At 63.1% G+C, this 46333-nt stretch carries 40 protein-coding genes (1 of these 40 running past the window's edge); 14 read left to right on the plus strand and 26 right to left on the minus strand.

Going from position 1 to position 46333, the window contains the following annotated elements:
- On the plus strand, nucleotides 1-97 hold the 3' end of the coding sequence (gene dctA, locus GGU46_RS14310; RefSeq protein ID WP_183404215.1) for a C4-dicarboxylate transporter DctA. Its footprint begins 1211 nt before the window's first position; the window shows 97 of its 1308 coding nt (coding positions 1212-1308); its start codon lies off the left edge, out of view; its stop codon occupies nucleotides 95-97.
- A gap of 178 nt (nucleotides 98-275) precedes the next feature.
- On the opposite strand, the gene GGU46_RS14315 is transcribed toward dctA, so the two are convergent.
- From GGU46_RS14315 to GGU46_RS14330, 4 genes are all read right to left on the minus strand, one after another.
- Nucleotides 276-749 (minus strand): transposase, encoded by a 474-nt coding sequence (locus GGU46_RS14315; RefSeq protein WP_183404216.1) that lies wholly within the window; start codon nucleotides 747-749, stop codon nucleotides 276-278.
- A 212-nt stretch (nucleotides 750-961) separates the two neighbouring features.
- Nucleotides 962-2491 carry a sigma 54-interacting transcriptional regulator gene (locus GGU46_RS14320; RefSeq protein WP_183404217.1) on the minus strand — a complete coding sequence of 510 codons (1530 nt, stop codon included), beginning with the start codon at nucleotides 2489-2491 and terminating at the stop codon, nucleotides 962-964.
- Nucleotides 2492-2625: 134 nt separating this feature from the next.
- Nucleotides 2626-4113 carry a TlpA family protein disulfide reductase gene (locus GGU46_RS14325; protein WP_183404218.1) on the minus strand — a complete coding sequence of 496 codons (1488 nt, stop codon included), beginning with the start codon at nucleotides 4111-4113 and terminating at the stop codon, nucleotides 2626-2628.
- A 91-nt stretch (nucleotides 4114-4204) separates the two neighbouring features.
- Nucleotides 4205-5311 carry a vWA domain-containing protein gene (locus tag GGU46_RS14330; protein ID WP_183404219.1) on the minus strand — a complete coding sequence of 369 codons (1107 nt, stop codon included), beginning with the start codon at nucleotides 5309-5311 and terminating at the stop codon, nucleotides 4205-4207.
- 157 nt (nucleotides 5312-5468) lie between these two features.
- Here GGU46_RS14330 and GGU46_RS14335 point away from each other — a divergent pair, with 157 nt between their 5' ends.
- Nucleotides 5469-5750, plus strand: coding sequence for a DUF427 domain-containing protein (locus tag GGU46_RS14335; RefSeq protein ID WP_183404220.1), 282 nt, complete (start codon nucleotides 5469-5471; stop codon nucleotides 5748-5750).
- A gap of 226 nt (nucleotides 5751-5976) precedes the next feature.
- A complete protein-coding gene (locus GGU46_RS14340) occupies nucleotides 5977-6645 on the plus strand; it encodes a hypothetical protein (RefSeq protein WP_183404221.1) in 669 nt (222 codons plus the stop codon).
- 75 nt (nucleotides 6646-6720) lie between these two features.
- Here GGU46_RS14340 and GGU46_RS14345 read toward each other — a convergent pair whose 3' ends face one another.
- The gene (locus tag GGU46_RS14345; protein WP_183404222.1) at nucleotides 6721-7701 is read right to left on the minus strand and encodes an acyl-ACP desaturase; all 981 of its coding nucleotides are present in this window, start codon (nucleotides 7699-7701) and stop codon (nucleotides 6721-6723) included.
- Nucleotides 7702-7810: 109 nt separating this feature from the next.
- Complete coding sequence (locus GGU46_RS14350; protein ID WP_183404223.1) at nucleotides 7811-9457, minus strand: hypothetical protein; 1647 nt, start codon at nucleotides 9455-9457, stop codon at nucleotides 7811-7813.
- A 306-nt stretch (nucleotides 9458-9763) separates the two neighbouring features.
- Here GGU46_RS14350 and GGU46_RS14355 point away from each other — a divergent pair, with 306 nt between their 5' ends.
- Nucleotides 9764-11428, plus strand: a complete 1665-nt coding sequence (locus GGU46_RS14355) for an ArnT family glycosyltransferase (protein ID WP_183404224.1) — start codon at nucleotides 9764-9766, stop codon at nucleotides 11426-11428.
- On the opposite strand, the gene GGU46_RS14360 is transcribed toward GGU46_RS14355, so the two are convergent.
- The 3 genes from GGU46_RS14360 to GGU46_RS14370 form a co-directional block, all read right to left on the minus strand.
- Nucleotides 11425-12339, minus strand: a complete 915-nt coding sequence (locus GGU46_RS14360) for a glycosyltransferase (protein WP_183404225.1) — start codon at nucleotides 12337-12339, stop codon at nucleotides 11425-11427. The genes GGU46_RS14355 and GGU46_RS14360 overlap by 4 nt on opposite strands.
- 80 nt (nucleotides 12340-12419) lie before the next feature.
- Nucleotides 12420-13721: an MATE family efflux transporter gene (locus GGU46_RS14365; protein ID WP_183404226.1), complete on the minus strand. Its 1302-nt coding sequence runs from the start codon at nucleotides 13719-13721 to the stop codon at nucleotides 12420-12422.
- 69 nt (nucleotides 13722-13790) lie between these two features.
- Nucleotides 13791-14801 carry a hypothetical protein gene (locus tag GGU46_RS14370; RefSeq protein ID WP_184093998.1) on the minus strand — a complete coding sequence of 337 codons (1011 nt, stop codon included), beginning with the start codon at nucleotides 14799-14801 and terminating at the stop codon, nucleotides 13791-13793.
- Between the two features lie 190 nt (nucleotides 14802-14991).
- Between GGU46_RS14370 and corA the strand changes: the two genes are divergently transcribed.
- The gene (gene corA, locus GGU46_RS14375) at nucleotides 14992-16200 is read left to right on the plus strand and encodes a magnesium/cobalt transporter CorA (RefSeq protein ID WP_183404228.1); all 1209 of its coding nucleotides are present in this window, start codon (nucleotides 14992-14994) and stop codon (nucleotides 16198-16200) included.
- A 176-nt stretch (nucleotides 16201-16376) separates the two neighbouring features.
- On the opposite strand, the gene GGU46_RS14380 is transcribed toward corA, so the two are convergent.
- On the minus strand, nucleotides 16377-19118 hold the full coding sequence (locus GGU46_RS14380) for a hypothetical protein (protein WP_183404229.1): 2742 nt from the start codon (nucleotides 19116-19118) through the stop codon (nucleotides 16377-16379).
- Between the two features lie 139 nt (nucleotides 19119-19257).
- On the opposite strand from GGU46_RS14380, the gene GGU46_RS14385 reads away from it, so the two are divergent.
- Nucleotides 19258-20724 carry an APC family permease gene (locus GGU46_RS14385; RefSeq protein WP_183404230.1) on the plus strand — a complete coding sequence of 489 codons (1467 nt, stop codon included), beginning with the start codon at nucleotides 19258-19260 and terminating at the stop codon, nucleotides 20722-20724.
- Nucleotides 20725-20839: 115 nt separating this feature from the next.
- Here GGU46_RS14385 and GGU46_RS14390 read toward each other — a convergent pair whose 3' ends face one another.
- Together GGU46_RS14390 and GGU46_RS14395 are read right to left on the minus strand one after the other, a co-directional pair.
- Nucleotides 20840-21529 (minus strand): carboxypeptidase-like regulatory domain-containing protein, encoded by a 690-nt coding sequence (locus tag GGU46_RS14390; RefSeq protein WP_183404231.1) that lies wholly within the window; start codon nucleotides 21527-21529, stop codon nucleotides 20840-20842.
- 279 nt (nucleotides 21530-21808) lie between these two features.
- Complete coding sequence (locus GGU46_RS14395) at nucleotides 21809-22213, minus strand: hypothetical protein (RefSeq protein WP_183404232.1); 405 nt, start codon at nucleotides 22211-22213, stop codon at nucleotides 21809-21811.
- A 287-nt stretch (nucleotides 22214-22500) separates the two neighbouring features.
- On the opposite strand from GGU46_RS14395, the gene GGU46_RS14400 reads away from it, so the two are divergent.
- On the plus strand, nucleotides 22501-22731 hold the full coding sequence (locus GGU46_RS14400; RefSeq protein WP_183404233.1) for a hypothetical protein: 231 nt from the start codon (nucleotides 22501-22503) through the stop codon (nucleotides 22729-22731).
- 48 nt (nucleotides 22732-22779) lie between these two features.
- Here GGU46_RS14400 and GGU46_RS14405 read toward each other — a convergent pair whose 3' ends face one another.
- The 9 genes from GGU46_RS14405 to GGU46_RS14445 all read right to left on the minus strand — a co-directional run bounded on the left by GGU46_RS14405 (nucleotide 22780) and on the right by GGU46_RS14445 (nucleotide 30255).
- Nucleotides 22780-23784, minus strand: a complete 1005-nt coding sequence (locus GGU46_RS14405; protein WP_183404234.1) for an alpha/beta fold hydrolase — start codon at nucleotides 23782-23784, stop codon at nucleotides 22780-22782.
- 175 nt (nucleotides 23785-23959) lie between these two features.
- Nucleotides 23960-24466 (minus strand): hypothetical protein, encoded by a 507-nt coding sequence (locus GGU46_RS14410; RefSeq protein WP_183404235.1) that lies wholly within the window; start codon nucleotides 24464-24466, stop codon nucleotides 23960-23962.
- 361 nt (nucleotides 24467-24827) lie between these two features.
- Complete coding sequence (locus GGU46_RS14415; protein WP_183404236.1) at nucleotides 24828-25769, minus strand: hypothetical protein; 942 nt, start codon at nucleotides 25767-25769, stop codon at nucleotides 24828-24830.
- Nucleotides 25770-25827: 58 nt separating this feature from the next.
- Nucleotides 25828-26457, minus strand: a complete 630-nt coding sequence (locus GGU46_RS14420; RefSeq protein ID WP_183404237.1) for a TIGR04282 family arsenosugar biosynthesis glycosyltransferase — start codon at nucleotides 26455-26457, stop codon at nucleotides 25828-25830.
- Between the two features lie 112 nt (nucleotides 26458-26569).
- Nucleotides 26570-27619, minus strand: coding sequence for an arsenosugar biosynthesis radical SAM (seleno)protein ArsS (gene arsS, locus GGU46_RS14425; protein WP_183404238.1), 1050 nt, complete (start codon nucleotides 27617-27619; stop codon nucleotides 26570-26572).
- 71 nt (nucleotides 27620-27690) lie between these two features.
- Nucleotides 27691-28023 carry an arsenosugar biosynthesis-associated peroxidase-like protein gene (locus tag GGU46_RS14430; protein WP_183404239.1) on the minus strand — a complete coding sequence of 111 codons (333 nt, stop codon included), beginning with the start codon at nucleotides 28021-28023 and terminating at the stop codon, nucleotides 27691-27693.
- Between the two features lie 105 nt (nucleotides 28024-28128).
- The gene (locus GGU46_RS14435; protein WP_183404240.1) at nucleotides 28129-28671 is read right to left on the minus strand and encodes a heme NO-binding domain-containing protein; all 543 of its coding nucleotides are present in this window, start codon (nucleotides 28669-28671) and stop codon (nucleotides 28129-28131) included.
- A gap of 127 nt (nucleotides 28672-28798) precedes the next feature.
- Nucleotides 28799-29695 carry an anti-sigma factor gene (locus GGU46_RS14440; protein WP_183404241.1) on the minus strand — a complete coding sequence of 299 codons (897 nt, stop codon included), beginning with the start codon at nucleotides 29693-29695 and terminating at the stop codon, nucleotides 28799-28801.
- Between the two features lie 2 nt (nucleotides 29696-29697).
- The gene (locus tag GGU46_RS14445) at nucleotides 29698-30255 is read right to left on the minus strand and encodes a sigma-70 family RNA polymerase sigma factor (protein WP_317171918.1); all 558 of its coding nucleotides are present in this window, start codon (nucleotides 30253-30255) and stop codon (nucleotides 29698-29700) included.
- A 247-nt stretch (nucleotides 30256-30502) separates the two neighbouring features.
- On the opposite strand from GGU46_RS14445, the gene GGU46_RS14450 reads away from it, so the two are divergent.
- Nucleotides 30503-31903, plus strand: coding sequence for an NAD-dependent succinate-semialdehyde dehydrogenase (locus GGU46_RS14450; protein WP_183404243.1), 1401 nt, complete (start codon nucleotides 30503-30505; stop codon nucleotides 31901-31903).
- A 232-nt stretch (nucleotides 31904-32135) separates the two neighbouring features.
- Here the strand turns inward: GGU46_RS14450 and GGU46_RS14455 are convergent, their stop codons facing one another.
- Nucleotides 32136-32531, minus strand: a complete 396-nt coding sequence (locus GGU46_RS14455; protein WP_183404244.1) for a ribosomal maturation YjgA family protein — start codon at nucleotides 32529-32531, stop codon at nucleotides 32136-32138.
- A gap of 142 nt (nucleotides 32532-32673) precedes the next feature.
- Here GGU46_RS14455 and GGU46_RS14460 point away from each other — a divergent pair, with 142 nt between their 5' ends.
- Nucleotides 32674-33459, plus strand: a complete 786-nt coding sequence (locus GGU46_RS14460) for an oxygenase MpaB family protein (protein ID WP_183404245.1) — start codon at nucleotides 32674-32676, stop codon at nucleotides 33457-33459.
- 443 nt (nucleotides 33460-33902) lie between these two features.
- Nucleotides 33903-38429, plus strand: coding sequence for an Ig-like domain-containing protein (locus tag GGU46_RS14465; RefSeq protein ID WP_183404246.1), 4527 nt, complete (start codon nucleotides 33903-33905; stop codon nucleotides 38427-38429).
- 194 nt (nucleotides 38430-38623) lie between these two features.
- Here the strand turns inward: GGU46_RS14465 and GGU46_RS14470 are convergent, their stop codons facing one another.
- The gene (locus GGU46_RS14470) at nucleotides 38624-39673 is read right to left on the minus strand and encodes an LLM class flavin-dependent oxidoreductase (protein ID WP_183404247.1); all 1050 of its coding nucleotides are present in this window, start codon (nucleotides 39671-39673) and stop codon (nucleotides 38624-38626) included.
- Nucleotides 39674-39888: 215 nt separating this feature from the next.
- Here GGU46_RS14470 and GGU46_RS14475 point away from each other — a divergent pair, with 215 nt between their 5' ends.
- Nucleotides 39889-40527, plus strand: coding sequence for a sulfite oxidase-like oxidoreductase (locus GGU46_RS14475; protein WP_183404248.1), 639 nt, complete (start codon nucleotides 39889-39891; stop codon nucleotides 40525-40527).
- The gene (locus GGU46_RS14480) at nucleotides 40524-41261 is read left to right on the plus strand and encodes a ferredoxin reductase (RefSeq protein WP_183404249.1); all 738 of its coding nucleotides are present in this window, start codon (nucleotides 40524-40526) and stop codon (nucleotides 41259-41261) included. The genes GGU46_RS14475 and GGU46_RS14480 overlap by 4 nt, the downstream gene beginning before the upstream one ends.
- Nucleotides 41262-41347: 86 nt before the next feature.
- Here GGU46_RS14480 and GGU46_RS14485 read toward each other — a convergent pair whose 3' ends face one another.
- The 3 genes from GGU46_RS14485 to GGU46_RS14495 form a co-directional block, all read right to left on the minus strand.
- Nucleotides 41348-42115, minus strand: coding sequence for a YdcF family protein (locus GGU46_RS14485; RefSeq protein ID WP_183404250.1), 768 nt, complete (start codon nucleotides 42113-42115; stop codon nucleotides 41348-41350).
- Nucleotides 42116-42313: 198 nt separating this feature from the next.
- A complete protein-coding gene (locus tag GGU46_RS14490; protein WP_183404251.1) occupies nucleotides 42314-42661 on the minus strand; it encodes a thioredoxin family protein in 348 nt (115 codons plus the stop codon).
- A gap of 138 nt (nucleotides 42662-42799) precedes the next feature.
- Nucleotides 42800-44581, minus strand: coding sequence for a DUF885 domain-containing protein (locus GGU46_RS14495; RefSeq protein WP_183404252.1), 1782 nt, complete (start codon nucleotides 44579-44581; stop codon nucleotides 42800-42802).
- Nucleotides 44582-44736: 155 nt separating this feature from the next.
- Between GGU46_RS14495 and GGU46_RS14500 the strand changes: the two genes are divergently transcribed.
- Both GGU46_RS14500 and GGU46_RS14505 read left to right on the plus strand, forming a co-directional pair.
- Nucleotides 44737-45699: a hypothetical protein gene (locus GGU46_RS14500; protein ID WP_183404253.1), complete on the plus strand. Its 963-nt coding sequence runs from the start codon at nucleotides 44737-44739 to the stop codon at nucleotides 45697-45699.
- A complete protein-coding gene (locus tag GGU46_RS14505; protein WP_183404254.1) occupies nucleotides 45689-46060 on the plus strand; it encodes a hypothetical protein in 372 nt (123 codons plus the stop codon). Before GGU46_RS14500 ends, GGU46_RS14505 begins: the two co-directional genes overlap by 11 nt.
- Nucleotides 46061-46333: the final 273 nt, after the last annotated feature.

The raw sequence follows: 46333 nt of genomic DNA on the forward strand, positions 1-46333 counted from the left end.
GGTCATCGCCAAGAGTGAAAACGAGTTCGACGAAGCCCGGCACTTGCTGGCTCTGCAGGGGGTAGGCGAACTGCCAGGACCACCCGAAAAAGCGTAAAAATTCGCCAGTAGGGAGCGGGGCTTGCCCCCGCCCGTCGGTGCACGAAACTGGGCTAGTTACCAGTAGGGAGCGGGGCTTGTCCCCGCCCGTCGGTGCACGAAATTGAATAGTTCACAGAATGGGGGCAACTCCTTTCGTTCAACGGCGGGCGGGGGCAAGCCCCGCTCCCTACGGCTCATAGCGTATTCCAGCGGCTAGGATTTTCGAGAATATAGCGGCGTTGGGCTTCTAGCTCTGTGGAGTTGCGAATAATTCGCTCGTAGTAGTTACGCTGCCAGCACGACGGAGGCGCTGGCTGACCGCCTGCAAGCAGGGTGGCGCGCCATTGCCCGTAGCACCGCGACTTGAAACTGCCAACAATCTGGCTTACTGCCACTGCACCATTTCGGGTGAGTACTAAAATAAAGTGCAGATGGTTCGGCATCAGCATCCAGGTGTCGAGCCGTACGGTGGGGTAATAGTGCGGTAGATCTTCTAGCTGGGCCACAACCACCTGGCCTAGCCTAGATAACCGTAGCCGCTCATCGGGAAATAAGCTGCCAAACAGATGTTCCTTGTTTCGGGTGCAGATAGTCAGGGCATAATAGCCCGCCCTGCTGTAATCATAGCCCGCGTAACGAATACTGCGGCGTTCAGGAAGCGGCTCCATATCAACGTCCAATATAGTAATATCACCACAGTAGGGAGCGGGGCTTGCCCCCGCCCGCCGTTGAACGTAAGGAGTTGCCCCCATTCTGTGAACTATTCAATTTCGTGCACCGACGGGCGGGGGCAAGCCCTGCTCCCTACCCCCCCTACCAACCACAAACGCCCCGTGCACCAACTGGTACACGGGGCGTTTGCTTGCGCTAAAGATAAAACCTACCGACGCTTGCGCTTCTTCGACGACAGGTATTCCTCATCATCGTCGTCATCGTCGCCGAAGTTAGGCATGGTAAACATGCTGCTGAGCAAGTCCTTGAACTGCGCACCAGCCGTGAGGCGGTTGCGCGAAATCAGGCTGTGCTCGGCCATGCCGTGCAGGGCGAATTCCATCCAGAAGTGCAGGTTTTCCTTGCTCAGCTCGCTGGGCACACTCTGCTGCACCAGGTCCTTGAGGCCGGGCACTACATCCAGCACCTTGCGGTAATCCTCGTCGGAGGCGTCGTGCAGCAAATCAATGGTGCGGGAGCCAAACCAGTCCTGCACCGGCTTATACGGGTTGGGCTTGTCTTTTTGCTTCTTGGTTTTCTCGGGGTCGGGGAAGTATTGCAGGAATTGGGTTCGGATGGCTTTGCCCATGAGCTTTTCGGCCACGATGCCCGCGCCCTCCTGCTCGCCTTCGTACACCAGCTCTACCTTGCCCGTTACGGCTGGCACAGCCCCCAGGAAATCAGCAATACGCACGTAGGTGTTGGTTTCGCCGTTGAGCAGAGCCCGACGCTCAGCGGCGGCAATAACCTGCTCGTAAGCCGAAATAGTAAGGCGAGCCGACACACCTGACTTGGCATCCACGAACTCGGAGCCGCGGGCCTCAATGGCTACCTGCTCTACCAGGTCGTGCACGATTTCGTTGGTGGTCACCAAGCCGCGCTGCTCCTCCCGGATGCGGGCTTCCTGCTTGGTGATGCGCTTGCCGATTTCGATGCTCTTGGGGTAGTGCGTGATAATCTGCGCGTCGATGCGGTCCTTGAGCGGCGTTACAATAGAGCCGCGGTTGGTGTAGTCCTCGGGGTTAGCCGTGAAGACAAACTGAATATCGAGGGGTAGGCGCACCTTGAAGCCCCGAATCTGGATGTCGCCCTCCTGCAGGATGTTGAACAAGGACACCTGAATGCGGGCCTGCAAGTCGGGCAGCTCGTTGATAACGAAAATGCCGCGGTGGGCGCGCGGAATCAGGCCGAAGTGAATTACCCGCTCGTCGCTGTAGGGCAGCTTGAGGGTAGCGGCCTTGATGGGGTCGGCATCACCAATAAGGTCAGCCACCGATACGTCGGGGGTGGCCAGCTTCTCGGTGTACCGGTCGTCGCGGTGCAGCCAGGTAATGGGGGTATCGTCGCCCTTTTCAGCAATCAGGTTGCGGGCAAACACCGACAAGGGCTGCAGGGGGTCATCGTTCAGCTCCGAGCCTTCCACTACGGGCACGTACTCATCGAGCAGGCTTACCAAGAGGCGGGCAATGCGGGTTTTGGCCTGCCCGCGCAAGCCTAGCAAGTTGATGTGGTGGCCGGCCAGAATAGCGCGCTGCAGCTCCGGAATAACCGTTTCCTCGTAGCCATAAATGCCGGGAAATACGTCCTGCTTGCTTTGTAGCTTCTTAATCAGATTGTCGCGTAGCTCCTGCTTCACGGAGCGGGGCTGGTAGCCAGACTGCTTCAGGGCACCGAGGGTGCGGATATCAGGTTGAGTCATACGGGGGAGTGAGTTACCGGCTGCCTACACGCCCAGACCAGGGTCAGTCTGGTTCAGGCAGCCGGAATAATAGTATAACTAGCAAGCCGGGCGGTTGGTTCGGGAGAAGTGTTTCCGAAATCAATGAATTTCCTTCACCGGCCGCTATGGGTAGCCGTCAGGGCTTGTTCCAACAGCGTTACCGTTTCGGCACCCGCCGAGGGGCGCGGAGCGGCACTCCGGTAGATACGCCCGTCGCGCCCGATAACCCAGTAGTTGGGGTAGCCGCCCACGCCGTAGGCCGCCGCGGCTTGGGTGGCGCCCGGGTCCAGCAGGTGCACGCTGGTAGGGCCGGTGAGCGGGTACTTGGCCAGGGCGCGGTGCCAGTCCTCGGCTTTGCGGTCCACGGATACATATAAAAACACTACGTCGCGGCCCTGGAACTGCTTTTTCAGCCGGGCGGCCGCCGGGGCCTCGGCCAGGCACGGGGCGCAGCTGCTATACCAGAAATCCAGGTACACTACTTTGCCCCGAAAGCTGTGCAGGGCTACGTTTTTCCCGCTGGCATCGCGCAGGGTGAAGTCCGGGGCCAGGCTACCGGCCTGCAAACCCGCCGTGCTGCGCCAGGCCGCGCGCAGGTTCCGGGCGATGGTAGAGTCGCGGTTGTGGCGGCGAAACGCGGGTAGGGCCGCTTGTACTGCCACTCGGCCCTCATCCGGGAAGTCGTACAGCTGGTTGATGAGCAGGTCGCCTACCAGTTGGTCGCGCAGGGTAGTTTCGCCGAAATCAGCCGTGGTGCGGGCATAAAGCTGTTCGCCGGTGCCAGGGGTAGCCGCCAGGCGCCCCGAGGGGGCCACCAAAAAGGCGTAGCGGTAGGCCCCCAGCATGCAGGCTACCGTTTGCATCTCGGCGGGCCGGCACGCAAATACCCCTTCCGCAGGCCAGTGCAACTCGCGCACAGACCCAAAGTAAGTGGCAGGCAATACCGGTTCCTGCTTGGTAGTTCCCTTTACGTTGCCAGCGTAGCGCAGCAGCGAAAGAACCCGCTGCTGGGCCAGTACCCGGCGCCGCAGCCGCAGCAACGGCGTCGGCAGCGGGGCGCGGGCCTGCCAGGCGGCCAGGGTATCGAGCTGGCGCTGCTGGTAGGCATCTACCCGCTGCGCAAACTCGGCGGGGCCGGCCGGGCCAGCCTGGCTTTCGGGCAAGCTGTCAAAATCAAAGTCGAAATGCTGCTGGACGCGGGCCAGGTAATTATTGACGTGAGCGCCGCGGCCCCTGAAACGGAGCGTTTCGTAAAAGTTTTTGCGGTCCACCGTCACGTCCAGCGAGTCGCCGGCCCGCAGGTAGAGCGTCAGGGCGTTGCCTACCACAAACTGCACGTCCAGGGAATCCGACACCTTCTCCGCCCGCAGCCGGAACGTACCATCCGGAGCAATGGCAACCGCCTGCGCGGTGCGCTGCAGTTGCCCGGGCTGCTGGCGCCACAGCCGCACACTGTCGCCGGGCTGGGCGTTCAGCACGGTGCCGCGCAGCACGGCAGTGGTAGCCGGTTTGGGGGCGGCGGCAGGGGTAGGCGGCGGGGTACTCCGGACGGCAGCGCAGCCGCTGAGTAGAAATACGCTCACTAACAATTTGTAGTTCATATGGACAGGATACAAAAAAAGCCGCTGAGGTAACGCTACCCCAGCGGCTTTCTTGTAAACCATTTGTCGCCAGCTTATAAGCTTAGTGTTATTACACCGACTTGCGGCGGTTGCGCTTGTAGTCCTCGAAAATCAGGTGGCCCAGGCCTTTCAGGGAGCTGTAGTAGGCTTTGCCCTGATTCACCTCCGTAAACTCCTGCACGAACTGCTGCAGGTAGGGGTCAGAGGCAATCATGAAGGTAGTGATGGGCACCTTGAGGCGACGGGCGGCGGCGGCCAGATTCAGGGTTTTGTTCACCACTTTCCGATCCAGCCCGAAGGAGTTCTTGTAGTACCCGTTCCCTTCCTTCAGGCAGGTCGGCTTGCCGTCGGTAATCATGAAAATCTGCTTGTTGGGCGTCTTGCGCTTGCGCAGCAGGTCCAGGGCCAGCTCCAGGCCGGCTACGGTGTTGGTGTGGTAGGGCCCCACCTGCAGATAGGGCAGTTCCTTCACCTCAATCTGCCAGGCATCGTTGCCGAACACAATCACGTCGAGAAAGTCTTTGGGGTACTTCTGCTTTACGAGCTCCGAGAGGGCCATGGCGACCTTCTTGGCGGGCGTGATGCGGTCCTCCCCGTACAGGATCATGGAGTGCGAAATGTCAATCATGAGCACGGTGCTGGTTTGGCTCTTGTGCTCATTCTCGCGCACTTCCAGGTCACCTTCCGTCAGCATGAAGCCGCCGTCGCCGAGGCCGTGGTTGAGCTGGGCGTTGCGGATGGACTCGGTCATCTGAATCTGCTCCAGGGAGTCGCCGAAGCGAAACTCGCGCATATCGGTGCTCAGCTCGTCGCCCTGGCCGGTGTGCGGGGTGCGGTGGTTGCCCTGGCCCGACTTTTTGAGCTTGCCGAAGATTTCCTCCAGGGCCGAGCGCCGGATGTTCTGCTCGCTTTTGGCCGTGATGTTGAACGCGCCCGGCTGCTGGGGGTCCTCATCAATGAAGCCTTTTTTCTTGAGGTCCTCAATGAAGTCGCCCATGCCGTACTCGTTATCGGTCAGGCCGTACTGCTTATCCAGCTCGTTGAGCCACTGCAGGGCCTCGCTCACGTCGCCGGAGGTGACGGTCACGAGCTGCATGAATATCTTGAAGAGGGAGTCGAAGCCTTTCTCACTTGACTCCTCGGGAACAAAGTCCCGGAAACGAAAGCCTGCTGACATATCTGGGGGAGTGAGCCTTTAGAACAACGGCCGGGGTAGCAATGTTCATCCGAAGCAGTTTGCTTCTACGCCGCACCGTACGCGTGGCCGCAGCGCCAAGCCAGGTTTTATTTCCATTACCCGCGAGCCGAAGGCTCCACCCTACCCCTCTCCTCTTATGAAAGCCATCTGGAACAATACGGTTGTGGCAGAAAGCGCCGACACCGTTGTCGTAGAAAACAACCATTACTTCCCCGCCGACTCCGTTAAGCGGGAGTATTTTGAGGACAGCATTGCGGGCACCACCTGCCCTTGGAAAGGCCGGGCCAGCTACTACTCACTGCGAGTAAACGGCGAGCTGAACAAGGATGCGGCCTGGTTTTACCCCGAGCCGAAAGAAGCCGCGCAGCAGATAAAAGGCCGGGTAGCCTTCTGGAAAGGGGTGCAGGTAGTGCCCTAGTCCGGAGGAGGGCTGGTCAGGGCTCCGAGAATAATCCAGCCGCTGTTCTCTGAAAACTATTTACTATACATATATTTAGGTAGTAACATGTTAATCACTATATAATAGAAAAAATACAACTCATTCTTGCTAACTTGCGTTTACAAACGCTGAATTCTGCCGGGCTACCCTGGCGTGCGGTGAGTTCCGCGCTTTCCTCAGAATGCTCCCTAATTCCTTCTCCATTATGTTTACTTCTTCCTTTTCTCGTTTGCTGTTGGTAACTGGCGTTGCGGCCGCCGCCCTGACGGCCTGCGACTCGACGCGCCCCGTAGCCAGCGAATCCTCCGCTGAATCTGTTCCGGTTTCTCCCACCGTTGATGAAACGGACGTAAGCTTCAACCGGGAGGTAACCCAGGGCGACTACCGCTTCGCCGTGAAAACCTACGGCTCGCAGGAGCCGCGCGTCATCAGCATCCGCTCCTACCGCGGTACGGCTCAGACCATTGACCCGCTGCGCCTGGAAGTGAACGGCGCCGTTACCAACATCGCCTCCGGCGACCTGAACGGCAACGGCAAGCCCGAGCTGTACGTGATGACCGACAACAAGCGCGCCAACGGCGGCCTCTATGCCTTTGAGTTCGGGGAGCGGGGCTACACCCCCATTACGGCTCCCGGCACCCCAGGCGGCACTGCCGGCAGTGGTTACTCCGGCCAGGACTCCTACCAGATCAGTGGTAACAAACTGGTACGCACGTTCCCGGTAACCAGCAGCACGGCTACGGCCAGCGCCACTACCAGTGGTACTACCACCGCCGGTAGCACTACCTCCGCGGCCAGCACCCGCACCGTAGAATACACCCTCGATAGCTCAGGTAAGCTGGTGATGGGCCAGTCGATGGACGCGCGCCCCTAGCTCGTAGCTTTCCTGTAACGTAAAAAAAGCCTCCGCAACTTGGTTGCGGAGGCTTTTTTATAAGCGAATGGCTTGTTACTCAATCCATTTGAACTTGTATTCCAGCTTCGGTACGGGCATGCGGTCGGCTACGCGGCGCAGGCGGTTGGGCAGGGCCATGATATACTCACGGGCTTTTTCCGCGGAGCCGTTGAGGCCGGTAATCTGATCGATTTTCCAGTCTTTGATCAGGGTTTCCAGGATATCGGTGTAATCCTGGCTGGTGTACACGCCCAGGCGCTGAGCGGCATCGGTGAAGTGGCCGAAGGTTTTGCCCATCTCTACCCCCATCTCGCGCATGTAGTGGGCGGGCATCACAATCTTCTTGCGCATCATGTCCTCGAAGGCCAGCATCATTTCCGAAGGATCAACCTCGAAAATCTTCTCTACGAAGGTTTTATAGACGCGGGCGTGGCGGGTTTCGTCACCGGCAATCATGCCGCAGAGCTTGGAAAGCTGGTCGTCGCCGGCTTTGCGGGCCAGCTGCCCCACGCGGCGGTGCGAGATATTGGTGGCCGTTTCCTGGTAGCTGGTGTACACGAAAGCCCGGTAGGGGTCGTGGGCGGTGCCCAGGTCGAAGCCATCGGCAATGAGGTACTGGGTGCTGACCTCAAACTCGCGCATGTTCACGCGGCCGCAGAGGTAGAGGTAGCGGTTGAGCAGGTCGCCGTGGCGGTTTTCCTCGGCCGTCCAGCCCCGAATCCACTGGGCCCAGCCGTTGTTGGGGTCGCGGTTCAGGTCGTCGAGCTCATGAAACCAGGCCTCGTAGTTGGGCAGGGCTTCCTCGGTGATGGTGTCGCCGATGAGTACAGCCAGCAGATCGTAGCTGAGTTCCTTGGCCCGCTCGCGCAGCAGCTTTACTTCATCAAAGAAATTATCGAGGCGGGAATCGGGCAGGAAATCGGAAGGCTGCCAGCTGCTTTCCACGCTTTTCAAGAACGAACCCATGTTCTCTTTCACGAAGGATTCAAGGTGCTGGAGCACTTCCGAGCGGGAAGTAACGGAGGCAGTAATCATGGCAATGGGTGGCAAAGGGAGAAGTATTCGAAACCAAAGGTATATTCTTCCTACCCCGTCGCTAACCGAATAAGTCCATGCGGGACTACAAAATTTTGGCTTCCGGCCCCTATTGCGGGAATTTTACACGCATCCGGTAAAGCTGAGCCGTTTCAGGTTGGACTGGACCAGGGTGCACTGGCTCCAGCAGAGAAGCGGCAGGCGTGGCGCTTTGCGCCAGGCGCAGCTGCTGATTGAGGATGGCGGCACCTTCCGGTGTCAGGACCCAGGCCACGTTGGGCCGCGCGCCCAGGCGCCGCAGGGCTTCCGGGAAGTAGCGGGTGCCCGTGAGCTGCTGCCGGAGCCTTGCCTGGGAAGGGTGCAGGGTTTGCCAGCCGGCCACGTCAACCTGCCCAGCCGGCTGGTTACGCCCCGGCAGGTTGCCTTCCGCAAAAGGTGCCCCCGACTTGTAGGTACTCCCGAGGGCATCGGCGACTATGATGCGGGCCGGGTGAGCCAGGCGCAGCTGTCGGCGGCGCTCCGCCTGGTTTTGCTGCCGCTCCCGGGCCAGCACCTGGCTGCGGTGATACACTTTGTAGCCATAGGGCAGGGCTGCTCCAAGCAGAACGAGCAGTAGCATACGCCCGGCGCGACGGTCAGCCGCCGCCTGGCCTGGGCGCTGAACAAGAAACACCCAGTTGCTCAGCACCCAGAAGTCGAGCAGCGGGAGGGCCAGCCGGGGCGGCAGCTTCAGCAGGGTGCCCAAGCCCAGCATGAGGCCCGCGTAAGCCAGCTGCACCAGCCAGAAGCTCCGGCGCGGGCCGGGCCGCCTGACCACCAGCAGCCAGGTGCCCCCTACCAGCAGCCACAGCGGAAAATAGTCGCGGGCTAGCTGGGCCGGGAGGGCGGCCAGCTTGGCGGGGGCGGTGTGCAGTAGAAAGTACGCGGGACCTACAGGGGCGGCCCGCCGGAAAAACGCCTCGTTTACCAGCGTAGAGTCGGAAAACATCCAGCGGCGGGCGGCGGCCAGGCCCAGATTATCGCGCGCGGTTAGCGGCTGCAAGGGCGGGGCCGTGAGCTGGAAGTCGTTGAGGTTGGACTTGAGCACATCGAGGCGGCGGAACGTGGCCGCTTCCGGGCTCCAGGTCAGGTTGAGGCAGAGGGCGCCCACCACCGCCCAGGCCCCTACCCCCGCCAGCAGCGGCAGCCCTCTTCTCCCGGCCAGCCACCACACGCCGGGGGCGGCAGCCAGGGCGCCCAGCAGGGCCACGCTCGGCCGAATCAGCCAGGCCAACCCGAAAAGCCCGACCCCTACCAGCAGGGCCCAGCGGGCCGAAGTGCGCTGAGCGCCAAACAACAGCCCGGCTCCGGCCAGCAGCACTGGCACCCGGGCGTAGTTAAACCAGAAGCCGTGCTCCAGCCACGCTACCCCCCAAAACAGACCCAGAAGCAGCACCAGCACCCCTACCCCCAGCTTCGGGCGCAATAGCCGCCACAGCACCGCAAACACCAGTACCGTAGCCACATACAGCAGGCCGTATAGCGTGAGGGCATACCACGGAACCAGCGGATACGCTGTGTACAGCTGGCTCCACAGGGCAGCGTAGCCGTGGAAATACAGGTGCAGATCCGTTACGGGGGCGGCGGCCGTGGTGCCGCGCAGCAGCTCAATAATTGTCAGGTCGTCGTTGGTTTCGAAATAGCAGCCCAGCCCTACCCCGCTCAGGAGCAGCAACAGCAGGGGTAACGCCACCAAACCAAACCGACGAAGTATCATAGCCCGCAAGGTAAGCGGTGAGATGGTGAACTGGTGAAACGGTGGGTTGGCCGTCCTGCCGGCGCGAGCTGCCCGGTAGCCTCGGAGAAGCGACAGGGCGGTAGTATTCCCTACCGCTCTACATTTCTCAAAGCCAGCGGAACGATACCTCATTGTTCAACAATTTGTGTCGCCCCGCTGGGCTTTGGTTCTTTCTGTAGCCGCCGGATTCTACCGGCCTGCCGGGCAATTCAGACCGCTCGCGCCGGCAGAACGTCAAATTCACTACTTCACCATCTCACCGCTTACCTTGCCGGGGTGAACCGTGTGACCTCCCGTTTGCCCGACTGGACGCTGCTGCTGGTAGTAGCCCTGACCGTGGCGTATTTTCTGCTAACCCACGAGGGGCTGTACGCCCTCGATGATTATTTCTACTCCCGCTACGCCCACCAGCTGCTCAGCGGCACGTTTCGGGTGGAGCCTGACCCGCTGGGCCTGCTCCACGACCCCTTGAAAGAGCGTCCCCTGATTTTTGGGCCGGTGGCGGTCTGCTACGCCCTGTTTGGCATCAACATCATCAGCACCACCCTGTGGCCCCTGCTGGCTACGCTGGGCTGCGCCGGGCTGATTTGGTGGTTGTACCGGCGGCGCGAGCCGGTGGTGGCCGCTGGGGCCATGCTGCTGCTGGGTCTGCACTACTTTACCCTTAACCTCACCAACTACCTCTACCCCGATAACATCCTGATGTTCTGGTGCCTGGCCGGGGCGGCTACCCTGCTGCGGGGCCGGGAGCCGAACCGCCGGGCCGGTTGGTGGGGAGTGGCCTTCGCCGGACTGTCCTTTGCGGCCCTGCTCAGCAAGGAAACCATCGTGTACTACCTGCCTTTTTACCTAGGCGTGCTGGCAGTTGATGGCTGGCAGAGGCGGCACGGGCGCTTTTGGGGCGCGGCGCTGGCTACCGGCGCGGGGCTGCTGGCGGCGTATCTGGCCTTCTACCACCACTACACGCACGATGCGTTTTACCGCATTCATCTGATCGAAAACACCAATCGGTTTCTGCAGGAAGGCAACTACCTGGCAGGCAACCGGAGCGCCCTACTGGACCGCATAACCTGGCAGCCGCTAACCTTTTTTGTGCGTACGGGGCTGGGGCTGATGCTGGTGCTGGCGGCCGTGGCCTTCACCCGCTCTTTCGGGCCCGTTACAACCGCTGCACCCCGTGGCGCCACCGCCGACCAGCCGTTCTGGCTGGGGCTGGCGCTGGTTACGCTGATGCTGTACTGGGTGGGCAGCACTTCTCTGAGCCACTACAACCCCATTACCCTGCTGCCCCGCATGACTACCCCCCTGCTCCCCCCACTGGCGCTGGCGGCGGGTTTCGGGTTGCGCCAGATGGTGCGGCAAGCCGGCGGGCGGGCACTGGCGGTGGGCCTGGTTTTGCTGCTGATGGCCGCCTGGCTCCGCAGCGCCGTGGCCGTGGTGTATGCGCTGCCCGGGCTCTACTTCGTAATCATGGGGCTGCTGGCGGCCCGCCCGGTGTGGCCGGCTGCTTTCCGGCCCGCTACCCCCGGCCTGGCGGCGGCTACCGTGCTGGTGCTGGCCGGGGCGCTGGCCATCCGGCCGCTTTATTTTATGCGCAAACCATCGGTTTCCGGGCACTTTGCCCAGGACCGCCTAATCCGCCGCTACCTGCAGCGGCCGGCGCAGGGCGTCGTTTTCGTGGATGATTACTTGATTGGCAACTACGATTTTTACTACGGCTTCCGGCTGCCCCAGGGGCTGCAATACCGCCGCTACTGGGCCCGCGACTCGGTGCAGCTGCGCCCCGGCCAGCGCGGGTGGCTGCTGCTCAACCGCGCTACCCTCTCCAACGACGAGCTCACCCGTAAGCTGATTCGCTATTCCCCTGACTCGGTGCTGAGCTGGTATCCGCGGCGGCGCCTGGTGGCTCAGGATGGGCCCGTGTCGTTATTTGAAATAGGAAGCCGCTAGCAGGCCAGGCCGAGAAGCCAGTCGAGGGGGCCCACGGCGCGCAGCTCGCGCAGCAGCCGGTATAGCTCGCGGGCTTCGGGCCGGTTGCGGTGGCGCACGGCCTGGCGCAGCTCCCAGCGCACCCGCCGGGCCAGGGCGGCGCGCTCGGCCCCGGTGCGGCACAAAGCCAGGGCCTTGCGGCACACCCGGATGGTAGAAGCCAAGTAGGGGTCATTCGGGCGGTAGCCCTTGCGCGACATAGACTGCGGGTGCAGGCGCTTCTGGGTGGTAACCTCCGGCAGCAAGTGAAATTCCCAGTTACGGCTGGCCCGCACCCAGAAATCAAAGTCCTCGTAGGCCAGGGTTTCGTCGTAGCCCCCCAGCTCCTCCAGGGTAGCCCGGCGCATGGTCATGGTGGGGGTGCTGATGAAATAGCGGGCCAGTACCTCGGCGAAAACCAGCCCGGAGGCCGGCCGGGGCTGCAGCTGCCCCCGCGCATCGGGGCGGAAGTGGTTGCGCACGTGGCGGCCGGCTTCGTCAATCAGTTCCGCATCAGAATACACCATCCCGCAGCGCGGCCCTACCTGCTCAAACTGCCTGACCTGCCGGCTGAGGCGCGCGGGCAGCAGCACGTCGTCGGTGGCAAAATCCACGATAAACTCCCCCTTCGACTGGCGGAAGCCCAGGTTGAACGCCCGGCAGTTGCCCACGTTTTCGGGCAGCAGCAGCAGCTGCCAGTGCGGGTGGGCCGTGGCGTAGCGCCGCAGAATAGCCTGGCTGCCGTCCGTACTGGCGTCGTCCACCAGAATCACCTCCAGGTTGGGGTAGGTTTGAGCCAGAATGGAATCGAGGGCCGTTTCCAGGAAACGGGCGTGGTTGTGGCACAGCGCCACAATGGACACGAGAGGCAAATGGGCGGCAGCAGCAGACATAGGCCCGGCAAGTTACGGCAGTTTCAGAGGCTACCATCAGGCCCGGTCCGCAAGCCGGAAACCGATTCGGCAGTCAGCCCTCACGCCCAGCCCACCTGTCGCCGGAAATACCACAGGCACCACCCCAGCAGCAGACCGTAGCGAACCGCCTGCGCCAGCGGGGCGCCCAGCAGCCCGTAGCGCGGCAGCAGCAGGGCCAGCAGCAGGGCCAGCAGCAGGGCCGAGGCCGCCTGCACGGCCACGTAGCGCCCTACCCGGGCCTGGGCCGTCAGCAGAAACAGCAGCACCCAGGTCAGAAACTTCAGCCAGTCGGCCGCCAGCTGGGGGGCCAGCAGAAACGTAGCCTGCGCGAAGCGGGCCTCAAAAAGCAAGGAGAGCAACCCTTCACGCAGCAGCCACAGCCCTCCCAACCCTACCGCCAGGCCGGGAGCCAGCAGGGCCAGCACCGCGCGCACCAGTTGCGCCCGCTCGGCCGGGCGGCTGCTCAGGGCAGCCAGCCGGGGGTAGTACACGCTACTCATCAGGGCCGAAAATACCATGGTATAGTTATCTGAAAGCTTGGCAACGGCCTGCCACAAATCAGTAGGCCCCAGGCCAAAGCGCCAGATCAGCACTTCCCGCAAACTGAAATCCACGGCTTTGCTGAAGAGCAGCACACTCAGGGCCATCAGCAGAAAGCGCCCCAGCGCCCGTAGGCCGGGTTGGCTTGCCCGCCCCCGCAGCCCCGGCAGCAGGCCGGCGCGGCGGGCCACCACTAGGGCCGGGCCCAGCGTAGCGCCCTGAGCCAGCAGATAGGCCAGTAGCGCCGTGCTTACGGTGCCACCCGCCCGCAGCGTGAGCCCCACGGCTACCGGCCCCAGCAAACTCAGCAGCACCGTCAGGCCCACGTAGGCCCGGAGCCGCCCCGCTGCCAGCAGCACCGATACCACCAGGGCGTGCCCCGTCAGTAGCCCTAGCCCCAGCAGAAGGGCCGCCACCCACCCGGCACCCCGGCCGAACACGCCCACCAACGGGCCCGGCACCAGTAGCAATGCCAGCGCCGCAACGCCCAGCGCCGCCAGGTTCAGCAGAACGCCGGCCCCCAGCCAGGCCCGGTAGCGGCCCGAACCAGGCTGCAGGGGAGCCAGGTATTTCACCAGCCCCACGTGCACGCCGTCGTTGGGCAGGGTAGTAAACAAGGCCATCAGGTTCTGGAAGTGGGCCAGCATCGTAAGCCCACCGGGGCCGCCGTACACGGCCAGCAGCTTGCCCAGCACCAGCGCCCCGGCCGTGCGCGCCCCCACCGCCACGCCCGAGCCGAGCGAGCCGCGCAAAAAGCGGCCCAGCACGGCCGCACGGGGCTCAGGGTGGGAGTTGGGAACAGAATCGGGGGTAGGCAGCATAGCCCGTCAGGGTAAAAGACAAGACCGGCCGCCAAACCAGCGTACCGGGCCGCCAGGCGTCTACTGGTTTTAAAAGGTTTTCGTGAAGGTGAGCTTCAGACTGGGTATTCCGCCCAGATGGCGCTTAAACTGCAGCAAGGAGTAGTTGAGGCCGGTAGGCAAGGTAGAGGTGCCCAGGTCCAGCAGGCGCATGCCGCTGGCCTGCCCGAAGGCGTGCAGGCCGGCATTGAGCAGTACCATGGGGCTCAGAAAATTATACGCCAGAGGACTGGCCGGATAAAAGTTATACAGCACGTCGTCGCTGACCTGGACAACCACCGTCAGGGCGGCCCACTGGCCCTGGGCATCCCGCACCGAGTACAGGAAATGCTGCCGCGGAAACAACTGAAACAGCTCCTGCAGGCGCTCCAGCGGCATGGAGAGCGTCTGGCCCTTCTCCTCGCGGCAACGGCGCAGAAAATCATAGGCCAGGGGCAGCAGCAGCGGCGGCTCCTGCTCGAAGCGCAGCCCGTGCCGCTCGCACTTTTTCAGCCGGCGCCGCTCCGAGGGGTGCAGGCGGGCCACGTAGCTTTGCGCCAGGGGCAGATGCATATTCAGCTCGGCCAGTTCCACTTCGTACCCCAGCTGGGTCAGCACCTGGGTTAGGCGGGCACTGAAGCGGGGCTGGTAGGCAAAGGCGTGGGGGCGCAGCGTCAGGTGCCGGATGCCCCGCTGGGCCAGCTGCTGGTGCGCTACCTCCAGAAAGGCCTGCAAGGCGGCCGTGGGCAGCTCTTCCGCAGCCTGCACCGCGCCAAACGGCGCCTGCCAGGGGCTGCGGGCCGCCTGCCAGTCCTCGGTTTCACACACCGAGAGCTGCGCGAGGGTCTGGCCGGCGGCCTCATCTTCCAGGAAAAAATGCAGGGGTGCGTGGGGACTCTGCTGCAAGGCCAGGTGAGGCGGCGTCAGGTAAAGCCAGGGCTGATAAGCCGTTGGCCAGGCCGGGGCAGCCACTCCGCCCGGCTGCAGCCGCACTACCAGGCGCCGGCCGGAAAGCGGTAGGGGCCCCAAAACAACGGAAACGGCGGCAGCAGACAACGACAACGGGGTACGGATAAGGACAAAACAGCGGGCGAAAGTACAAGGATTTTGCCCGGAATCTGCCCGCACCCGCTGGCTGGGGCAGCCGGGCGGCGGGAGCCTCGCCCCTACCCGGCCCGGGTAGGCAAAGGCAGACGTTTTTCGCGCGAATCCCGTAAACTGCCCCAGTTATTGGCTTCTGCTTTCTGTACTGATGTCTGCCCCCGACCCTACTCCCCTCCCCGTAACGCCCCCCGACGCTCCTGCCCCGGCCCCGGACGATGACGACCATCTGCCTACCCACGGGGTAGCCGACCACTCTGCCACCCGGCAGGCGCGGGAGCAGCAGGTAGGCCAGCGCCCGGGCACGCTCATTGTCCGGGAAGGAGCACTTACTCCCCGCCTGTTCCTGATTTCTTACAGCACCGACCACGTGGTGGAGCAGGAGTACCCGCACTACGACCAGCTGTTGGCTTACTTCCGGGCTCACCCCGAGCTGCGCCACTGGATTGACGTGCGCGGCTACAACGACCTGGCCCTGATGCAGCGCCTGCAGGACGACTTCCGGATTCACCCCCTGCAGATGGAAGACGTGCTGGGCGACTACCAGCGGGCCAAGGTGGAGGAAAGCGAGGATGGGCTGTTTATGGTGTCGCGCATGACGGAGTTTACCCGCCTGCTGGATATCAACGACGACCAGCTCTCTATTTTCACGGGCCCGAACTACGTGCTCACGTTTCAGGACGATTACGAGGACTGCCTGGATGCCGTGCGCCAGCGCCTGCGTTCCTCCCGCAGCTCCATCCGCCGCCGCTCCTCCCTATACCTGGCTTACGCCCTCACCGACGTGGTGCTGGACCACTACTACCCCACTATGGCCGCCATCGGCGACTACCTGGAGGTGCTGGAGGAGCGCATTTTTCAGGGCCGCTCCGATAGGCGCGTGCTCAACCGGATTCTGCACATCAAGAAGGACATTGTGCGGTTCCGGCGCCTGGTGTATCCGGAGCGCGACAAAATTGCGGAAATCCTGCGCCTGCCCGACGAGGAAATTCCCGAAGAAATCAAGGTCTTCTTCCGCGACTGTTACGACCACGCCATCCAGGCCCTGGACCTAGCTGAAAGCTACCGCGAAACCGTCAGCAGCCTGATTGATCTGTACATGTCGGACCAGAGCAACCGGGCCAACGAGGTAATGAAAGTGCTGACCATCATCAGCAGCATCTTTATCCCGCTGAGCTTCGTGGTGGGGCTCTACGGCATGAACTTTCAGCGCGAAGGCCCCGACGGCCGCATCAACCACCTCAACATGCCGGAGCTGTACAGCCCGTGGGGCTACGTGGGTGTGCTGAGCTTTATGCTGGTAGTGGTAATCGGTCAGCTCACCTTCTTCTACCGCAAAGGCTGGCTCTCAAGGCGGTGAAGAGGTAATGAGGTAATGAGGTGAGAAGGTGAGGAGGTGAAGAGGTGAAGAGGTGAAAGGATAAATGGACTGGCGACAGACTTCTGGCCTCCGGTTCACCTCCTTCTCCTTCTCTCCGCTTACCTGTCACCATTTACCTCCTCACCTCTTCACCTCTTCACCTCTTCACCTCCTCCTTACTGCGCCAGTCGGACGTCGGTGCGGCGAAGCTCCTTGCCTACCACCCGATAGAGGTAGTATAACCCGGTGGAAGCATCGTGGGCCAGGGCAATCTGGGGGGTGCTGCTGTCAAAGGGCTGGCCACCAACAAGACGGGCGCGGGCGTCGTAGAGGTACGTTTTGCCGGGGCCGGTTTCGGTGAGGGCGTACACCTGCCGGCCCGGCCCGAAATTGAAATACTGCACCGAGCGCGGCGCCGACGTAACAAAGCGCTGGCTCAGGACCTGCTGGCCGCCAAGCGTAAACAGCACAAGCTGGCCCCCATCTTCGCGCACGATTACGCCGGTACGCTGCTGCTGATCGGGGATGAGCCGGAACTGGGAGGTGCGGCTCCAGGTAGCCACCCGGCTGCGGCTTACTACCTCCCCGCTCAGGTTGAAGCTTACCCGCTCGCCCCGCTGGCTGACCACCGTCAGGCGGGTGCGGCGCAGGGTAGTACCCGCCTCCACGAGCACGCCGCTGCCTAGCCGCGCCCCGATGCTGATGGGAAAGCCGGGGTAGGTACCGCCGGCCTGGTCGAAGGCATACACGTAGCCGTTTTCCAGCAGCACCACCACCACGTCGCGGCCATTTACTACCAGGTACTGGGGGGGGCCTGCCAGCCGGAACTCCAGCTGCTTGGGCTGCCAGCCCGGAAAGGTCTGGCCCTGGGTATCATAGAGAAACAGGTTGCCGCTGGCCCCGGCTACCAGCAGGCGCGCCGCCGCTCCACCTCCGGGCGGCGACACCGTAAGGGAGGTGGCCCGCACGGTATCGGGGAGGTTAAGCGGGAAGTTGGGCTGAAGCTGCCCCTGCGTGTTGTACTGAAACAGCTGGCCCGGAGTAGCCAGCAGCAGCCCCGTGCCTCCCGGCAGCCGGTACGGCGGCCCCACCACCGGCCCCGACAAAGAATCGGACCAGGCCACCACGTTATCGGGCGTGATGTAGTGCAGCAGCCGGGCCGTGTCCTGCACCAGCACGCCGGGCAGGCGGGCACCAGCCACGGCAACCAGCTCGGGGGAGCTGCTGAGCGGTAGCTTAAAATCGAGGACGCTGCCAGTGCCATCGGGGTGTTGCGGGCGGGCCGTGGCGGGCCCCGCTACCGGGTGGCGCAGCACAAACTGGGTGAAATACTGCGCCCCGGCCTCCTGCTCGTTGGCAGCGGGCACCCACTGCAGGGCAATCTGGGGGAAGCGCTTAAACAAGGTTTCATTACGCAGCAGGCCGGCCCGCCGCTCTTCCTGCAGCCCGCGCAGCAGCAGGTTCCAGCAGTTGCGGGTATCGAGCAGCACGCTCAGGCGGGCCAGGGGCTGGGTTTCCTGCAGAAAAGCTACCTGCGTGGGTGAGCGGCTCCAGACCTCCCCGGCGGCCACGTCCGTCAGCCACTGGCGCAGGGCCGGCTCGGTGTCGCCGAAGGCTAGGTAGTTGCCGACCTGCGCTACCACCGGCTGCTCGAAGCCCTGAAACAACGAGCCCAGCAGCCGCTGCGGCAGGTGCGGTACGCCCGTCTGGTGCAGCTGATACGGCCCTACCCTCCCGAAAGCCGGCGAAGCGCCCACGGCGCGCCGCAGCTGCCCCAGCAGGTTGGCTACTTTAGCGGGGTTGGCCGTGTAGGCCAGGGCCAGCTTGCCCGGCCGGGCCCGCGCCGAGGGGGTAGCCAGGTAACACAGGGCCACCTCCTGGCTTAGCTCGGCGGTAAGGCTGTCGAGCAGGGGCTGCACGGCGGTGGCTACCGAATCGGGGGGTAGGGCCCGCAACGGGCGCGGGCCGCGCAGGGCCGCCGCGGGCCCTAGCCCGAGGTGCACCACCAAGGCCGCGCGCAGGGGTAGCACTTCGGCCATGCGCAGGCGCTGGGCCGGCTGCCCCACCAGGCGCTGGTGCAGGGCGTCGCGGGCGGTTTCGGGGTTCGCAAAGCCATTGAAAACAATCTTATTGCCGGCCAGCTTCATCTGCGTCATCTCGTTGCGGGCCAGGCTGGCAACGGCGGCTATTTCGGGCCCCAGCTCCTGCCGGAAAAACACGCTCAGCAGCTGGGGCAGCCGCCGCTGGTTTAGCAGCAGCGTGGCATCTACCCCGCGCAGCCGGAAGTAGTCGGTGCTCTGAAACTCAGCGGCTACGGTGGGGGCGTCCAGGTTTTCGAGACGCCGGGCCACGGCCTCCACCAGCGCCGGGCTGGCGCTGAGCAGCAGGTGGTTGCGGTAGTTGAGCAGGGTCACGCCCTCGTCGCGGCCGTGGGGCCGGATTTCGGTTAGCTGCTGGTCCTGGTACTCGCGGGTGGTTACCTGAAAGCGGGCGTCGCGGCTGAGGCCTTCCACCAGGCTGCGCACCTGCCGGTACTCGCGCACACTGCTGATGGGCACCTGAAACAGCACATCGAAGCGGCCCGGGCCGGTTACGTGCAGGGACGTGAGCACGCGCTTGCGCCCCAGGAACCGCAGCACCACCTGCCGCCCCCCGGTCAGGCTGTCGGCCAGGGCCAGGTTTTCCTCCATCTGCTGGAAGTAGCGCACGGCCATCAGGTTGTCCCAGAGTTGGGTTTCCTTGAGGTGGCGCACCAGCGTAGCGTGGTCCCGCGTGACGGTTACCAGCACGGCATCGTCGGGCACCAGGGCCCAGGGGTCCACGGGCACGCGCGCCACGGTGCGGCGGTAGTACACGTAGGAGCCCAGCGCCGAGAGCAGCAGCAGACCCGTTAAAAAGACCAGTACTCGTTGCGACATGCAGGAAACCCAGGTGGCAGGTAGGCCGGCAAAAATAGGAATTAGGACGGCAGCACCGGCCCTACCCTTTACGGGAGAAGGCCGGGTTTGGAAGCCAGTTTTCTATCTTCCGGCCTGAAACATTCTCTACCCTCGCTTTATGTCTGAAAAACAAGGCCACTTTCAGCGGGCCATTACGCTGTTCGACGCCGTCATGATTGTGACCGGCAGCATGATTGGCTCCGGCATCTTCATTGTATCCACGGACATTGCCCGGAAAGTCGGCTCCACGGGCTGGCTGCTGGTGGTGTGGCTGGTAACGGGCGTTATCACGCTGGCCGGAGCCGTAAGCTACGGCGAGCTGTCGTCGATGTTCCCGAAGGTAGGCGGCCAGTACGTGTACCTGCGCGAGGCCTACAACAAGCTGGTGGCTTTCCTGTATGGCTGGACGCTGTTTCTGGTGATTCAGACCGGGGTTATTGCCGCCGTGGCCGTGGCCTTCGCCCGCTTTACCGGAGTGCTCATTCCCTGGTTTTCGGAAAGCAACGTGCTGGTGGAAGCCGGCAGCTTTACGTTTACCACGGTGCAGCTGCTGGCCATTGGCCTGCTGGTATTTCTTACGTATATCAACTCCCGTGGGGTGCGCTCAGGCAAGCTCATTGCCAACGTGTTCGGGAGCACCAAGCTGGTGGCCCTGGCCCTGCTGATTCTGTGCGGCATCTTCTTCGGCATCAACGAGGAGGCCATGAGCCAGAACTTCCAGAACATGTGGCAAGGCATGAGCTTCAATGACCTGGGCCAGGGCACGCCCCTGACCACCGGGGCCCTGGTAACGGCCATCGGCCTGGCCATGACGGGCTCCTTGTTCAGCTCCGACTCCTGGAACAACATCGGCTTCTCGGGCGACGAAATTGTGCGGCCCGAGCGCACCATTGTGCTGAGCATGGCCCTGGGTACGGCCATTGTGACGGCCCTCTACCTTCTGATTAACGTGGTGTACCTGCTGGTGCTACCCCTGCAGGGCGACCCAAACGCCACTGACGTGCTGGGCCGCGGCATTATGTACGCCACCAACGAGCGGGTAGGCACGGCCGCCGCCGAGAGCATTCTGGGCGCGCCCGGAGCCTACGTAATGGCCGTGCTCATCATGATCAGCACCTTCAGCGCCGATAACAGCATTCTGATGTCGGGGGCGCGGGCCTACTACGCCATGGCCCGCGACGGAGTATTTTTCCCGGGCATGGGCCGCCTCAACAAGGCCGGCGTGCCCAGCGTGGCCCTGTGGGCGCAGTGCGCCTGGGCCTGTGGGCTGTGTTTGTCGGGCTCTTACAATGAGTTGCTTCTGTACGTTATGTTCTCCGTGATTCTGTTCTACATTATCACCATTATTGGTATCTTCATTCTGCGCCGTACCCGGCCCGAGGCGCCCCGCCCCTACCGGGCCTTCGGCTACCCGGTGGTGCCGCTGCTGTACGTGGTGCTGGCCTCGGCCTTCTGCTTTATCCTGCTCACCGACCCCGAGAACTCCAAGTTCGCCCAGCGTGGCCTGCTGTTGGTGGCCCTGGGCATACCGGTGTACTTCCTGTTCGGCAAGCGTTTCGCGGGTAGCCCCGAGGAGCCGCAGTAACCTGGCTTCTTACCCCTTCCCAGGGGTGCCTAAAAAAAAAGCCCCGCCGGCTGTCCGGCGGGGCTTTTTCGTTGCCCGTCCTGAAACCGCACCAAGCTGGCTGGCCCGGAAAAGATTAGCGCCGACGGCGGCGCGGGGCGTTTTCGCGGGGCACCAGGGTTACGTTCTGGGCCTGGCTGTTGCGGGTATGTACCTCCTGGTCCTCGTAGCCGCCGTAGCCGTACACGAGCGTGTTGTCGCCGGCGGGTACTTCCAGGGTGTAGTTACCGTTAGCATCGGTGCCGGTGGCTTTGCGCGAGCCTTTGAGCATAACCGTGGCGCCTGCCAGGGGGTAGCCATCTTCATCCAGGATGCGGCCCGAAATGGCTACCGTCGCGGGAGCGGCCTCCGCGGCCGGCGCGGCCGCGGGCACGGGCTCAATGGCCACGGGCTCGGGCGCCGGGGCGGCCACGACGGCGGCGGGTTTGCCCACCGAGGCTGCGGCCACAGTGGCGGCGCGGCTGGTTTCCTGGTTGGCTACGGCCGGAGCGGTGGCGGCTTCCTCGGCCGGGGCCTCCGCTTTGGCGGGCTCAGCAATCCGGTGGCCGGTTACGCTGGCCTCGCCCAGCTCCATAATGGGCATGGCATTGGCAATGCGGCGCGTGGTTTGGGCGGGCAGCAGCGCGTAGCCCAGCACCACTACTCCCACCAGCAGAGCCACTATAATAGCCAGCCGGCCATTGCCGGAAGACAGCTCTTCTTCCTCCGGGGGCAGCGCACTGGTCAGTTCTTCGTCTTCTAAAGGGGTAGTTGTTTTGGCATTCATAAATAAATTGATGTGAAAAAGGTGTGGGAACGGTAGGGAGCAGCAACAACAAAAGACAAACTACCCCGCTGCGGGGCAGCAGGCCGGTTTTGCTCGAACCCTAAAGGTAGCAGCAAAGCAGGCAGGGAACCTAATTTTTGCATTTATACCATTTCCAGCCCTTCTTCGGCATCATTTTCAGCTATTGCCCGCCACGGCTGAAAATTTGCTAATAAAAAGACCGACCTGCCTCCGGAACGGAAACAGGTCGGGCGGGCGGCGGCTAACGGGGTAGCGCGCTTATTCTTCTACTGGTTTGGCGGGGCCGCTGGTTCCTTTTTCGCCCAGCTTCTGGTCCTTGGTGCGCAATTGGTGGTCCAGCTCATAGCTCCCCTCCGACTCGAAGCCGGGGCCGCTGGCGTGCTCACCGGCGTCGTGGTGCTCATTGCCGCCCTGAGGTACGCCCTCCGCCCCGCCGATGTGCAGGTTTTCGAGCTGGTCCTTCTGGTCGGAGCGCTGAGTGTAGCCGCCGGCGCCCTGGTTGCGGTAGGCGGTAGGGTCGTTGCCTTCCTTACCGTTGCTCATCATTTTCTTCCACTCCTTCTCTTTTTCCTGCTGCTCGCTGTAGGGGGCGGCGTGCTCGGTGTTTTCGGAGAGGTTCTGGTTTTCGTTATCGTTGTTTACCTCGTTCTGGGGCGTTATCATTGGTAGGGTAGCTTAGGTGGAAAATGGTTTAGTAGGCTGTACGGATGGCACCGGCCCGGGTTAGGCCAGGTGGCCTGCCCCGGGCGCGACTTTTGGCCGCAGAGCGTAGCTTTGCCCAAGTACGTGCCCGGCCAGCGGCCGGGGCAGTGCCGACCCGCATGGGGCAAGGCAGCCGCCCGGCGCTCGTAATCGTAGAATACCCGGGGCGTGTTGCCTTGCTGCTCCCGAATGAACGGCGGCTTTCCGGGCTGGCGTATCGTAGGGACGTTTCGTTTTTTCTTTTTTCTATGGATTTCTCCAAACTATACCGGCCCAGTGCCCTCAACAGCTTCCAGTACATTGCCGTGGTAGGCGCCATAATGAGCGGCGCGGCCCAGCTCATTATCCGGGCGCTGGGCCAGGCCCAGCCGGAGGGCTATAACTGGCTGTATCTGTGCTGGCTGGGGCTGTATATCTTCGGCTCCGTGCTGAATCTTTTCGGCAAGCCCCACGACCCGCACCATCATCATCATCACTAGGCCCGCGTGGCCTGGCAGCTCCCCCAGGCCAGCCGCCCTACCCCGCTGCTAGCGCACAAACCCCAGCAGGGCGGCCAGAAACTGCGGGGTGGCTTCCAGGTGCGGAATGTGGCCTACCCCCTGCAGCGGCACCAGCCGGGCTCCTTTGATCTGGGCGGCGGTGCGCTGCCCGAGCGCCGGATACTGCCCCATGGCTGCCAGCACGGCCGGATCCTTGATCAGGCCTTTGCCTACCACCGTCCGGTCGTCCTGCCCGATAATGAGCAGCGTAGGTACCCGCACCCGGCTGAACTCGTAGCTCACGGGCTGCTGGTAAATCATGTCGAAGGTGAGGGCGTTGGCGCGGGCTACCTTCGGGAAATCGGGGTGGCGGGTTTGGGCCGCCAGGGGCCGCAGCCACTCGTCGTGGGCTGGGGGGTAGCCGGGGGGGTAGTAGGTAGCGTGGTACCTGCGGATGCTTTCCTCGGTGCTTTTGCGCTCCGTGGCTTCGGCCTGGGCAATGGATTGATAAGGCACGGCCAAGCGGTAGTCTTCCAGCCCAATGGGGTTTTCCAGCACCAGCTGCTCCGTGAACTGCGGGTACATCAGAGCGAAGCGGGTAGCCAACATGCCCCCCATACTGTGGCCTACCACGGTTACTTGCGCTACCCTCAGCGTATCGAGCAGGCGGCGCGTGTTCTGGGCCAGCTGGTGAAAGGAGTAGTGAATAGCCGGCTTGTCTGACTTGCCGAAGCCGACCTGATCGGGCACTACCACCCGAAAACCTGCCCCGCTCAAGGCCCGGATGGTTTCGCGCCAGTAAGCCCCGAAAAAGTTTTTGCCGTGCAGCAACACCACCGTACGCCCCTTGGCGGGGCCAGCGGGGGCTACATCCATGTAGGCCATGCGCACGCGCTGGCCCTCCAGGAGTAAAGTCAGGTAGCGCACCGGAAACGGGTACTCGTAGCCATCGAGGGTGGCGTTGAGGGCGGTGGGAGATGCCGGCTGGGCCAGAACAGGCGCGGCCAGGGCCGGCAGTAACACCAGCAGAAACCAGGAAAGAAGGCGGCGCATAAAGCAGTGGTGCAGATGAGAAATACCCGGCAGCCCGGCGGCACTTTCCGCACCGCATCTGCTGCCGGCCTATTGCCAACCCGTTTGCCGGCCGGCTGGTTGCGCCTCCACCACGTTAATTCTGCTGGCCCGGGCTTTGCCTACCCCCCGGGACAAGGCAAAACCTATGGGCCAACTAGTTTTTTCCCTCGGGCTTCTGTTGGCGCAGCAGGAGTTCGATGGTGCGGGTATCCTCGTCGCTCCAGATAACGCTGCGGATGCTGTCCACCTCCAGCACGGTGTGGCCGTCGGGCTCCCCGTATTGGGTGTACACTTCCAGCATCAGCTCGTCTTCGGTCAGGCGCGATACAAAGCCGTAGAGGTCGTGGTCGGAGTGGGTTTCCAGTTGAATCAGCTGGCGCACTTCCTGGGCCCGCTGCAGCAGGGCTGGCACCGTCAGGTACTGCTGCTCCAGGCCTTCGGGGGCGGCGGGCAGGGCGTACACCACCTCCGGGTTGTGCTCCTTGAACTCAATCAGGCGCATATACCGGTCATCGAAATGAGCCTGCAGAACCGTGCTCAGCTCAAGGGTGCGTACGCCCGTCAGCAGCCCCTGCCGGGTAACGGTGCGCAGCAGCAGCAGCTCGGGGTTCTGGCTGAGCACGTAGCCCAGGTACGTGCCCCCACCAGTTTGCAGTGACACGACCCGGCGGCTGCGCTGGGCCCGTTGTAACAAATCAAGCAATAAAGCTCCCATAGCATGGTATATAACCGGCGCCCCACCCGGGCACCGGCCGACAAATATACTCGTCGGTAGCGGGGGCGAACAGCGGGCAGGCGCCCGGCCCGCTACTTTTGGCAGGGTTACGGGTTGGTCGTCAGCCCGTGGTGCTGCGCAGGTACTGCGTCTGGCTCACCCGGGTCAGCAGAAGCCTGAGCCGGCCAAGCTGCCCACCCGACGTTGAGCCCGGCCAGCCCCCAGTTCCCCGTGGCAGGTAGCAGCGGGAGCGGCAGGCTGCGCCTATAGCATCAGTTTTTTTGCACATAATCATCTGACCAACAACCTATTCGCCCGCGGCGCCCGAAGCTACCCTACCCGTGCTACTGCCGGGCAGATGCGTGATGCGCTGCACCTGCTTGAGGCGAAGCGTACGACCGTCCCAGGTGGTTTGGCGCAGCAGCACATGGGGGTATTTTTTGCTGAACCAGTACACGTTCTGCTTTTGGTTGGTAAGGGCTACGCGCACGCGCCAGGCGGGCTCCGGCGTATCGGCCGTGAGGGCGTCTTCGGTGCGGACCTGGGCGTGGTAAAGCACCGGCGGGGTAGCCTGGTTGGTTTGCTGCAGCTCATACATATCGGTCTGAAAGTGGGGCAGCTGCTCAAAGCGCAGGCTGCGCAGGGTGTAAGGCAGGGCATCTTCGAACAGCACGGTGCGCCGCAGCTGCCGCTCACCCGCGCCCTGCCCGTCCTGGTACGAGTTGTAGGCCTGCACGTACTGCATGCCGTCGTCGGTGATGACCTTGAAGGTGGTTCCGCCCCACTCCTGGGCCGAAGTCGTGAGCTTGTGCAGCTGCACGGGCTGGTCGCGCCGGAAAAACAGGCAGGTCTGGAGGTGGTAGGGGTACGTATCGGTGGGAATGCTACAGAGCTGCCCGAAGCGCATCACCGGAAAGATGTCTTTGCGCTGGAGGCTGTCGGTCCGGACGTTGTACTGCTGATTGAATTCTTCTTTCGCCGTGATGAATACGTGCTCAAACCGGCGGCTTTCGCCCTGCACCATGCGCTCTGCCTCGTACGTGGCCACCTCGGCCTTGCCATCCTCCCAGAGGCGGTCCATGGCCCACTGCTGCCGCAGGGGGCCGCCCCGCCGGGTCAGGGGGTTTTCAATGGCCGATGCTACGGCGGGCGCGCCCGGGGTGGCGGATTTCGTGCCGGAATCGGAGGAGCAGGCAAGCCCGCCCGCGCTCAACACGGCTCCGCTCACAACTAAAACAAGGATACGCATGCAGGTAAACATAAACTCAAGGGTGCGCTAGAGTACGCGCAAACCCGCTGCAAATGTTTTACCTGGCCGCGGCTTCCCAGGCACGCAGGTCGGCGGCGGTGTCCACGTCGCGTAGTTCGGGCAGCAGGCACAGGCTTAGTTTCAGGCGCTGCACATCGGCTTCAGTGGCGGCCCGCACGGTTTCAGTGCTCCAGGCTTTATTCTGAAATAAGTCGGGCCAGAGCTGCTTCATTCCTAACAGGTAGTAGCCCCCATCGGTGGCGGGACCCAGCACTACATCGTGGGTTTCCAGCGCCCGGAAGGCAGCCGTGAGGTGGGCCGTCGTCAGGCCCGGACAATCCGTCCCGATAATTACCACGGCCGCAGCCCCGCGGGCAAAGCTTTGCGCAAAGGCGGCCTGCATTTTCTGGCCCAGGTCGCCGGGGGGCTGGGGTTGCTGCTCGTAGCCGCCCCACTCGTCGGAGAGGTCGGCGGCGGGGCCAGCCTCGGCCAGCCACACGGTGCGGTGCGCGGCTACCGGGGCAGCAACAGCTTGGGTGTGCGCCAAGAGCCGGCGGTAAACGGCCAGGGCGGCCTCGTCGCCAAGGTCGGCGGCCAACCGGGTCTTTACGCGCCCTAGCTCTGGCCGCCGGGCGAACAGGAGCAGGTGCCGATCCGATGCCGGGGCGGCGTGCGGTGGATTTGTCATGGAATGGGCGTGAGGTTGAACAACGCCGGCGCGGGCACCCGCAGCGGCGGCCCGGCGGGCTACCGCTGCGGGTGCCTTCCGGTAGGTTGCCGGCAGTCGTTCCGGGCAGGGGCTAGGTTGTGGTTCCGCCGCAGCTGGAGCCCGCGCCGGCCGTGCAGCCGTAGCAGTGCTGGTTGATAACGATGGCGCGCCCGGCCAGGGTGGTCTCGTGGAAGTCGCGGATGTGCCGCACGGGGCTGGCTACCGGCAACTCCAGCATCTGGTTGAAGTCGCAGTCGTAGAGCTGACCGTCCCACCCAATGCTGAGGGTAGAGCGGCACATCACGTTGGCCGCCGCTACAGGGTTATAGGCCGCCACCAGCTTCTGCATGTAGCTTTCGTAGTTGCCGCTTTCCAGCAGATACTCCAGGAAGCGGCTGACCGGCAGATTAGTGATGGTGAGCAGGTTGTTGAACACAACGCCGTGCTCCCGCCCCAGCCGCTGCTTAAATTCGCGCTCCAGCCCTACCTGGCTACCCGGCATAAAGGCTCCGGCGGGGTTATACACCAAATCCAGGGTCAGGCCCGAGCCCTCTACCCCATAGCCGACCTCATTGAGCATCTTCAGGGCCCGGATGGAGCGCCCGAAAACCCCGTCGCCACGCTGGGCATCGGTGCGCCCCGCCGCAAAGTGCGGCAACGACGATACCACCCGCACCCGGTGCCGGGCGAAGAATGCGGGTAGATCGTGGTATTTGGGGTTAGCCACAATAATGGTGAGGTTGCAGCGCACGATAATCTGGCGGCCCAGGGCCGAAATCTGCTCTACCAGCCACCGGAAGTCCGGATTCATTTCCGGGGCCCCGCCCGTGAGGTCCACCACCGGAATAGCGGTCTGGGCCAGCGCATCCAGGCAGAGCTGCATGGTTTCCCGGGTCATGATTTCGGTGCGGTCGGGGCCGGCATCTACGTGGCAGTGCTTGCAGACCTGGTTGCACATCTTGCCCACATTTATCTGCATCACACCCAGCTTGGTGGGCTGCAGAGGCAGCAAGCCGCTTTCCCGCAGGCGGTGCGCAAACGCGGGCAGCTGCGCCCCTGCGGCCTCCGCCTGGGTCAGGACGGTAAGCTGGTAAGCGGTATCGGCCAGTGGGGCCTGCCGGGCCAGAAGAGACTTCGTCATGTATTACTAACTACCATGCCGATGGAGTGGTTCGAGGCCCTGGCCACCGAAGCAACTCCACCGGCGTTTGGTTACATACTGAGCTCCTTGGCTTTGTTCATCATCTGCACGCCGTGCACCAGGGCGGCGCCTCCCTTAATGGCGGCGGCCACGTGCACGGCTTCCATCATCTGGGCTTCGTCGGCGCCCTTCTGAAGCGAGTCGGTGGTGTAGGCATCAATGCAGTAGGGGCACTGTACGGCGTGGGCCACGGCCAGGGCAATGAGGGCCTTTTCCCGCTCCGTGAGGGCGCCCTCCTTGAATACCTCGGCGTAGTAAGCAAAAAACTTGTTACCCATTTCGGGTTGCCACTCGGTGATGTTGCCAAATTTGGCCAGGTCGGCGGGGTTGTAGTACGTGCTCATGGTTAAGAAAACGTTGGAGGGTAGAAAAAGCAATGGAGCATTCCGGCGCAAGCCAGTCCGCTGGTTTGGTTTCGGTGTACGCGGCCCGGACAGCGGCGGGTCAGCTCAGCGCAGCCGGCGCACCCGAATCCGGACTTCCTCGCCGTTTTCGCTGGTAGTGGGTTCTATCTTTATCACATCAGCCTCGTCGTAGTAGGCGGCTACCCCGCGCACGATGCCCACCGCCAGGGCGCCCATGCGCCGCTTCGACACGTAGTCGATGAACAGCTCATCGGGGCCAATGCGGGTCACGTTCAGGACCGGGGGCGCGTTTTCGGTGTGCTCACTGCGCACCTGCCGGTGCATGGTGTACTCCGTGTGCTCCAGCATATCCAGGGTCGTCCACTCGGGCTGCAGCAGCTTCTGGTACATATACATCAGGTCGGGCACCAGGTATTCGCCCAGCTTCTCCTGCAGCTCGTGGGCCGGAATACCGGTCATCGCCGACGCCTGGCCCACTAGTCGGTACATGTGCTCGTCGGGGTACACATGCTTGTGGTCGAAATCGGTGGCCGTCAGCCCGGAGTTTTCCAGCAGCTGAATCCAAGTGCTATGGTCGTACTGGGTCTGGACGTAGCGCTTGAGAAGGGTAAAGATGGTTCCGTGCACGGGAGGAGGGCTTGGTGGGAAATCGGAAGATAGCCGAAATGCCTTTACGTAAATCTTGCCCTATACGATAAAGAGCAGGCCGCTGGCGCGACCTGCTCTTTGCTTAATCACCTGCTCGTCTCAAGAATTACAGGTTACCGATTACCGTCATGGTGCTTAGCGTGGGCGAGGCTACCCCGCCTTCGTCCTCCACCGTCATGGCAAAGGCCTGGGCGCTGGCAATGTCCTTCATCTGCTGGATGCTGTCGCCGGCGGTGGTGGCCGCGGCCAGTACCCCGGCGTCCACGGGCTTGCCATTGTCGAGGGCCCAGAGCTGGTACTGCTTGCCGGCCGGCGGCGCGGGCAGGTTCCGGACATCCACGTACACGGCCTTGGTTTGCGGGTTGTAGTACACGCGGGCCAAGGCCTGGGGGGCTTTGGGCGTGCCTTTCAGCTCCACCGCCCGGAAGGCCTCGTTGCGCAGTACCCGCAGCTGCTGGTCCCGCTCGTTGAGGGCGGCCTTCTGGGTAGCCGCGTAGCGCGACTGTTCGGTCTGGGCTACTTCCAGGTTGGCTTCCGTTTCCTTTAGCCGGTTATAGAGCATGAAGTTGCCCAGGGCACTGAGCATCAGCAGGGCCACGGAAGCGGCAATCAGCCACCGGGTGCGGCCGCCGTTGCTTTCCTGCGCGGGCAACTGCCGCACCACGGCACCGTCGGGGGTAGCCCCGGCGGCCGGAGCCGCGGCGGAAGCCATCATCGGGGGTGGGGTTGTGCTGGTGCCGTTGGCGGGCGGCGTAGCGGCCGGGGTGGTTTCCCGAATGGCCTGCTGCCAGCCCTGCAGTACCCGCTCGCGCAGGTCGGCGGGCGGCGTAACGGCGTGGGCTTCGGCGTAGGCATCCAGGGCCCGTACTACGTTCTGTAACTCCCGGTCAACTTCCGGGTGCTGCCGTGCGATGCGCTCTACTTCAGCGCGCTCGACCTCGGAGAGCACGCCTAGCGCATACTCCTCAAGGATACCTGATTCGATATACTCCTGGATATTCACGATTACCGAATCAATTTGGAAAGTACTTTGATAGCCGCCCGGGCGCGGGTTTTCACCGTGCCGAGCGGAAGGCTGAGTTCTTCTGCCACTTCGCTTTGCGTAAATCCGCCGAAATAAAGCAGGTCCACGATTTGCCGCTGCTCCGGATTCAGCTGGCGCGTCATTTCCTGCAGGCCAATGTGCTCAGGCCGGAACGCGGGTTCGGCGGCCTGGCGCAGCGCTGCACTTTCTTCGATGGGCTGCGTACGACTACCTACGCGGTACTGTCGGGACCGGATTTTGTCAATGGCCAAATTTCGGCACACATTCATCACCCACGTAAATAAGCGGCCCTTATCGGCATCGTAGGAGGGAAACGAGTGCCAGATCTTGACCATGGCCTCCTGCAGCACGTCCTCGGCAATTTCTTCCTTCTTGACGATGCGCAGAATTACCCCATACAGCGCCGCGGAGTACTTGTCATAGAAGATGGTCATGGCCCCTTCGTCCCGGTCGCGCAGGCGTTGCACGAGCAGAACTTCAGTTTCGAGGGCGGCTGACTCTGGAGTGGGAACAGACACGGGCAGCAACTAAAGGAAACGGGACGGCGTAGCACCACAGGTCCCGCAGATGAAACGAAAGTACTGGATAAAGCTAAACTTCGGCGTGCAGGCACCCCAAAAGTGCAACTTACCCCCGGGGCCGTAGTGCTACGGTAGCCCAACGGCAGAAGTTACCAACGTCGAGCTTAACCCGAAAGCTCATGGGCTTGTTTTGCTTTTCCTCGCCCCGGCGGCGGCTTTCGCCCTGCCCCTACCTTACTTGCCAATGGCTATTGAATCCTTTAACCCCTACACCGGCCGGGTTGAGCGCCGCTTCCGGGCCTTCAGCTGGGCCAAGACCGAGCGTATTCTGGCCCAGGCCCACCGGGCTTTCGGGGAGTGGCGTGCTACCCCCTTTGCGCTGCGCAGCCGCCTGATGCACCGCGCCGCCGACCTGCTGCGCGAACGGCAGGATGAGCTGGCCCGCCTCATGGCCCTGGAAATGGGCAAGCCCGTGGTGGATGGCCGCGCCGAAGTGCAAAAGTGCGCCCTCACCTGCGACTACTACGCCGAGCACGCCGAGCAATTCCTGGCCGACGAGGAAATCCAGACGGAAGCCCGGCGCAGCTTTATCTCGCACGAGCCCCTGGGGGTAGTGCTGGCCGTCATGCCCTGGAACTTTCCGTTCTGGCAGGTGGTGCGCTTTGCCGCCCCGGCCCTGATGGCGGGCAACGTGGGTCTGCTCAAGCACGCCTCCAACGTGCCCCAGTGCGCCCTGGCCCTGGAGCAGATTTTCCACGACGCCGGCTTTCCGCCCGCCACCTTCCGCACCCTGCTCATCGGCTCCGATTTGGTGGGCAAGCTCATTGAGGACGACCGGGTGCAGGCCGTAACGCTCACCGGCTCGGAGCCGGCCGGGGCCCAGGTGGCCGCCACGGCGGGGCGCCAAATCAAGAAAACCGTGCTGGAGCTGGGCGGCTCCGACGCCTTTATTGTGCTGGCCGACGCCGACTTGGCGCTGGCCGCCAAAACCGCCGCCCAGGCCCGCATGATCAACGCCGGCCAGAGCTGCATTGCCGCCAAGCGCTTTATTGTAGAAAAGCCCGTGCTCCGAGAATTCGTGGCGAAGATGAAAGCCCACCTGCTGGCCTTCCAAACCGGCGACCCGCTCGACGAGGCCACCCAGTACGGCCCCCTGGCCCGCCCCGACCTGGCCGACGAGCTGACCCAGCAGGTAGCGGATTCCGTGAAGCAGGGTGCCAAAGTGGAGCTGCACGGCGGCCAGAGCAAGGCGGGCACCGCCCTGTTTCGGCCTACCATCCTCACGCGCGTGAAGCCCGGCCAGCGGGCCTACGCCGAGGAGTTCTTCGGGCCCGTAGCCATTATTCTGGAAGCCAAGGACGCCGACGACGCCATTCGCCTCGCCAACGACTCGCGCTTCGGGCTGGGCGGCTCCATCTGGACGCGGGACGTGCGGCGCGGCGAGCAGCTGGCGCGGCGCGTGGAAGCCGGAGCCGTGTTCGTGAACAGCATGGTGAAGTCGGCGCCGGAAATGCCGTTCGGGGGCGTGAAGAAATCAGGCTACGGCCGGGAGCTTTCCCACCTGGGCATCCGGGAGTTCGTCAACCAGAAGTCCATTTGGGTGGCCCAGGAAACCAAGCCAGAGGCGCAGAAGAAGGTAGAGTAGCGTGGGCTTCCGTCGGGGGCGCTACGTGACTACCGTGATAATGCCCCCTGCTTATCCTTCCGGGCGGAGCGAGGAAGCTGGGTTCTGGGAAAGAGGCTAACCCAGCTTACTTGCTCCGCATGCAAGGACAGCTTCGCAGCTGTTCAGGCAGTAGCTCAGGCCCTTTGTGCTGCTTCAGCAGCTGTGCAGTACACGCCCGCCGTACGCTACGGCGGGCGTTTAACTGAAACACTCAGGAAGTCAGGGCTTGTTTGCGCGGCCACATCTGCTCCAGCCCTACCCCTGCCAACACGCCCACCGTGTAGCACAGCAGGTCGCTCCACAGAAAGCCCTGCCCCAGCACCAAGTGGCCGAGCGTGGTGGCGCGCAGGGCGTTCAGCCAGGGTGCCTGACAGAGCTGGCTTGCCTCTATGACAAATGCAAAACCCAATGCTACCCCTGCTACCCGGCGCCTACCCCAGCGCGGCCGGCCTAGCCCCACCAGCCAGAACACGAGCAGCGCCCAGAGCGCGTCGCCGGCGTAAGCGGCTACCCAGGCGGGTAAGGCCGCTGCATACCGGCGCGAGGCCAATCCCAATCCGATGGTCAACAGGCTGAACAACGCCTGGGCGGGGCGGCTTCTTTTCATTGGTCAAATTGCTCTGGTAGGTGAGGAAAAACCAAATTTAGCATTTACTTTGTACTTCAAAGTAATTTGCATCTTAAGAAACCAGAACCCGGGGCACTTGCCCTGAAATTGAGGCGTTCATTCCCACCTGACCGCGTAGTATATGGAGTATTTTGTAAGGAAAGAATCGGTGGTGCGCACCATCTGGGGCAAGGCCGATACGGTGTTGTTCATCTTTGCCGGTGCGGCCGCCGAGTTTGCCGTCAACAAGGCCGTGGACTGGCTCTACTTCACCGGCCGCCTGCCCGCCGATCCGCTGGGGCGGCTGTTCTCGACGGTGGAATACGCCCGCCAGATTGTGTTTGCCGAGCGCCACGGCGCCGAGCGGGCCATTGACACCATTGCGGCCATTCACGCCGCCGTGGAAGCCAAGCGCGGGCAGCGGATTCCGGCCGGGGCCTACCGCGACGTGCTCTACATGCTCATCGACTACTCCATCCGGGCCTTCGAGCTGCTGGAGCGCCGGCTGTCCGAGGCGGAAAAGGCCGAGGTGTTCGGCGTGTTTTGCCGGGTAGGCCAGCGCATGGGCATCCCGGACTTGCCGGCTACCTACGCGGCCTGGCTCCCGGACCGGGAGCAGCACCTGGCCGAAAATCTGGCACATAGCCCCTTCACCACCAACCTGTACCAGCAGTACCGCAAGCACCTGGGGCCGCTGCGCTACCAGCTACTGCTGCAGGGCCAGCGCCTGGTAGTGCCCGAGCCCGTGCGGGCTTTGCTGCGCCTGGGGCGCCGTTCCTGGCTGCAGCCGGTGGTGCCGGTGTACCGGCACACGCAACATCTGGCGTTCAGCAAATGGGTGAAAACGAGCTTATTGCCGCCTACCTACCGGGCGCAGATTAACGCGCTGGACGTGGCGCCGGAACTGGTCAGGCCGCAGGCAGCCTAAGCTTTCGGTGGGCCGCCGCCCCAAGCCGCGACTCAACTAACCACGGTAAAAAATCTTCGGGAAACCATTTGTTTTTTAAGCGTTGGCTCCGGCCCGCTACTACCCGCCATTCGGCCCGCACCGGCCCGGATGGCGGGTAGTTTCGTTTGTGCGCTAAGTGTATGGAGTTCTGACTACGCCCGCTACCCCCCGGAAGGAGGCTGCTTATCAGGCTTGCAATTGCCCTGAAAAGGGAAATACATTAGCATTATTCGCGGCTGATATTGAATTATTCCCCAGGGCATGTATCACGCTGCAGGATACTTCTGCTCCCGAAAATGGGGCCCCGGGGAGGCTACTTCCCGCAACCAGCGGGCCGCCGCTTCTCTCCTGGATTACCGCTGCTTCTTTGCGGCGCCCGCGCTTTCTGGCCTACCCTTTTTTGTTCTCCAAACCCCACCCGTATGAAACGAACGCTCTACCGGTACGCCCACCGGGTCCGGACCCAAGGCCTGGCTTTGCTCGGCGGACTTTTCTTTCTGAGCCAGGCGCCGGCCCAGGCCCAGCAGCAGCTCGTCTGGGAGGAAAACTTCAACGCCGCCACCATCAACCCCAACACCTGGACCTATGACCAGGGCGACGGGTGCGCCCAGGGCGTGTGCGGCTGGGGCAACAGCGAGCTGGAAACCTACACCAACCGCCCCGAAAACGCCCGCATCGAAAACGGCAACCTCGTGATTGAGGCCCGGCGCGAAAACTACCAGGGCAAGGCTTTCACCTCGGCCCGCCTGAAAACCCTGGGCCGGGTGCAGTTCAAGTACGGCACCCTGGAGGCCCGCATCAAAGTGCCCAACCTGCAAAACGGACTCTGGCCGGCCTTCTGGATGCTGGGCGCCAGCGGCGTGTGGCCCGCCAGCGGCGAAATCGACATTATGGAAATGGGCTCGGCGGCGGCCATTCAGGCCGGGCTCACCAACCGCCGCCTGGGCGGGGCTACCCACTGGGAAAACAACAACTCCCACGCCGCCTACGACACCCACTACGACAGCCCCACTGACCTCACGGCTGACTACCACGTGTACCGCATGAGCTGGGACAGCCAGTTTATCCGGATGTTCATTGATGGGCACGAGTACTACGCCATTGATATTTCCAAGGCCGCGGCGGCCGATCTGGAGGAGTTTCACCAGGCCCATTTCATTCTGCTGAACCTGGCCGTGGGCGGGCAGTACACCGGCCTCTACGACCCGAACGCCATTTCGGCGCCCCTGCCCGGCCGGATGCTGGTGGACTACGTGCGCCTCTACCAAAGCCCCGGCGACGAGCTGTACCTGGGCTCCAACAACAGCATTGCCGGCGACTTCGGCATCTACACCGAAAACCCGGCCATCACCAGCAAGCTGGTGTACGGGCAGGATGCCAACCTTTATATCTGGAACAACCTCAGCAACCTGCCCTCGCCTACCCCCTTCGAAGGGCAGGAAGTGCTGGCCCTGCACGCCAACGCGGGCAGCTGGTTTGGTTTCGGGGTGGATAACCAGGTGAAAAACCTGGCCGCCTTCGATAAAGGCGCCCTGAAGTTCCAGTTCAAAACCACCTACGCCGGGCAGTTTAAGTTCGGCATCAAGTCGGGGGCCGGGGAGAGCTGGGTTGATTTCCCGGCCGGCGTAACCAAGCACGGCCTCCAGCGCGACGGGCAGTGGCACGAGGTGGTTATTCCGCTGTCGGCCTTCGGCAACGGCGACCTGGGCTCCGTGACGCAGACCTTCATGTTTGCCGGCGACGCGGCCGGGCCGCAGGCCGATTTTTACTTCGATAATATGTACTACAGCGGCGGCGTGGCGGCTAACCCCGCTCCTACCGTCAGCCTGACCGCGCCCACCAACGAGGCCCTGCTACCCACGCCCGCCACCCTGACCCTCACGGCCACCGCCGCCGACGCCAACGGCTCCGTTACCAAAGTAGATTTCTACAGCGGCGCTACCCTGCTTGGCACGGCCACCGCGGCCCCGTACCAGGCCACCTGGAGCAACGTGGCGCCGGGCGTGTACACCCTCACGGCCCGGGCCACCGACAACGAAGGGGTAGTCACGACCTCGGCCCCGGTGACGGTGTTTGTGGCCGCGCCCAACAACGCCGCCCCGGCCGTCAGCCTGACTTCGCCCGCGGCGGGAAGCAGCTTTACCACGCCCGCTACCATCACCCTGGAGGCCAATGCCACGGACACCGATGGCAGCGTGTACAAGGTGGAGTTCTACCACGGCACCACTTTGCTGGGCACGGATTTCAGCAGCCCCTACACCTACACCTGGAGCGGGGTAGCGGCCGGCACCTACTCGCTCACAGCCAAAGTGACGGACAACGGCAAGCTCACGACGACTTCGGCGGCGGTGAGCATTACGGTAAAAAGCAACGTAATGGCCGGGCCCAACTTTGGGGTGTACACCGATAACGCCCAGCTAACGGACAAGCTCACGCTGGGCCAGGACGCGAACCTCTACATCTGGAACAACCTCAGCAACATCGCCTCCCCTACCCCCTTCGAGGGCCCGAACGTGCTGGCCCTGCGCGCGGCGGCGGGCAACTGGTTTGGCTTTGGCATTGCCAACGACCTCAAGAACCTGGCGGCCTTCAAGGATGGCTCCCTGAAATTTCAGTTTAAAACCTCCTACGCCGGTCAGCTCAAGTTCGGGGTGAAAACCGGCGGGGCCGAGGGCTGGGTGGATTTCCCGGCCGGCGCCACCCAGTACGGCCTTCAGCGCGACGGGCAGTGGCACGAAGTGGTTATTCCGCTCAAGGCCTTCGGCCCGCTGGATTGGTCGTCGCTGGAGCAGGCGTTCATGTTTGCCGGCGACGCCCCCGCCGCTCAGGCCGACTTCTTTTTCGACCACGTGTACTACAACACCCAGCCCGTGGTGGTAGCGCCGGTAACCTACTGCGGCACCGCCACTAGCGGCGACTACAGCTACGCCGTGACCACCACCGGCACCAGCGTTAATTTCACGTTTCACCCGCTGGGCAGCACAGCCGGTGGCAACCTGGCTATTCTCTACGTGAACGGCCCCGGCTACTCGATGACCCGGAACGCCACCGGCGACTTCACCTACACCCTGCCCAACCAAACCGCCGGGCAGGCCCTGAGCTTCTACTTTACCTACCAGGTAGGAGCCGGCGGACCGGAGCGCAACTCTGCGGCCGCGCCCCACAGCTACACCGTGGGCACCGCCTGCGGCAGCACGCCCGCGCCCGCCGCGCCCACCGTCAGCCTGACGGCTCCCACCGCCTCGGCTACCTTCACGGCTCCGGCTGCTATTACCCTCACGGCCAATGCGGCTGATACCGACGGGACTATCACGAAAGTAGAGTTCTACCAAGGTACTACCCTGCTGGGCACCAGCACCGCCAGCCCCTACTCGTTTACCTGGGCGAGCGCCACGGCGGGCAGCTACTCGCTCACGGCCAAAGCCTTCGATAACGCCGGTCTTTCCGCTACCTCAGCGCCGGTAGCCATAACCGTTACGGGCGGCACTACCCCCGGCGGCGACGCGGCCGGCTACTGCGGCACGGCAACTAACGGTGACTACAGCTGGAAAGCTGTTACGGCTGGCTCTAACGTCACCTTTACTTTCCACCCGCTCGGGAGCACGGCGGGCGGCAACCTGGCCATTGTGTACGTGAACGGCCCCGGCTACGGCATGACGAAAAACGCGGCCGGCAACTTCACCTATACCGTCGCCAACCAAACCAGCGGCGCTGCCCTGAGCGTGTACTTTACCTACCAGGTAGGCCCCGGCGGCCTGGAGCGCAACTCCGCCGCTACCCCCCACAGCTATACCGTAGGCAGCAGCTGCGCCGCCGCGCCGGCCAACGCCGCCCCCACCGTGGCCCTGACCGCCCCGACTGCCACCACGCTCCCGGCCCCGGCTACCCTTATCCTCACCGCCACGGCGGCGGATACCGACGGCAGCGTGAGCCGAGTGGATTTCTACCAGGGCACCACCCTGCTGGGCTCCGATGCTACGGCCCCCTACAGCTTCAGCTGGAGCAACGTGGCGGCAGGCACCTACTCGCTCACGGCCAAGGCTACCGACGACAAGGGCCTGACGACTACCTCCGCCGCCGTAGCCATTACGGTGCTGGTGCCCGACGCCGACGGCGACGGTTACCCCGCCGACCAGGACTGCAACGACCAGGACGCTACCATTAACCCTGGCGCGAAGGATGCGTGCGGCCTCGACCGCAACTGCGACGGTAAGCTGGATTTGCCGGCTCCGGCAGCGCCGACTATTGCGGTGCAGCTGTCCTCCACGGTGTACACCGGCGGCGACGGCAAGACGATTTACCTGGGCTACGGTCCGCAGGGAGCCGTGCTTACGGCAGCGGCTCCGGGCGCTGCTACCTACCGCTGGAGCTGGAACTCGGCGCTGGGCGTGGGCAGCAGCACGGGTGCCAGCATCCGGATTTCGCCCACCAAGCCCGGCAGCTACCCGTTTACGGTGGTGGCGACCAACGCCGCCGGCTGCACGGCCGAAGCCACCGTAACCATTACCGTACTCAATGCCCGCGGCACGAAACAGGCCGATAAGGTACTGGTGTGCCACCAGGGCGAAACGCTGGAAATCAGCACCAACGCCGTGGCCGCCCACCTCAACCACGGCGACCGGCTCGGCAGCTGCGCCGCCCCGGCCGCCCGCCCCGCTGCTTCGGCGGCCGCCCCGGCTACCGTGGCGGCCACTGATGTCAGCTTCTACCCCAACCCCGGCCAAGGCCGTATCAACCTGGAAGTTGCCCTGGCTCAGGCTACGCGCTACACCCTCAGCGTGTATGATCTGAAAGGCACGCTGGTAAAAACCATCCGCAGCGGGCAGGCCGGGGCCGCAGAGCGGCTGGCGCTGGAGTGGGATGCCCAGGAGGCAGCCAATGGCCTTTACCTGGTACGCCTTGTCACGGAGCAGACAGTCATCAACAAACGCCTGGAAATCCGCCACTAACCGAAAACAAACCTGGCTATCATCAAAAAGCCCCAACCAGCTGGTTGGGGCTTTTTGATTTGGAGGGCGTGGCAGGCGGCGTGGATACCGGCAGAGGTGGTGTTATTACGACTGGAGCAGGGAATCCGGGCTTGTCATTCAATTAGATAACGCGGATTCCCTTTTCTGGCCGGAATGACGTGAAGCGCGAATCATTACACGTGGTTGGGCACCACTTCTACCTTCACGGCCTGCTGAGCGGTGCCGGCCAGCTCGGCCAGAATTTCGTAGGAGCGCAGGCGGGCGGCGGGGTCGTAGATGTGCGACACCACCATCAGCTCCTGCACCTGGGTTTGCGCCCGGAAGGCTTCCAGCTTGCGGGCAATGGTTTCGGGGCCGCCGATGAAGACGTAGGTCATCATCTGGCGCACGGCGGCTTCTTCGTAGTCGGTCCAGTAGCCGTCCATGCTATCCAGCGGGGGCTGCAACGGGAGCGTGGTACCCCGGATGATGCCCAGGGCAAACACGTAGAACGAGGTAGCCAGCCGCTCGGCCTCCTCATCGGTATCGGCGGCAATAACATTGACGCAGGCCATGGCATAGGCCTCCTGGAGCTGGGCCGAAGGCCGGAAGTTGTGGCGGTACAGGCGCAGGGCCTCGTGCAGGTACGTGGGGGCGAAGTGACTGGCGAAGGCGAACGGCAGACCCAGCATAGCCGCCAGCTGGGCGCTGTAAGTGCTGGAGCCCAGCAGCCAGATGGGAATATCCAGCCCTTCGCCGGGCACGGCCCGCACCCGGCTACCCCGGTTTTCGGCCGAAAGGTAGGTTTGCAGCTCCTGCACGTTCTGGGGAAAGTCGTTGGCGGCCGTGTGCTGGTCGCGGCGCAGGGCCAGGGCCGTCAGCTGGTCGGTGCCGGGGGCGCGGCCCAGGCCCAGGTCGATGCGGCCGGGGTAGAGCGAAGCCAGCGTGCCGAACTGCTCGGCAATAACCAGCGGGGCGTGGTTGGGCAGCATAATCCCCCCCGACCCCACCCGGATACTGGTGGTGTTACCTGCTACGTGCCCAATCAGGATGGACGTGGCCGAGGACGCAATGCTGGCCATGTTGTGGTGCTCGGCCAGCCAGTAGCGCCGGTAGCCCCACTGCTCGGCGTGGCGGGCCAGGTCCACGGTGTTGCGGAAGGTATCGGCGGCGGTGTGCCCGGCCAGAATGGCGGCCAGGTCCAGCACCGAGAGGGTGAGGTTGGCAAGCGGCGTTATAGTCATAGCAAAACGAAAGAAAAAGCGTTGGGTAGCGGCCCCGCCCCGTACGAGCGGTTTTTGGGCGCGGTGGGCCTTCTGCGCTGCCGGCTGGTTTGCCAGGAAGCAGAAGACCGGAAAACCAAGCCGGGCCCCCAAAGGTTTAGGGTTTGTTTGGTCTGCTCCGCCGGGGCCCGGCAGAACCAACGGCCCCAGCCCTGTGGCTTCCTACCCCATTCGTTATGCAGAACTCCTTTTTCAACCGGGGCTTCCAGCGCAAGCGGCCCGCCAGCCAGCACGTGCTGCCCCCCGGCCAGTATGAAACCCAGGATTTTCCGGTCCTCAGCGCCGGGCCCACGCCCCGCATCGGTACCACCAAATGGGCACTCGGGCTGGATGGCCTGGTAACAAATCCGCAGCAATGGAGCTGGGCCGAGTTCAACGCCCTGCCCCAGCAGGAATTTACGGTGGATATTCACTGCGTTACGCAGTGGTCGAAGTTTGGCACCCAATGGCGCGGCGTGAGTCTGGATACGCTGCTGGCGTTGGCCGGCCCTACCCCCGAGGCCCGCTACGTAATGGCCCACTGCTACGGGGGCTACACCACCAACCTGCCCCTGGCCGATCTGCTGGGGGGCAAAGCCTTTATTGGCCTTCAGTACGATGGCCAGCCGCTGGCGCCCGACCACGGCGGCCCGGCCCGGCTGGTGGTGCCTCACCTCTACTTCTGGAAAAGCGCCAAGTGGGTGCAGCGCCTGGAGCTGCGGGCCGAAGACGCACCCGGCTTCTGGGAGCGGGCCGGCTACAGCATGTACGGCGACCCGTGGAAGGAGCAGCGCTACCTCGATGACGACGAGGACCTGGCCGCCGGCACCCGATGAGCCGCCTGGAGTGGCAGGTAGCCACCGTGGAGGCCGTAGTGCCGGAAACGCCCCGCGTCAAAACGTTTGTATTGCGCCTGCCCCGCTGGCAGCCTCACCGGGCCGGGCAGCACTACACCCTGCGCCTCACCGCCCCCGATGGCTACCAGGCCCAGCGTAGCTACTCCGTGGCCTCCCCGCCCGAGCAAACCGGCCAGATTGCCCTTACCGTGGAGCTGATAGAGGAAGGTGAAGTATCGGGCTACCTCTTCGAGGGCGTTGAACCCGGCGACCAGCTGGAGGTGCGCGGCCCCATTGGCGGGTATTTCGTGTGGGAAGCTACGCCCCAGGCCGGGCCCCTGCTGTTGGTGGCGGGCGGCGCGGGGGTAGTGCCGCTCATGGCCATGCTGCGCCACCGCCAGCACGCGGGCGTGCACAACCCTACGGTGCTGCTGTACAGCGTCCGCGCCCCGGAAGATGTTATCTACCACCGGGAGCTGCTGGCTATGGCGGCTACGGATGCCACCTTCACGCTGCTGCTCACCTACACCCGTCACGCGCCGGCGGGCTGGACCGGCTACCAGCGCCGGCCCGATGCTGCCATGCTGGCCGAAGCCGCCCGCCGCCTCCCCGCTCCGCCTGACTGCTTTATCTGCGGCCCCACCGGGCTGGTAGAGGCCACGGCAAGCTACCTGGCCGCGCAGGGCATTTCTTCTGAGGCCATCCGCACCGAGCGGTTTGGCCCCGGCAGCTAGCAGGTGCTACCCCCCAAACCGGGCTAAGCCGCCGCGCCGTCAGGGATGCACTGGCTGGCGGGCATTGCTGTCGGCCCGCACCAGCCTTACAGGTAGCCCCGCACCCAGTACGCCGCGTAGCCCACCATCTCGTGGATGAGAATACTCCACAGGCGCGGGGCCTCGTCGCTGGGAACCAGCCAGTAGGAAAGCGTGGGCTGCCGGTCGGTGGAGTAGTAGGAAGCCGGGAAAACTGTGGGCTGCAACCCTACCTTCCGGAAGCAGCCCAGGGCGCGCCGCTCGTGAAAGGCGGAGGTAATGAGCACAATGGACTTGATTTCGGGGTGCTGGGACAGCACGTACTTTGTATTGAGGGCGTTTTCGCGGGTGTTGCGGCTGCGGGTTTCCAGCAGAATGGCCTCGCGCGGCACCCCGGCCAGCCGCAGCAGAATGGCCAGCTCCTGGGCCTCGGTGCGGGTTTTGGCGCCTCCCAGCGCCCCCGACCCACCCGACACGATGATGGTGCGGATGCGGCCCGCCCGGTACAGCCACAGCGTGTGCAGGAGCCGGTCGGCGCCCTGCTCCACGTACACCCGGTCGTGGGGCGATTTGCGGCCCTTGGTGATGCCCGTCAGCAGCACGCCGGCATCGTGGCGGCCCAGCTCCCGCAGCGTTACCGGCGGCACTTCCCAGGCCAGCAGCGCCTCGTTTACCAGCGCGCCGTTGGTGAGCACCAGGGCCAGCGCCACGGTAAGCCCCAGCAGCTGCCGGCGCCACCGGGAGCGGCGCAGCAGAAATGTCAGGCCCAGCAAGCCCGCTAACCACACGGTGGGCGATATAAGAAAATCAAGAAGCTTCGACAGAACAAAGAACATAGGCACAAAACTACGAGCGGCCAGCCAGCAGGCCGCACGCCGGGGCTAGCTTGTTTCCGGCCTGGCACACGCCACGCCAGGTAGCAAAACCGGCGGCCGGCTAGGGCCGGCCGCCGGGTGGCGGGGAAAGTACCTGACGGATTGGGCCAGCCCAAGCGGCAGTCAAACAGGGCTGCTACATGCGGGGGCAAGGGCGGGCTACTGCGCGGCTACCAGCTCGTCGGGGCAGGTTTGCAGCTTGCTGAGCATTTCCAGCACTTCTTTTTCCGTGCGCAGGGTGTCGCACTCCAGCAGGCGGCCCCGGCAGTACGCCACAAAGAACGGTGCTACTTTGGCGGCCATCATTTTGCGGGCCACGGGGTTTTCATCGGCATCAAGCCGCAGAAAGACCGTTTTCTGAAACCGTTCTTCCGTCGCAAAACGCTCAAACGGAGGTGCCAGCAGGTCGCACACCTCACAGTTTTCCGAGGTGAATTTGGCCAGCACGCGGGGGTAGTCATGAATCAGGGTGCGCAGGCCGATGTCGTTTGTGTCAATGACTTTCATGCAGTAGGGAGAAGGTGCCCGGGGAAAGAAAACCAACCAGCTACGGATTGGCTGATTTTCCGGCAGACAAAAAATCCGCCCCGAAAAATTCCTTTCCGGGGCGGATTTTTTGCTTTCTACGGCTGAGCTTCCGGTTGGTTAGCTGCCTTTCAGCATCATCTGGCGGATGTACTTCACGGGGGCGCTGCCGTAGCTGAGGAACTGCTCGTGGAAGGATTTCAGATCGAAGCGCTGGCCCTGCTGCCGCTTCAGCTCCTGGCGCAGGTCGTAGATTTCGGTGGAGCCGGTGAAGTAGCTGCTCAGCTGCACCTGGCTGAGGGTAGCGCGGCGCCATTTGTTGCGGGCCTCGGCTTCCTCCTGAAACCCGTCGCGCTGCAATAAGGCCACGGCCTGGGCCTCCGTGATGGTGCCAGCCTGCACGTCGTGGTCGAGGATGGCGTTCAGGGTCACGCGCATGTTCCACTTGTCCCACATCAGCCAGATTTCGTCGGTGTTGCCGCCGTAGCCGCTTTCCAGCATCATGCGCTCGGTGTACACGGCCCAGCCCTCAATCATGGCCCCGTTGCCGAAGATGGATTTTACCAGCGAGGGGCTGCGGTTGGCGTACACCAGCTGGGTGTAGTGGCCCGGAATGGCCTCGTGGATGTTGAGAATCTGGAGGGTGTACTGGTTGTACTCGCGCAGGTAGCTTTCGGCCTGGGCGGCGGGCTGCCCGTCCAGGGGCTCCACGTTGTAGTAGGTGTTGGCCGCCTTGTCGTAGGGGCCGGGGGCCGAAATGCTGGCGCCCGCGCCGCTGCCGCGCATATACAGCGGAGTTTCGCGCACCACCAGGGGCTTGGTGGGGTCCTGGGTGAGCAGCTTATGGTCATCTACCCACTTCACCAGGGTCGGCATCTGGTCTTTCACGGCCTGCACGAAGCCGGCGGGGGTAGCGTGCTTTTCGGAAAGCTTGCTGATAACCTGCTTGATCAGGGCCACGGAATCCGAAGGTGCAGTCTGGCCGGGGAAGTAGGTGGGCCAGAGGCGGGCGGCGCGCTTGCCCATGTCGCGGAGCAGCGCCTGGCGGTGCTGCTGGGCCTTCTGGTACACCTGGTCGGCGGAGTAGGTGGACTGAATATCGAGGGCAAACTTGCGGTCGAACAGGGGCTTGCCGATGCGGAAGCTCCGGAACTTGCCGGCCGGCAGCACCTCCTGCTGCAGAAAGCGCACGTAGCCTTCCATCACGAGGCGGGTGGTGGCAATGCGGCTCGTCAGGTCCTTCTTCTCCTGAGCCGTCAGCCCCGACTTGGCTACTGAATCCTGCAGGGCCGGCCCGAACACGGCCAGCCCGCCCTGGGTTTGCAGAATGGCCAGGTTGGTATGCTCGCGGGTGGGCGTCTGGATGTTCTGCTTGGCAGCCTCGTAGTAGTCGGCGGCCCGGCTGATTTTGCTGCTGATAGCCCGCAGGCGGCGGTCGAGGGGGTGGTAGCGGCCGTTCAGGATTTCGGCCACCGAGGAGCCCAGGTTATAGCCCGCCGGGTTCCACTGCCAGTCGCGCAGGCTGTCGGCGTAGAAGCGCGCCGACTCCAGGTAATTCTGCAGCAGGCGGTAGTCGGTCTGGTTGTTGACCGAGAGGTCTTCCACCTTGAAGATTTCCATTTCCTGGCGGCGGCGAGCCAGGGCGGCGGCTTCCGTCTGGCGGCGGCCGGCCGTGGGAATCACCAGCAGGGAATCGTAGCGGTGGTAGCCGGCCCCGCTGGCCCACTCGGGGTTATAATACCACAAGGAGTCAATGAAGCGCTGCTTGTACCGGTCGAAGTCGGCATCCACGGTTTCGGGGGTGCCAGAGGTGGGCTTGGAGCCGGAGTTGCAGGCGCCGAGGGCCGCCAGGCCCGCTACGGCCGCCGCCAGCACCAGCCGGGAGGGGTAGGAGTTCGTCATGAATACAGAAAAAGGGGTAGTTCAGGTGCCAAGGTAGCGGACAAGGACGCAGAAACCGGCCCAGCGTTGCGGCCGCCAGGGCCCCAAACCACGTCCGCCGCAACTTACTTATCTTACGGCCGCTAGTGTCCTACCCCTATTTTTATTCCTGACTTATGCGCAATGCTTCCCTGGAAGGCTATCTGAACCTGGAAGGCTACGCGGCCAGCATTCCCCTGGATGCCAGCCACTACGAGTGGTATCAGCACCTCGATTACCGGGGCCGCCCGCGCAGCCGGGTGCGGGCCGGGCGCTGGAGCTTTGTCACCAGCAACCTCGACCCGGCCCACTACCAGCAGCTCCTGGCCCTGATGCTCAGCCCCGGCGCCCTGGTAGATGTCCGCGCCACCTACGGCCGCGCCGATGGGCAGGGCACCTTCGTGACGGTGTGGGGCCGGCGCTGCAGCGTGTGCCACGTGTTCAGCTACTTCGATGCCCGCGGCACCCAGGGCCAGCAACCCGGCTGGACGCTCTACTTCACCCTGGCGGCCGAAGAAATGGGCCGGGAGGCAGGTTCGCCCGGCTCCTTCATGATGCCCGCCGCCCGCACCTACGCCTACAGCGGCCCGCCCATGGCCCTAGCCGGACCAGTAGTGCAGACGGTGAATAAACTGGTTAGTCGCCCGTTGTTAAAAAATGACGCTGACCCTATCCATGATATATTCGGTCCGGGCCGCCTTTCACACCCCGAAGAATGGGAGACAACTATACAAGCGCTACGGCAAGAAGGAGTGCGTGTTGTGTTTAGAAACGGAGTTATGGCTTATGGGCCTGATGCCCAACCAGGGTTAGCTGGGCAGCTTATTATTGACCCTGAGGCCTCAATTGGGGCTCTACGCCACGAGACGCAGCACTTCAAGGATGACAAAAGATTAGGGTTCCCAGGTTCGAGTGCGTTGCTTTCCAACCCCGAACTCCGTTGGCAATTTGAATACAATGCCTATATGCAGGAGGTGAAGTTTACCAGAGAGCTAAAAGCATTTGATACCGGAACAAGGTTAGTTGCGAATGCTCGCTCCGAGAAGGAATACTTAATTAACAACTTTGGTCTAAAAATTCAGAAAACAAATGAAAAATAAAGTATTCCCAGTTGGCTCAGATGTAGAAGCGGAAGCCCTTTCCACTGACCAGCTAATTTCTAATTTACATCACTTCTCACACCATTATAGAGGCCGTGCAGTAACTGCTCTTGGCAAGCGGTTGAAAGAATCGGAAACCGTATTTGATAAAATACTAGAAACGATTAACAACCCGATAAACCGAAACTCGCGGGTGCTTGGCCTCACAACTGTTTCCTGGCTCGGAGCTATTGCAGTATTTGAAAATGGAAACAAAGAGCAAATAGAGCAGATAAATTCAATTTTAAAAAATTGGGAGAAAACAGAAAAGGAAGATTTAAAATACTTTTTACGCCACACAGGTTTGCCACTGGATTTCTAGCTCATATTTTTCTTCTGCCTCCAACGCTTTAAAAGATCAATTTTTACGTAAAAGAAGCAGGGTTACGCGGCATGTGCGCCGCTTTGATGTCGGAAATTCATTGGTCGCTAATGCACGGGATGAGCGAACTTATTTAACCGAGAATTTCGGCCTCAAACTTTGACATGCATGAAAACTAAGAGGGTGTTGGGGAATTAGCAGCCGGCTAAAAGAAGACGAGTCAGTAAGTTGGGGCGGGAGTTCCTAGGCTCTCACCCCATTATGGTTGACGGC

Source organism: Hymenobacter latericoloratus (assembly GCF_014199535.1).
GTDB classification, from domain to species: domain Bacteria; phylum Bacteroidota; class Bacteroidia; order Cytophagales; family Hymenobacteraceae; genus Hymenobacter; species Hymenobacter latericoloratus.

Bases quoted from the DNA above. Each gene is read 5' to 3' on its own strand.
- arsS (WP_183404238.1), bottom strand. From the start codon at position 27,619: ATGACGAAGTCTCTTCTGGCCCGGCAGGCCCCACTGGCCGATACCGCT.
- GGU46_RS14380 (WP_183404229.1), bottom strand. From the start codon at position 19,118: ATGTCGCAACGAGTACTGGTCTTTTTAACGGGTCTGCTGCTGCTCTCG.
- GGU46_RS14455 (WP_183404244.1), bottom strand. From the start codon at position 32,531: ATGAAAAGAAGCCGCCCCGCCCAGGCGTTGTTCAGCCTGTTGACCATC.
- GGU46_RS14475 (WP_183404248.1), top strand. From the start codon at position 39,889: ATGCAGAACTCCTTTTTCAACCGGGGCTTCCAGCGCAAGCGGCCCGCC.
- GGU46_RS14395 (WP_183404232.1), bottom strand. From the start codon at position 22,213: ATGATAACGCCCCAGAACGAGGTAAACAACGATAACGAAAACCAGAAC.
- GGU46_RS14330 (WP_183404219.1), bottom strand. From the start codon at position 5,311: ATGTCAGCAGGCTTTCGTTTCCGGGACTTTGTTCCCGAGGAGTCAAGT.
- GGU46_RS14490 (WP_183404251.1), bottom strand. From the start codon at position 42,661: ATGAAAGTCATTGACACAAACGACATCGGCCTGCGCACCCTGATTCAT.
- GGU46_RS14335 (WP_183404220.1), top strand. From the start codon at position 5,469: ATGAAAGCCATCTGGAACAATACGGTTGTGGCAGAAAGCGCCGACACC.
- GGU46_RS14365 (WP_183404226.1), bottom strand. From the start codon at position 13,721: ATGCTGCCTACCCCCGATTCTGTTCCCAACTCCCACCCTGAGCCCCGT.
- GGU46_RS14430 (WP_183404239.1), bottom strand. From the start codon at position 28,023: ATGAGCACGTACTACAACCCCGCCGACCTGGCCAAATTTGGCAACATC.
- GGU46_RS14400 (WP_183404233.1), top strand. From the start codon at position 22,501: ATGGATTTCTCCAAACTATACCGGCCCAGTGCCCTCAACAGCTTCCAG.
- GGU46_RS14495 (WP_183404252.1), bottom strand. From the start codon at position 44,581: ATGACGAACTCCTACCCCTCCCGGCTGGTGCTGGCGGCGGCCGTAGCG.
- GGU46_RS14390 (WP_183404231.1), bottom strand. From the start codon at position 21,529: ATGAATGCCAAAACAACTACCCCTTTAGAAGACGAAGAACTGACCAGT.
- GGU46_RS14465 (WP_183404246.1), top strand. From the start codon at position 33,903: ATGAAACGAACGCTCTACCGGTACGCCCACCGGGTCCGGACCCAAGGC.
- GGU46_RS14450 (WP_183404243.1), top strand. From the start codon at position 30,503: ATGGCTATTGAATCCTTTAACCCCTACACCGGCCGGGTTGAGCGCCGC.
- GGU46_RS14460 (WP_183404245.1), top strand. From the start codon at position 32,674: ATGGAGTATTTTGTAAGGAAAGAATCGGTGGTGCGCACCATCTGGGGC.
- GGU46_RS14360 (WP_183404225.1), bottom strand. From the start codon at position 12,339: ATGTCTGCTGCTGCCGCCCATTTGCCTCTCGTGTCCATTGTGGCGCTG.
- GGU46_RS14345 (WP_183404222.1), bottom strand. From the start codon at position 7,701: ATGATTACTGCCTCCGTTACTTCCCGCTCGGAAGTGCTCCAGCACCTT.
- GGU46_RS14500 (WP_183404253.1), top strand. From the start codon at position 44,737: ATGCGCAATGCTTCCCTGGAAGGCTATCTGAACCTGGAAGGCTACGCG.
- GGU46_RS14315 (WP_183404216.1), bottom strand. From the start codon at position 749: ATGGAGCCGCTTCCTGAACGCCGCAGTATTCGTTACGCGGGCTATGAT.
- GGU46_RS14405 (WP_183404234.1), bottom strand. From the start codon at position 23,784: ATGCGCCGCCTTCTTTCCTGGTTTCTGCTGGTGTTACTGCCGGCCCTG.
- GGU46_RS14420 (WP_183404237.1), bottom strand. From the start codon at position 26,457: ATGACAAATCCACCGCACGCCGCCCCGGCATCGGATCGGCACCTGCTC.
- GGU46_RS14340 (WP_183404221.1), top strand. From the start codon at position 5,977: ATGTTTACTTCTTCCTTTTCTCGTTTGCTGTTGGTAACTGGCGTTGCG.
- corA (WP_183404228.1), top strand. From the start codon at position 14,992: ATGTCTGCCCCCGACCCTACTCCCCTCCCCGTAACGCCCCCCGACGCT.
- GGU46_RS14485 (WP_183404250.1), bottom strand. From the start codon at position 42,115: ATGTTCTTTGTTCTGTCGAAGCTTCTTGATTTTCTTATATCGCCCACC.
- GGU46_RS14385 (WP_183404230.1), top strand. From the start codon at position 19,258: ATGTCTGAAAAACAAGGCCACTTTCAGCGGGCCATTACGCTGTTCGAC.
- GGU46_RS14415 (WP_183404236.1), bottom strand. From the start codon at position 25,769: ATGCGTATCCTTGTTTTAGTTGTGAGCGGAGCCGTGTTGAGCGCGGGC.
- GGU46_RS14470 (WP_183404247.1), bottom strand. From the start codon at position 39,673: ATGACTATAACGCCGCTTGCCAACCTCACCCTCTCGGTGCTGGACCTG.
- GGU46_RS14350 (WP_183404223.1), bottom strand. From the start codon at position 9,457: ATGATACTTCGTCGGTTTGGTTTGGTGGCGTTACCCCTGCTGTTGCTG.
- GGU46_RS14505 (WP_183404254.1), top strand. From the start codon at position 45,689: ATGAAAAATAAAGTATTCCCAGTTGGCTCAGATGTAGAAGCGGAAGCC.
- GGU46_RS14320 (WP_183404217.1), bottom strand. From the start codon at position 2,491: ATGACTCAACCTGATATCCGCACCCTCGGTGCCCTGAAGCAGTCTGGC.
- GGU46_RS14325 (WP_183404218.1), bottom strand. From the start codon at position 4,113: ATGAACTACAAATTGTTAGTGAGCGTATTTCTACTCAGCGGCTGCGCT.
- GGU46_RS14480 (WP_183404249.1), top strand. From the start codon at position 40,524: ATGAGCCGCCTGGAGTGGCAGGTAGCCACCGTGGAGGCCGTAGTGCCG.